Below are 55,542 nucleotides of genomic sequence, written 5' to 3'. Positions count from 1 at the left end.
TGCGGCACGCAGCATCCGCACCGAACCCACCGTGTTGACGTTCAGCGTATCGAGCACGACCTGTTCGGACTGCACCTCCACCGCGCCCAGCGGACAGACCGCCGCGCAGTTCACCACGACATCCAGCGGCTGCCCCGCCAGCCAGCGATCGGCATCGGCGAAGCCGGCCTCGACCGAGGCGGTGTCCGACACGTCGATCCGCACGCCGTGCAGGTTCGGCCCCGCGCCCAGTGCGGCGAGATCGGCGTCGGAGCGTACGGCGGCGATCACCCGGTCGCCCTGGCTCAGGCAGCGCTCGACCAGCGCCTGCCCGATGCCGCTGCCCGCGCCGGTGACGAGGATGCTGCGCATCAACGCCCCTCCACCGGTGCAGCATCGCGCATGTCGGGCTTCCAGTGAAACTGCGGCAGAGCGGGCTGGAGCAGTCCGGGCGCCGCAGCGATCACGCCGGGCACCGCCTGCAGCATCGCCACCACCGTCATGATATACCCCGGCGGCGTCGGCTCCTCGGGCTTGACGTAGACGTCGTCCCGATAGGACGCCTGCCCCGCCACGGTGATGCGCAGCGAGGGGCGGCCCTCGATCTCGATCAGCCAGAAGTCGTTGACCGGGCACTCCTGGGGCCGCATCGATTCGCCCAGATACCAGTAGACTTCGGTGGTGTAGAACGGCTTGCCGCCCGAATATCCCGTCCACGCATAGGAAACGAGGCCGACCGTGCCCGCCTCCACCGCCATCACTGGCTCGGACAGCGGGACGGGCGTTTCGGCAAGACGCGCGGTGCGCTCGATCCGATCGACCGGGATGCCGAGGCGGTCGGCGTAGAACAGGATAGGCTGGCGCAAGTACGCCTCGGCCATCTGCGCGGCGAAGTCGCTGCCCTCGACATCCGCCTTGGGGCTGCCGAAACCGAACATGCGTAGCATGTCGCCGCCGCCCTCGACCGGCGCGATATTGAAGAATTCGGCGAAGCGGATATGCGTGACGTCGTTGACGAGGCCCGTCGCCGCGAGGGCGAACCGCTCGTTGAAGAAACCGGGAGTGATGCCCGAGCCATGGAGAGTTGCCCCGCCCCGCTCCGCCGCCGCGCGGAACCGCGCTTCCACCTCGTCCCCGCGCGAGCGCAGGAAGTGGTAGGGCAGCATGGTGACGACGTTCACACCGCGCTTCAGCATGCGCAGGATCTCGTCGTCGGTGCGCCAGTCTCCGAAATCGCGGCCGCAGTGCAGCACGCATTCGATATCGGCGGCCAGAAACGTGTCGAGGTCGGTGGTGGCGATCACGCCCGTCGGGCCGACGCCCGCGAGCTCGCCCGCGTCCACCCCATCCTTGTGCGGCGAATAGGCCAGCACGGCGGCAAGTTCGAGTTCGGGAAGGCGCAGCACCTCGCGGATCGCGCAGAGCCCAAGCCCGCCCGGCCCCGCGATGCCCACGCGATAGGGTTTCCTCACCGGCATCCGATGTCTCCCATATGCGATTATCGTAATGAACCTTACGATCTATTCGCGTATTTCATGTTGCAGATGGAACGATACAGAGGATAAACACGCTCAGTCAAGTTCGCATGCGAACCTTTTTTCGAAGTGCGACGCCAATGCTCCGGGAGGAACCGTGACCACCACCACATCGCACAAGCCTGCCTCCACGACCGCCCACGCAAGCGGAGGCACCGCCGCCATGCTGCCCGACTGCACCGTGGGCGACCTGCTGCGCGATCGCGCTGTCGCCTTTCCCGACCGCCTCGCGCTGATCGTCCCGGCGGGCGCGGATGCGGCCGAGCAGCGCTGGACTTACGCGGCGCTGCACGAGGACGCGCGCCATGTCGCCGCCGCGCTGCGGGCGCGATTCTCTCCCGGCGACCGGGTGGCGACATGGGCGGGCGGCAGTGCGCGGATCGTGCTGCTGCAACTGGGCGCGGCGCTGGCGGGGATCACGCTCGTCACCATCAACCCGGGCAACCGCTCGGTCGAGCTGGAATATACCCTGTCGAAGAGCCGCGCGCGCGGGCTGTTCCTCGACCGCGTCTATCGCGGCATGGACAACCAGGCAGTGCTCGAACCCCTGCGTCCCGGCCTGCCCGCGCTGGAAACGGCGATCTACTTCGATGAGTGGGATGCCTTCCTGGGCGAGACCGCCGACGCCCCCCTGCCCGAAATCTCGCCCGACCAGCCCGCGCTGATCCTGTTCACCTCCGGCTCCTCGGGCAAGCCGAAGGCGGCGATCCTGCCGCACCGCGCGATCGTCAACAACGCGGCGCTGACCGCGCAGCACCTCGCCGTGCCGGACGGTGCGGTCTGGCTGAACCTGCTGCCGATGTTCCACGTCGGCGGCAGCGTGACGATGACGCTGGGGTGCCTGTCCTGCGCGGGCACGCAAGTCCTGCAGGCGCAGTTCCAGCCCGAGGCGGTGCTCGACGCCATCGCCCGCTACCGCGTCCACATCACCATGGCGGTGCCGACGATGCTGGTGGCGATCCTGGAAAGCGCCGCGCTGGCCGATACCGACTTCTCCGCGCTGGAACTGATCGTCGCGGGCGGCAGCGCCGTCGCGCCCGACCTCATCCGCCGCGTGCGCGCCGCGATGGGGGCGGAGATCGCCAGTCTGATGGGCCAGACCGAGGCGAGCGGCGCGATGTTCTCCACCCGGCGCGGCGACAGCGAGGAGCAGGTGGCGGGCAGCGTCGGCGGCCCGCTCGATCACTCGGAAGTGCGCATCGTCGATCCGGAGGACGGCCGCGTGCTGGCGCCGGGCGAGGTGGGCGAGATCTGCATCCGCTCCCGCTCCACCATGAGCGGCTATTTCGAGATGCCCGAAAAGACCGCCGAAACCCTGCGCGAGGGCGGCTGGCTCCACACCGGCGACATCGGCCTGCTGCGCGGTGATGGCTACGTCGCCGTCACAGGCCGCAAGAGCGACATGATCATCCGCGGCGGCGAGAACATCTACCCGCGCGAGATCGAGGACGTGCTGGTCGCGCACGAGGATGTCGGGCAGGCGGCGGTCTACGGCGTCCCGGACGAGCGCTGGGGCGAACAGGTCGCCGCCGCGCTGGTGCCGCGCGCCGGGCGCACCATCGATACCGAGGCGCTGACCGAGTGGCTGCGCACACGCATCTCCCGCCACCGCGTGCCGCGCTTCTGGCAGGTGCGCGATGCCCTGCCGACCAATGCCTCGGGGAAGGTGCAGAAGTTCGTGCTGCAGGAGGAGCACGGGGCTTCGTAGGGGAGCGCTGTGAGCTTCGCTTCCCCGGCCGTCACCCTGAACTTGTTTCAGGGTCCATCGGGCAGTGGGGGCCTGAGCGTCGGATGATAAACCGCCGGACCTGTTTGCGACCGCTGACCACCGCGCGTGCGGAGCAATGGACCCTGAAACAAGTTCAGGGTGACGGGTTATCGGAGAGTGACGTGGCCACGAAAACTCTCCCCGTTCGCAATGACGAGTTAGGTGGGTGCCCCGTGGTCTGCGCTGGCCGCGAACGCCCGTATTCGCGCCACGAATTCCTCGCCTTCGACAGCCGTGAGCACGCCGTCCCGCTCCGCTCCCAGTTGCGCGGCGAAACCCGTCGTCGCGGTGCGTGCCAGCAGCGCCTTGGCCTGCCGCACCGCAAACGGCGGAGCCTGCGCCAGATCGCGCGCCAGCGCTCGGGTTTCCGCCTCGCCCGCCTCCGCCCGGTGGGTGACGAGGCCAAGGGCCAGCACCTCATCCCCGGCCACGTTCGCCGCGCCGAGCAGCAGCCGGGCCGCCTGCCGATGCCCCACCACGCGCGGGAGCAGCCAGCTGACGCCGCCGTCGGGCGGCACGCCGATATCGCGCTGCGCAAAGCGGAAAGTCGCGCTGTCCTCTGCCACCACGAGGTCCGCCGCCAGTGCCAGCCCCACGGCGCCGCCCGCGATGGTGCCCCGGCACGCGGCGATCACCGGGATCGGCATTTCCACCAGCGCGGTCAGCATCCGCTCCGCCGCTTCGAGCAGTTCCGCCATCGCCGCGCGCCGCCGTGCGGGCGGCTCGTCGCACAGCGCCGCGAAGGCCTGCAGGTCGCCGCCGACACTGAAATGTCGTCCTTTTGCGGCAAGAATCAGCACGCGCACGCTCTCGAGCGCCGAGACTTCGGCCAGCGTTCGTGTCAGGGACGCGATGAGTTCGAGGTCCAGCGCATTGCGGCGTTCCGGCCGGTCGAGCGTGAGCACGCCGATACCGTCGGCATGATCGAACAGGACGGCGGGCCGGGTCATCGCCGTGCCCTCGCCGCGAAGACAGTTTCAGGAGACACCCGATGGAAACCACGTACGGCCTTATAAACTTCCGGGACTTCGGCGGCCTGGAGGCTGCCGACGGCATGCGCGTACGCAGCGACCGGCTGTTCCGCAGCGGCCATCTCGGCTGGCTGGACGATGTGGACGCGCGCTTCATGATCGACATGGATTTCGACGTGGTGGTGGACCTGCGCTACGCCGAGGAGCGGCGCAAGGAGCTGTCCCCCTGGCCCGAAGACCGGCTGGCGCGACTCATCGCCCATGACGGCGCGGCGAACCGGGACGCGCCGCATTTCCAGATCATGCGCGCCGCCGACGCCAGCATCGCCGACATCCGCCGCGCCTACGTCGGCTTCTACGCAGCCCTGCCGTTCGACCGCTGGTATCGCCCGCTGTTCGCCGAAGCGGTGCGCCGGATTGCCTCGGGAGAGGGCCGCGTGCTGGTCCACTGCACGGCGGGCAAGGACCGCACCGGCACGCTCGTCGCCCTGCTGCTGGCGCTGCTGGGCGTCGATGACGAGGCGATCCTGGCGGACTACCTGCGCACGCAAGGCGCGCCGGGCATGGACGCACTGCGCGACCACGTCGCGCGCACGATGCTGTCGCGCCGCGCGGCCGCCGATCCCGGGCTGGTCGATGCGCTCATCGGCGTCGCCCCGGACTATCTGCGGGCCGCCCTCTTCGCCGTGCGGCAGGAAGCGGGTTCGGTGGAAGGCTACTTCGCGGCAAGCGGTATCAATGGGGAAATCCTTTCGCGGCTGCGCGGCACCCTGCTGGTGCGACGAGACGATTGACAGGTAGTACGCTAGCGTCTAATTGGTGTTTAGTACAAACGTACTAATTGCACCAGCCTTGGGAGAGGCAAGATGCAGCATTCCCTGATACCCTACCCGCCAACCGATCTGACGGGCGATCCGCATGTCGACGGCATCGTCGTTTTCGTGATGGGCGCCCTGTTCCTGTGCGCGCTCGGCTATGCGCTGTTCAGTCTTGCGCGCACACGCAGCCCGGTGGTCCTGCTGATGTTCATCGGCGGCGGATGCATGATGCTGATGGAGCCGCTGGTGGACACCACCGCCGGCGTCTGGTTCGCGGAAAGCTCGCGCATGTTCCTGCACGGCTGGGGCCGCGCGATCCCCTTGTGGGTGTGCCTGACCTACTTCGTGTACTTCGGCGTCGGCAGCGCGGTGCTGTGGCAGATGATGCAGCGCGGCGTCTCGGCACGAACGATCTGGACGATCTACTTGTGCGAAGTGCTCGCCGACTTCGTGCTCGAGTCCGTGGTGCTGGGCACCGGCATCTACACCTATTACGGCGACCAGCCGCTGCTGATCGGGCGCTTTCCGCTGTGGTGGGCGGCGGTCAACGCGCTGATTTCGCTGACTTCGGCTTATGCCGTGACGCAAGTGACGCGGCGGGTTGAAGGCTGGCAGCTGCTGCTGATCGTGCCGGTCATGGTCTGCGCCAGCGCCGGGGCCAACGCCGCCGCCGGGTGGCCTGCGTGGTACGTCATCAACAGCGGCCTCGGCCCTGTGCTGACGCAACTGGGCGGGATCGCCAGCGTGGTGATCGCCTGCTCCATCGTCGCCATGGTCGCGCGCTCGGTCTCCGTGGCACCGCGCCCCGGCGCGATACATCCGCTGACACCGATGAGGGCCGCATGAACCGCATGTCCCCGCAGGCGCACGTTACGCAAACAGAGCGCCCCCTCCACGCCACCGCCACGAAAGTCTGGATCGGCGTCGGCGCGTTCTGGGTCGCCTTGTTCGCCTATTGCATGATCGCCTGGGTGACAGGGCCGGACTTTCGCCCCAACACCTTCGGGCATTCATCCGCCCCGGCCAGCTACGTGCTGTTCCTGCGTGGGCTGGAAGTGGCGATGCTGGCGCTGACCGCATGGATCCTGTGGCGCTTCATCCTCGGCCCGCTGGTGCGCGACCGGCGCTTTAGCTTCGAGGGGCTCTACTTCCTCGCCTGCTTCACGATGGTGGTGCAGGAGCCGTGGCATAGCTGGGTCCGCCCGCAGCTGCTTTACAACGACCTGTTCTTCAACATGGGCAGCTGGATGGGCACCCTGCCCGTCTCCAACCCCACCGCCCACCTGACGCCGCTGCCGCTGGCCTTCGCGGGGCTGGGCTACTTCTGGATCTATGGCCTCCCCGCCTATGCAGGCGCGAAGATCATGGACCGGATCAACCGCCCGCGCCCGGGCCGCAATCGTCCGCGCTTCTCGCCGCTGCAGATCATCGCCATCGGCTTTGCGGGCTTCTGCGTCTTCGACCTGGTAATCGAGAGCTTCATCCTGCGCACCGGCATGTTCGTCTATCCCAGCACGATCCCGGCGCTGACGCTGTTCGCAGGGACCGCGCACCAGTTCCCGCTGTATGAGATGGTCGCCTGGGCGGGGACCTACACGTTCGCCGCCAGCCTCCTGCACTTTCGCGACGCGCGCGGCGAGACGGTGGCCGACCGCCACGTCGACATGATCGCCCCGCCCGGCAAGCGCCGCACCCTCGCACGGTGGCTGGCGCTGGTGGGGTTCCTCCAGACCGGCATCCTCGTCACCTACAACCTGCCCTACATGTTCTGGGCGCTGCACGGCGGCCCCTTCACCATCAGCGAGGCCGAGAAACCCTGGCTCACCGCCGGGATGTGCGGCCCCAGCACCGCCTACGACTGCCCCGGCCCCGGCGTGCCCTTCGCCCGCCGCGACAGCGCCACCAACCGCATCCCGCAGGAGCTTTCGAAATGACCACCAGAGGTTCGGTCGCCGTCATCGGCGGCGGCATCGCGGGCATGACCGCCGCCTATCGCCTGCAACAGCGCGGCTGGGCCGCCACCGTGTTCGAGACTCGGGACCGCGTGGGCGGGCGCATGTGGTCGCTGCGCAAGGGCGACTTCCTGATGGACGCCGGCATGTCCGCATACCTCGGCACCTATCGCGAGGCGATCCGCCTGATCGACGAACTGGGCCTGACGCCGCAGATGTCAGACATCCCCGCCATCGGCGCCACCATGCGGGGCGGCAAGCGCCACCACTTCGACTACAACCGCCCGGTATCGACAGCGCTCTCCACCTCGATCCTGTCGTGGCCGAGCAAGCTGAAGGCGCTGCGCCTCGGCCTCGACACCTTCCGCAACCGGGCCAGCCTTGGCTATTCGGACTATACGAAGCTGGCCGAGATCGACGTCGAAACGGTGGGCGAATACTGCAAGCGCGCGCTCAATGCGGAACTGCACAACTATGTCGGCCGCCCGCTCGTCAGCGGGACATGGGCGGCGGATGACGACAACACCTCGATCGCGCTGCTGTTCTGGACGATCCGCAACATGCTGGCGCCTTCGGTCTATAACCTGAACGAAGGCGTGATGGCGCTGCCCGTCGCGCTCGGCCGCCATGTGGACTTGCGTCTCAGCGCGCCGGTCGAGAACGTGGCGGATACTGGACGCGGCGTCGAAGTGACCAGCCGGGGCCGCACCGAGACGTTCGACGGCGCGGTGATCGCCACCACGGCCGAACCTGCGCTGGCGATGTACCCGCAGATGGATGCTAACACCCGCGCGCTCTATTCGACGGTGCGCTATCGCAAGCTGGGCAACATCGCGATCGGCTACGACACGCGGCCGAGCGATCCGGCCACCTATTACCTGCCCACACCTTATGAGGACGCGGACACCGTCGCCGTCATCGCCGACCACAACAAGGCCCCCTGCCGCGCGCCCGAGGGCAAGAGCCTGTACACCGTGCTGCTCAGCCACGACTACCTCGAACGCAGCGCCAACCTCAGCGACGAGGACGTGCTGGATTACGCGGCGGAACGCGCGCGCGCCTACTATGGCATCGCGCCGGGGCGGATGGAGCAATTCAACGTGGTGCGCTGGCCGGAATCGGTGCCCAATCTCGACAAGGGTCGCTTCCGCCTGATCGCGGATTACACGCAAAGGCTGGACCGGTCGGCGCGGGTGCAGTTCGCCTCCGACCTCGACCGCATTCCCGGCTGCAACGGCGCCCTCGTTAGCGGCGAGGAAGCCGCCGTGCGGCTCGCGCAGGCGCTGGAGGCACTGCCCGCCCGTCCGCGCGCGGCCGCCTGAACCCTTCGGAGATATTCGCATGAAGACCATCATCAGCTGCGCCGTGACGGGCTCGATCCACACGCCGTCGATGTCGCCGCATCTGCCGGTGACGGCTGAGGAGATCGCCCGGAGCGCGCTTGAGGCGGCAGAGGCAGGCGCCGCGATCGTTCACCTGCACGCGCGCGATCCTGAAACCGGCAAGCCGGTGCATGAACCGGAAGACTTCGCGCCGTTCCTCAAGGTCATCAAGCAGGCGAGCGACGTGGTAGTGAACATCACCACCGGCGCCTCGCCCTACATGCCCGTCGAGTACCGCGTGAAACCCGCCGAGACGTGGCAACCCGAAGTGGCCAGCCTCAACATGGGGAGCATGAACTTCGGGCTGTTCCCGATGCTCAAAAAGGACCGGGAGTGGAAGCACGCCTGGGAGCCCGAAATGCTGGAGGCCAGCCATGATCTGGTGTTCCGCAACAGCTTCAAGGACATCCGCTATGCGCTGGAAACGCTGAACAAGACCGGCACCCGCTATGAGTTCGAGTGCTACGACACGGCGCACCTCTACAACCTGCACTACTTCTGGAAGGAGGGCTTGGTCGAAGGCCCGCTGTTCATCCAGACCTGCTTCGGCCTGCTCGGCGGCATTGGCGCGCATCCCGAGGACGTGATGCATATGAAACGCACCGCCGACCGCCTGTTCGGCGATAACTACCGCTGGTCGGTGCTGGCGGCAGGCGCGAGCCAGATGCCGGTGGCGGCGATGGCGGCCAGCATGGGCGGCCACGTGCGCGTGGGGCTGGAGGACTCGCTGTGGATCGGCAAGGGCCAGCTTGCGACCAGCAACGCGCAGCAGGTCACCAAGGTGCGCCAGATCATCGAGGGCCTCGGCGGCGAGATCGCCACGCCTGCCGAAGCCCGCGAAATCCTCGGCCTCAAGGGCGGCGACAAAGTGGGGTTCTGACATGATCACGACTAACCCACTCACCTCGTCATTGCGAGCGAAGCGAAGCAATCCAGGGCAGCGCAAACCGCCCTGGATTGCTTCGCTCCGCTCGCAATGACGAGGGGGAAAAGGCCCATCACGCTCTAACAACAACGACAACAACCAGAAGGGAGACGTGCCGTGAACTTGCCGAACCAGATGCCCGATCCGCCGGTCAACATGGCGATGTCGCCCTTCTATCCGTATATCCTCGCGCTCAGTATCGGCATCTTCATCGCCGCGCTGGCCTATGGCTGGCGCGACATGCAGCGCACCGGGCGCTGGCTGCCGCTGCTGGTGCTGGCGGGCGCGGGAATCGCCTCCTTCCAGGAGTGCATCTACGACGTCGCCGTGCTGGTCTGGTGGGCGGAGGTGGACACCACGCCGATGTACCGGCTGTTCAACCGCTCGGTGCCGCTGTGGATGGTCTTCGCCTATCCGTGGTTCATCGGCGGCATGGGCTACTGGGCCTATAGCCGTTTTCGCGAAGGGATGAGCCGGGGGCAGTTGTGGAAGCTGTATTTCTTCGGCTGGTTCGCCAACCTGCTGCTGGAAGTGCCCGCGCTGCAGATCGGCCATATCTATACCTATTACGGAGAGCAGCCGTTCAAGCTGCTGGGCTTCCCGGTGTGGATGGCGATGACCAACACGCTGATGCCGATCTTCGTCGGCGCGATCCTGCACCTGCTCGACGACGTGCTGCGCGGCCCGCGCGCCCTCTTCGCGCTGATCCTGGTGCCTGCGGGCACTGCCTCTGCCGAGATCGCGGCGGGCTGGCCGGTGTGGCTGGCGCTCAATTCCGGGCAGGGCGTGTGGGTGACGCAACTGGCGACGGTGGTGACGCTGGGCCTGTCGCTGAGCTTCGCCTATCTCATATCGCTCAAGCTGTGCGTCACCGTGCCAGCGGCCGGGCGCTCGTCCGGGATCGCGCCCGTCCATGCCTGACCGTTCATGGCGGTGGGCCTGCGTCCTGCCCGCCGCCTTCATCTGCGCGCCCGCTCAGGCCGAGGAGCCCGTCACCATCGGCATCGAGCCCTATCTGTGGGCGCCCTCGATCGACGGTTCCGTATCGCTGGGGCCGCTGGTGCTGCCCATCGACCTGAAGCCCGTCGACCTTGCCTCCGGCCTGAAGATGGGCGCGATGGGGCGGGTGTCGCTGGAGAAAGGCCCCGCCTTTGCCGCCGTCGAGATGATCGGCGTCGATTTCCAGCGCGACGCCTTCGCGCCCACGCTGGGACAGGACGTGGCGGTGCGGGCGGTGGCGGCGGAACTGACCGGCGGCTACCGCTTCGCCGTGACGCCCGACGTGGACGTGACGCCCATCGCGGGCTTACGCTACAACTACCTCAAGGTGCACTTCGGGCAGGTTCCGGCCGCTATCGCCGTGCGGGGCGAGTGGATGGAGCCCGCGATCGGCCTGCAACTCGCCGCCCGGCCGCTGCGGCGGGTGAGCGTGCAGGGCAAAGTGCTGGCCGGGCGGCGCTCGGGCGATCGGCACTCGCTGGATGTGCGGGCGGACGTGTCCTACGCGCTGCGGCCCTGGGTGCAGGTCTTCGCCGGGTATCGGCATATGAAGCAGGACTTCGCCTCGCCGGGGCCGGTGCCGTTCGCGATCGACCTCGGCGCCGACGGCCCGCTGGTAGGTGTGCGGGCACGGTTTTGAGATACCTCACCTCGTCATTGCGAGCGCAGCGAAGCAATCCAGGGAGGTGCAAACCGCCCTGGATTGCTTCGCTACGCTCGCAATGACGGTAGAGGAGAAAAAAGCCGCCGTGGCTTTCGGCCACGGCGGCAGACGGAGAGTTCTTTGTTACGCCGCTCGGGTCAGACCATCGCCCTGACCGTCGCGACGATCTGTTCATGCGAGGGCGGGAAGGCGTTTTCGAGCGGCTTGGAATAAGGCACTGGGCAATAGGCCCCGCCCAGCCGCCGCACCGGGGCCTTGAGCTTGCCGAACAGTTCCTCGTTCACTTCCGCCGCGATCTCGGCGCCGACGCCGAAGGCGCGCACGGCCTCGTGGACCACCAGCAGGCGCCCGGTCTTCGCGGCGGAAGCCACCACCGTCTCACGGTCCCACGGGGCGATGGTGCGCAAGTCGATCACCTCGCACGATACGCCGCCAGCCGCCAGTTCCTCGGCCGCCGCGTTCACCGGGCCCATCATCGCCGCGTAGCTGACGAGGGTGACGTCGCCGCCCTCGCGCACCACCTTCGCCTTGCCGAGCGGGATGACCTCGGGCGTCACCGCAGCGGGGGTGAAGTAGGTCGGCAGGTTCTCGATGAAGATCACCGGGTCCGGGTCCTCGATCGCCGCGCGCAGCAGGCCATAGGCCTCGTTCGGGCTGGAGGGCGCGACCACCTTGATCCCCGCCGTGTGCGCGAACCAGGCTTCCAGGTAATCGCTGTGCTGGCCGCCGTTGGAAAAGCCCGCGCCGGTCATCATGCGGATCACGATCGGCACGTGCGTCTGCCCGCCCGACATGAAGCGCAGCTTGGCCGCGTGGTTGACGATCATGTCCATCGCCACCGTGGTGAAGTTCATCAGCATGATCTCGGCCACGACCTTGTGCCCGCAGATCGCAGCGCCAATGGCCGAACCGATGATCGCCTGCTCCGAGATCGGGGTGGAGCGCACCCGCTCTGTCCCGTAGGCGGTCGACAGGCCCCTGGTGGCGCCGACGACGCCGCCTTCCTCGCGGTCGCCGACATCCTCGCCGATGACCAGCAGGGTGTCGTCGGCCTTCATCGCGTCATGCAGCGCGAGGTTGACGGCCTGGATGGTGTTGAGGTTCAGGGTTTCCATGGAGCTGTTCTCTCAGGCCAGTTCGTTCGCGAAGACATCGCGCTTGAGTTCGGCAAGGTCGGGGAAGTCGGCGGCGAAGGCGGCCTCCACGGCGGCCTCGATGGCGGCCTTGTGGGCCTCGTCGATGGCGTCGAGTTCGGCCTCGGTCGCGGCGCCGCTGTCGATGACCTTGCGGCGCAGCAGCGGCACCGGATCGGCGGCCTTGGCGGCTTCCAGTTCGTCCTTGGGGATATAGGCGGCGGCATCGCCGATGAGGTGGCCGTTGAAGCGGAAGGTCATCGCCTCGATCAGCGTCGGCCCCTCGCCTGCGCGGGCGCGTTCCACCGCCACGCGGGCGGCGGCGTACATCTCCTCGGCGTCGTTGCCGTTCACCGTGACGCCTGCCATGCCGTAGCCCGCCGCGCGGGTGGAGAGCTTCTCCACCGCCGTCGAGTTGGCGAAGGCGGTATGCTCGGCGTAGCGGTTGTTCTGACACACGAAGATCACCGGCAGCTTCCACAGCGCCGCAAGGTTGAGCGATTCGTGGAACGCGCCGATGTTGGCCGCGCCGTCACCGAAGTTGGCGACCGCGACGCCGCCCCGGCCCGCCAGCCGCGCCGCCCAGCCAAGGCCCACCGCAATCGGCATCGAGGAGCCGACCACGCCGGTCGTCACCATGCAGCCCGTCTCCGGGTGAGTCAGGTGCATCGTCCCGCCCTTACCCTTGCAACTGCCGGTGACGCGGCCCGCCAGTTCCGCCCACAGCGGTTCGAGCGGGAAGCCCTTGGCCAGCATGTCGTGGGTGCCGCGATAGATGGTGGAGATCTTGTCGTCCGCCGTCAGGTTCACCGACAGCGCGGCGGGGATGATCTCCTGCCCCGCCACTGAATAGTACGGCGTCATCAGCTTGCCGGTCATCATCGCCTTGATGACGCGCTGGTCGTTGTGCCGGATCAACGATGCCTTGCGGTATATCTCCACCAGCGTGGCGGCATCGGGCCTGGGGTAGTTTGCCATGAACCTCTCCTCTTATGTCAGTGCGCGCGGAACAGGTCGCGGGCGATGAGCTGGCGCATGACCTCGTTCGCGCCGCCCGCGATGCGCGAGATACGGGCGTCGACGTAGGCCTGCGAAATCGGGTATTCGGTCATGTAGCCATAGCCGCCGAAGAACTGCAGGCACTGGTCCACGACCCGGCCGTTGAGTTCGGTGGTAAGCAGCTTGATCTTGGATGCGTCGGTCGCGGTCAGGCGCCCGTCCATGAAGCGGCGGATACCCCAGTCGACCAGCACACGCCCCTGGCTGACTTCGGCACAGAGCTGCGCGAGCGTGAACCGGGTGTTCTGCATGTCGCCCAGCGCCTGCCCGAACAGGCGGCGCTGCTGCACGTAGTCCACCGTCCAGCGCAGCGCCGCTTCGCTGGCGGCGAGGCCCTTGATGCCGATCGACAAGCGTTCCTGCGCCAGCTTGGTCATCAGCATGCCGAACCCCGCGCCTTCGCTGCCCAGCAGATGCGAGAGCGGCGCGCGGGCATCGTTGAAGAACAGCTCGGCGGTGTCCTGTGCCTTCAGGCCGATCTTCTCCAGCCGCCGCCCGCGCTCGAAGCCGGGCTGGTCGGCCGCGACCGCGATTAGGCTGACGCCCTTGGCCCCGGCGGCAGGGTCGGTCTTGCAGGCAAGCACGACGATGTCGCATTGCGAACCGTTGGAGATGTAGGTCTTCTGGCCGTTGATGCGGTAGCCTTCGCCGTCGCGGTCCGCGCGGGTGCGCATCTCCTTGGCGTCGCTGCCCGCGCCCGGCTCGGTCATGCCGAGCGCGCCGATCACCTCACCGGTGACCATGCGCGGCAGCCATTCGCGTTTCAGTTCCTCGGTGCCCCAGGCAAGGATATAGGGCGCGACCATCTCGGAATGGACCATGAAGCCCGGCCCGGTGACGTTGGCGCGGGTGATCTCCTCGATCATCACCACGCTGTAGAGGAAGTCCGCGCCGATGCCGCCGTATTCCTCGGGCACGGAGGGGCACAGCATGCCGACCTCGCCCGCCTTGAGCCAGGCCGAGCGCGGGACGATGCCGTCCTTCTCCCACTGCGCGTGGTGGGGCTGGAGTTCGGTCTCGACGAAACGGCGCACGCTGTCGCGATAGGCATCGTGCTCGGGCTCGAAGATGTCGCGCTCGACGAAGCTGCCGCTGTAGTGGGCGATCGCGGTCATTGCGCTAAATCCAGTGTACGGCGCGCGGCCTTGAGGTGGGGAATGTCGTACATCCGCCCGTCGATCCCGACCGTGCCAGCATCGGGCTGCGCGGCAAAAGCGTCGATCACCCGGCGGGCGAAAGCGAGTTCCTCGGCGCTCGGAGCGAAACTTGCGTTGATACCCGGCACTTGCGCCGGATGGATGGCGATGCGCCCGGCCCAGCCCTCGGCGCGGGCTTCACGGCAGGAGGCGCGCAGGCCCGCGTCATCACGGAAATCGACGTAGAGCGTCTCGTAGGCCGGCACCCCCGCCGCATGCGCCGCCATCAGCGTGAGCGAGCGGACCATGCGATAAGTGAACGCCCATGCGCCGTCCGGGCCGAGGTTGGTGCTTGCCCCCATCGCGGCGGACAAGTCCTCCGCCCCCCAGGTCAGCCCGGCAAGGCGGGTAAGCCCCGCGCCCGCGAAGTCGCCCAGCCGGAACGGTGCGATCGGGGTTTCGGTGGCCACGGGCAGAATGCGCGTCGATCCCGGCGCGATGCCGTGCGCCCGCTCCGCCTCGTCCAGCAGTGCGGAGAGGCGCGCGACGCAGGCCGGACCGTCGATCTTGGGCTGCATGATTCCGTCCGGCGCACCGGCGATGATCGCGGCGACGTCCGCCTCGGTCAGGCCGGTGTCGAAGGGATTGACCCGCACCCACAATTGCACAGCGCGCTCTTCACGCGGACGCGCCTTGAGGAAATCGGCCACCATCCGCCGCGCCAGCGGCTTGGCGGCGGGGGCCACGGCGTCCTCCAGGTCGAGGATCACCGCATCGGCGCCGCAGCCATCGACCTTGCCCAGCTTCTTCTCGCTGTCGCCGGGGATGAACAGGAACGAGCGCAGCGCGGTCATGCCGGCCTCTTCAATTGCAGACCCGACCGCCGGCACGAGGCGACCAGTTCGTCTTTCTGGTTAAAGGCGCGGTGCAGGAAAGTGACGACGCCCTGACCGGGCCGCGATTGCGATTCCCGCAGCTCGATCACCTCGCTCTCGACCCGCACGGTATCCCCCGCGAACAGCGGCGCAGGGAACCGCACCTCGTCCCAGCCGAGATTGGCGACGGCGGTGCCCAGCGTGGTATCCCCCACCGAAATCCCCACCATCAGTCCCAGCGTGAAGGCCGAATTCATCAGCGGGCGGCCGTAAGGCGTGCCCTTCATATATTCGGCATCGAGGTGAAGCTGCGCCGGGTTGTGCGTCATCGTGGAGAACAGCAGGTTGTCCGTCTCCGTCACCGTGCGCCGGATTGCGTGGTCGAACCTCTGCCCGACCGTCAGCTCATCGAACCACAGCCCCGCCATCAGTGCAGCCCCAGGATCGAGATCGCCGCAATGCCCTGATAGGGCACGCCGCCAAGGTTGTGCGTGAGGCCGAGCGACGGCGCGGACAACTGCCGCTCCCCCGCGCGCCCGAGCAGTTGCTGATAAACCTCGTAAGCCATGCGCAGGCCCGAAGCGCCGATCGGATGGCCGAAGCACTTGAGCCCGCCGTCGATCTGGCACGGAATCGCCCCGTCGCGGTCGAACTTGCCGTCGAGGATGTCGAACACCGCGCGGCCATCTTCGGAGAAGCCAAGGTCCTCCATCGTCACCAGTTCAGTGATCGAAAAGCAGTCATGCACTTCGCTGAGCGAAATCTGGGCTGCGGGATCGCTCACCCCGGCTTCGGCATAGGCGCGTGCGGCGGCATTGCGGGTGGTGGCGACATAGCTGCCGTCCCACTCGCTCGTCTGCGTTTCGCGCCCCGAGCTGGTGGAAAGCTGCAGCGCCTTGACCGTGACCAGATCCTTCTTGCCCAGCGCGCGGGCGATCTGAGGCGTCGTCACGATCGCGCAGGCCGCGCCGTCCGACACGCCCGAGCAGTCGAACAGGCCCAGCGGGTCCGAGATCATCGGCGCGTTCATGATGGTTTCCATCGAGACCGCCTTGCGGAAGTGCGCCTTGGGGCTGTGGACACCGTTCTGGTGGCTCTTCCACGAGACATGGCTGATCGCGCGCTTCAGATCCTCCTTCGAGGTGCCGTACTTGGTACGATAGTACGGCGCGAGCTGCGCGAAACCGGCGGGCGCGGAGCCCATCGGCATCCACATGTCGTTGAAGGTGCCCTTGAACGGCGGCGGCAGCCCGCCAAAGCCGGTGTCCTTGAGCTTTTCCGCGCCGATCGCCAGCGCGATGTCCACCGCGCCGCTCGCCACCGCATAGACCGCGCCGCGCAGCGCTTCGGTGCCGGTGGCGCACATGTTCTCCACGCGGCTGACCGGGATGCCCTCCAGCCGCAGCGCCATCGCGGCGGGAATCGAGGAATTGCCCACGTTGATCCCGTCGCCCCAGCAGCCGAACCACGCCGCCTCGATCTGGCCGCGCTCGATCCCGGCGTCGGCGAGCGCTTCCTCGAAGGCTTCCGCCATCAGTTCCGGGGAACCCGCGTCCCACCGCTCGCCGAATTTGGAGCAGCCCATGCCGAGAATGGCGACCTTGTCCTTGATGCCCGTTGCCATGTCAGTTGTTCCCCGCGCCGATCGGCGTCGCCTTCCAGAAATAGCGGTTGTAGCCGCGCTGGCGGTCCTTCTCCTTGATGCGGTAGACCATGCGCAGCGGCGTCCCCGCCTCCAGCGCGGCTGCGCCCGCATCGACCATCTCCATCAGCAGCCGCGCGCCGTTCTCGAACTGCACGAAGCCGACATTGAGCGGCGGCGCCGGGTGGTAGGACAGCCAGTCGGCGGTGGAGGTGAGCACCTTGGCCGGGGCATCGCGCAAGGAAACCTGCGCGAAATTCTCGGCAGGCGCATGGCACGAAACGCAGTATTGCAACTGCGGGAACTGCACCGCGCCGCACGATCCGCATTCGCCCGCATGGAAGCCCTCAAGCTGCCCGGCGGAACGGTATTGCTCGGTCAACGCGGTCTTGGCGCTCTTTTCCGAGCGCATGCCCCATTCCATCTCGATCCCGCCCTGGAAGCTGAGCATCCGCAGGTAGCTGTCGGTCGCCAGCCCATCGGCGAGCGAGCCCGAAACTCCGCGCGCCGGGCGGCGGGTGAGGATCGCATCGGTCGCCTGCAACACCAGCACGTCCGCGCCCTGCCCGAAGCCCACCACCAGCAAGCGGTCCCCCGGTTGCGCCGTTTCCAGCGCGGCGGCGAGCATCAGCAGCGCATGCGCCGCGCCCGCATAGCCCACGCCATCGTCCAAGCCGTCGACCACGGTGCCTCCAAAGCCAATCGCCTTGGCCACCGCCGCCGCCGCGCCCTTGAGGTAGGAGGGCATGACGAAGTGCTGGATGTCGCCGATGCCCAGCCCTGCATCCTCCAGCGCTGCCTTGACGGCGGGCGGCACGATCTTCGCGTAGCCCTCATCGCGCACCCAGCGCTCCTCCCAGCCATAATCGGCCGGGGCATCCGCCGAACGGAAGTGATCGACGAACACCGCGCTCGACGTGGCTGAGCCGATCAGCCGCGCCACCACGCCCTCGGTGCCCAGCACGAAGGCCGCCGCACCGGCACCAAAGCTCAACTCCTGCGTGCTGGCAGGCTTGCCGCGCGGGTTGTCGGCGCCGACGACCAGCGCTCGCTCGCCGCCCTTCAGCGCCTGCAACAGCGCCGAAGTCCCGGCCCGCTGCGATCCCGCTACGTCCGAACAGGCGACCGAGCCCGCCGCGCCGATGGCCCCCGCCACGATCGCGGCATTCTGCAGGTCCGCATAAGGCAGGTTGGTGGAAGCCAGCCGGATCGCCTCGACGCCCTGCGCCCCGCCGCCGCCCAGCGCATCGCGCACGGCCTCCACGGCCATGGTGATCGTGTCCTCGTCCCAGCTCGCGAAGGCGCGGCTGCCCTTGGCGGCGGAGCGCAATCCCGGCGCCGCCCACTTGTGGGCCGCAGCGATATGCGCCCTCTCGATCCTGAGGCGCGGGACGTAAGCGCCATATGCGGTGATGCCGAAGTCGGTCATGGTTCTCTCAGTAGGACTTGGGAAGGCCAAGCTCTCGCTCGGCGATGAAGCTGAGGATCAGCTGCTCGGTGATTGGGGCGATGCGCATCAGGATGGATTCGCGGAACAGCCGCTCGACCTGATATTCGGTGGAGTAACCCATGCCGCCGTGCGTCATCACCGCGCGGGTGCAGGCATCGAAGGCCGCGCGCCCGCCCAGGAACTTGCCCGCGTTCGCCTCCGCCCCACACGACATGCCGTTGTCGTAGAGATAGGCGGCGCGCATTATCATCCAGTAGGCGCTCTCCAGATAGATCCAGTTCTCCGCGAGCGGGTGCTGGATGCCCTGGTTCTGGCCGATCAGCCGCCCGAACACCTTGCGCTCCCCGGCATAGCGCGCCGCCCGCGCCAGCGCCCCGCGGCCAAGGCCGACCGCCTCGATCCCCACCAGCACGCGCTCGGGGTTGAGGCTGTGGAGGATATAGTGGAAGCCCTTCCCCTCCTCGCCGATGCGGTCCGCCTCGGGCACGAAGTAGTCGTCGATGAAGGTCGCGTTGGAATCCACCGCGTTGCGGCCCATCTTGGGGATGCGGCGCACTTCGATCTGGTCGTGGTCGAGGTCGGTGTAGAACAGCGTCATGCCGTCGGTCGGACGCTTGCAGTCCTCCTTGGGCGTGGTGCGGGTGAGCAGCAGGATCTTGTTCGCCACCTGCCCGGACGAGGTCCACACCTTGCGCCCGGTCACGCGGTAGCCGCCGTCCACTTTGGTGGCGAACGTCTTGATGCTGGTTGTGTCGAGCCCGGCATCGGGTTCGGTCACGCCGAAGCAGGCGCGGTCGGTGCCGGCGATCAGCGGGCGCAGCATGCGCTCCTTCTGCTCGGGGGTGCCGTTCACCACCACCGAGTGCGGGCCGAAGATGTTGAGGTGGATCGTCGAGGCCGCCGAATAGCCGCCCGCGCTCGCCGCGACCTCGTGCATCATGATCGCCGCTTCGGTGACGCCCAGGTTCGCCCCGCCCAGCTCTTCGGGCATCGTGATGCCCAGCCAGCCGGCATCAGCCATGGCCTTGTGGAACTCGAACGGGAACGCCTTCAGTTCTTCCTTCTTCGACCAGTATTCATCGTCGAAGTCGTCGCAGACGCGGCGGACCGCATCGCGAATGGCTTCCTGTTCCTCGGAAAGGCGGATTTCCAAACATCCCTCCTGATCTTCTATTAGTTAGCATGCGTACCTATTTCAGACGGACTTTTCAAGAGGCTTGGCAAAGTCAGCGAAAGGCCGCTTCAGCGCGTGGAAGGGAAGGAAGGTCGCCGTTTTTCTATGAAGGCGCGCACGCCTTCCTCGAAATCGGCATCGGCCACCGATTCGGCGACGGCATCGCGTTCGGCGGACAATTGATCCGTTGGCGTACTTTCCAGAGACTGCTTCAAAAGTCTCAGGGCCCGGCGCACCGAACCGCGTGGCGCATCAGCCAGACGACGCGCCACCTTGAGCGCCTCGTCCTGCAGCGCGTCCGTCTCGACGATCCGGCTGACAATGCCGATGCGCATGGCCTCGGCTGCGTCGATAGAAGCGGCGGTCAGTGCCAGTTCGATCGCTTTGCGTACCCCCACCGCGCGCGGCAGCAGATACGAGAGCCCGCCATCCGGCGGCAGGCCGAGCCTCTGATGCGGGAACACGAAACGCGCGCCCGGCTCCGCCAGCGCTATGTCAGCGCCGCAGACATAGGCCACCGCCGCCCCGGCCACCGCGCCCTGGCACGCCACCACGATCGGCATCGGCAGGGCGATATAGGCTTCCATCTGGACCCGCGCCCGGTCCATGCGCGCGTGATAGTCGGCGTAGCGGTCTTCGGCGCTCTGGTCGATCGTCTGCGCGAAGCCCTTCACGTCGCCGCCGACGCAGAACGCCGCGCCTTCCGCCCGCATCAGCAGGACGCGCACGTCCGGCGCCTCGGCAGCCGCAGTAAATATCGCGCCAAGCTCGGGAATCGCGCCGCTGGCGATGGCGTTGCCGATGTCCGGCCGGTTGAACGTGAGGTACAGCACCCCCGCCTCCAGCCGGACGGTGAAGCCGGTGCAGGAACGGACGGCCTGCACTCCCAGAATATCCGTCATGGCACCCCTCCTGTCCCGGCGTCACTTTTGGTTTGCCTACGTACTATCTTTGCATAACCATGCCTGTCAATGGTACTAGATGGCCCTGAAGGTTCGTGACAGATGCGTCATCATCGGGCATGAACACAAGTCAGGCTTTTGTAAGCTTGCGCACGCTTCCGGTCATCGGCATCGGAAGCAGGACGCCCGAACCGTTTGTGATTGGAAGGCCATGCCCAGCAAGAAAAGTGATACCGCCGTCGCCGAGGCTATTGTCGAAGCTCCCGTCACCGAAGCGGGCGCTCCGCCGCGCCGTCCTTCCGCCAAGCAGTTCACGTTCGGCTATCTGATCCACGACGTCTCGCGCCTACGCAGGATCGTCATGGACGATATCATGAAGCCCTACGGCATCACCCGTTCGCAGTGGTCGCTGCTCAGCGCGCTGTCGCGCAGCGGCAATTCGGGCATGATGCAGGTGGACCTCGCCCGGCTTCTGGAAATCGGCAAGGTCACCACCGGCGGCCTGCTCGAACGCCTGGAAAACAGCGGCCACATCGAACGCCGCCCCGACGAGAACGACGCCCGCGCCCGCCGCGTCTTCATCACGGAAAAGGGCTACGAGACGATCGGGCTGATGATCACCGTCGCCAGCAAGGCGAACAAGCGCGTGATGAAGGGCCTCACCGCCGAGGAATCCAAGATCGCCGAAAAGGTGCTGTTCAAGGTCAAGATGAACCTGAAGGACATCCACTACGAGCACGTCCTCAATGGCAAGACCGAGGAAAACATCAACTTCCTCAAGGCGTCGGAGGACGATCTCTAGCCCCCACAACCATCCGTCATTGCGAGCGCAGCGAAGCAATCCAGGGCAGTCTTGAGCCGCCTTGGATTGCTTCGCTGCGCTCGCAATGACGAAGAGGACTATCGCCCCGTAAAATTCGGTCGCCGCTTCTCCACGAAGGCCGTCACGCCCTCGCGATAATCGTCGGTGTGGCGGGACAGGCCCTCGAAGGCGACGCTGGCCTCAAGAGTCGAGGTCAGCTTGTCACGCAACCCGATGTTCGCGGCCATCTTGGTGTAGCGGATCGCCGTCTGCGCACCCCGCGCCATGCGGGTGGCATAGGCCGCGACCGCCGCGTCCAGTTCGGCACCGGGGACCGCGAAGGCGATCAGGCCCAGCCGCTCGGCTTCGCTCGCCTCCACCGCCTCGCCCGTCAGCAGGTAGTGCCGGGCCTTGCCGTAACCGATCAGCGCGGGCCAGATCAGCGCGCCGCCGTCGCCCGCGACCAGCCCCACCTTGACGTGCGGATCGGCGAACCGCGCACCCTCGGCCGCGAAGACCACGTCGCACAGCAGCGCGATCGTCGCGCCGAAGCCCATGGCGTCGCCGTTGACCTTGGCGATCACCGGCTTGGGGCAATCGAGCAGCGAGGAGACGATGCGCTTCATCGTGCGCGCCTCCACAACGAAGGGCGCCAGCCCCTCTTCCAGTTCGCTAGCCAACCAGTTCATGTCGCCACCGGCGCAGAACACGGAGCCCGCGCCGGTCAGAACTATGATGTCGCTATCCGGGTCATCGGCCACCTCGTCGAACACCCGCGCCATTTCCAGATGAAGCCGGTGCGTCACCGCATTGGCCTTTTCCGGCAGGTTGATGCGAATGGTCAGCACGCGGCCGTCGCGTTCGAATTCCAGCGCCTGATAGCTGCCCTGATCCAGCATCCTCGTCACCTCTTCCTTGTCCGGGCTTTCCTATCCCGCCTCATATTGATACGCTTGCTTATCAACAAGCCCGAATCTACGGGTTCATCCATCCGGGGGAGCATACATGGATATCGACAGGATCCGCACGATGCGCATCGAGCCCATCGTGCAGGACTATGGCAAGCGCGAAACGATACTCTATGCGCTGGGGCTGGGCTACGGCGCCGATCCGCTCGACACCGCCGAACTGCCGTTCGTCTATGAGGGCGACCTCAGGATCGTGCCGTCCTACGTCAACCTGCTGTGCCACCCCGGCTTCTGGGCACAGCGCCCCGAATTCGGCATCGACTGGGTGAAGATTCTCCATGCCGAGCAGGAACTGCGCATGCACACCCCCCTGCCGCCGACCGGGGCGCTGCGCGGCGAATACCGGGTGCGCGCCGTCGAGGACAAGGGCGAGGGGCGCGGCGCGCTGCTGCATCAGGACAAGGAACTGTTCGACGTCGCCACCGGCACGCACATCGCCACGGTGCGCTCCAGCCTGTTCCTGCGCGGCAATGGCGGCGAAGGCGGCTTCGGCGAGCCGCCCGCACCCGCCACTCCGCTGCCGGACCGCGCGCCGGATCGCTCGATCGCCATCCCCACCCTGCCCCGGCAGGCGCTGATCTACCGGCTTTCGGGCGACTGGAACCCGCTCCATGCCGACCCCGCCATCGCCGCCAAGGCGGGCTTCGCAGTGCCGATCCTGCATGGCCTGTGCACCAACGGCATCGCCTGCCGCGCCGCGATCGCAACGTATTGCGACCACGACCCGACGCGCCTCGCCGCGCTGTTCACGCGCTTTTCCAAACCGGTGATGCCGGGCGAGACGATCCGCGTCGATTTCTTCGAGGAACCGGGCGTCATCCGCTTCCGCGCCGTGGCGCAGGAGCGCGAGGAAGTGGTACTCGACCGCTGCTCGCTGGAAGTGCGATGATGGCGCCGTCCGGCCTGCTCGGAAGCGATCCTGCGGAGATGCGGGCGCAGCGCCTCGGCATCGGCCGCCGCGTCGCGCTGGCTGGCAAGCTGCGTGCGCTGATACATGCGATGGCCGCCACCAGCGCCGACGACGCCACGCTCGACCGCGCCGCCGAACTGATCGAGAAGGCGCGCGCATTGCTCGCCTCGCAATCCTCGGAACGCGGCAGCCGCCTGCTCGACGGGCCGCTGATGGGGCTGGGCAAACTCAGCGAACTCGGCCCTTTCACCACGCCCAACCATGCCCTCGCCCCGTCGCTCGACCTGAATCTGGCCGAGACGGAGGCGGAGGCCGTCGCGGTCTACGGCGCGGCGCATGAAGGCGGGCCCGGACTGCTCCACGGCGGCTTCATCGCCGCCACGTTCGACGAACTGCTCGGCGTCGTCCAGCGCGGCGCGATCCGCATGACCGGCGAGTTGACGATCCGCTACCGTGCGCCTGCGTACCTCAATCGCCCCCTTCGCTATCGCACCTGGCTGGACCGGATCGAGGGGCGCAAGGCCTTCGTCAGCGGCACGCTCCACGATGGCGGAACTCTCTGCGCCGAGGCCAGCGCGACCTTCATCGCGCTGCGCGAGGCGCCGTTCGCCGTTCCCGACTGACGGCTACTCCACCGCCAGCGCCTGTGCGATCAGCGCGTTCAGGCGGCGGCGGCCTTCCTCGCGCAAGTCCTCGCCGATCGTCTCGACGCTGAGGATGCCGTTCAGAACCGTCGCGCCGATCACCAGGATCAGCGCCAGACCGGCGCGGATCTGCGGGCCGTCCTCCCCCAGTTGCGCGGCGAGCGGGGCGAAGACGTCCTCCACGAAAGCCTCGCCGATGATCCGCGCCGTGGCGGGCGAGGAGGCCGAGCGCAGGATGATGTAGAGCCGCTCCAGATCGGCGCGCTGTTCATCTTCCTGCCCGGCGAAGGCGAGGTCGCCCAGCCATGCCGCCAGTTCGGCGCGGCTGGTGGCGCCGCCGAACCACGGCTCGTCGCGCCGTTCCAGCAGCACTTTGCGGAACAGTTCCTCCTTCGATCCGAAGTAGCGGCTGACCAGCGCCACGTTCACCCCCGCCTCGCGCGCGACATCGCGCATGCCCACGGCCTCGTAGCTTTCGGCCGCGAAACGGCGGCGCGCAGCGGCGAGGATATCGTCCCGCGTGGCGGAAGCATTGCGTGAGCGGGAAGAAGCAAGGGCCATGCGCATGGCCTAGCCCCGGCAGAACCACATGTAAACCGCTGTTGACTTATGACGGATATGGTACTAATGCGAACCATATCAACACAACAGGAGAGGACCTGTCATGGCTCCGGTACAAAGCCTGGCGATCGACCAGCTCGTTCCCCAGCCGAACGAGATGTATGCGCTGGCGTTCACCGCCGTCGTCGCATTCGTTTCGGTGTCGCTGGTGGTGCGCTATTGCATGAAGCACGGCATCTGGTGGCCGATGATCGTGGTCGTGGGCGGCCTCATCACCTGCCTGCAGGAGCCGCTCTACGACCATCTCTATGGCCTGTGGTTCTTCGAGCAGGGGCAACTCAAGGCTTTCACCACGTACGGCATCCATGTGCCGCTGTGGCTGCCGGTGATCTACATCGCCTACTACGGCGCCAACACGATGTGGTACTGGCACCGGCTGGAAAGCGGGTCGAGCATCAAGGCGATGATGGCGATGTTCGCGGTGGAAGTGCTGCTGGCGGGGCTGGCCGAGCAGTTCTACATCAACGTGGTGGGGCTGTATAACTACCAGAGCAACCAGCCTTTCTACATTCTCAACTACCCGATCTTCGTCGCCATCGTGAACGGCGTGCCGCCGACGCTGGGGGCGATCATCATCTATAAGCTCAAGCCCCACCTGCAGGGCTGGCAAAACCTGCTGCTGCTGTTCCCGGTGCCCTGGGCCTTTGCCGCCAACTCTTTCGGCAGCGGATACCTGTACCTCTCGGCGCGCCATGCCGTTCCCGCAGTGTCGCAGCCGGTGCTCTATCTTGCCGCGGCGACGGCGGCGCTGGGCTCGATCGTGACGATCTGGGCGGCGCTCAAGGTGGCGGGCGTGCCGGTGGCGCGGTCGGCAGGCCGGACGGCATCGACGGCAAGGATGGTGCCGGCGGAGTAAGTCTCCCAGCGCGGCCCTCGGGCCGCAAACCTCAAGGGGCGGAGGAACCGGCTGGTTCTTTCCGCCCCTTTTTCATGTGCCACCCTCATTCGTCATTGTGAGCGAAGCGAAGCAATGACGAATGAGGGTGGTAGTCGACTTACCCCAGCATGGCGCGCGCGATGAGGCCGCGCTGGATCTCGTTGGTGCCGCCGAAGATCGACCAGCACCGGCCGTAGAGGTAATGGTGCGCCATCGCGCTCGCCTGCTGCGCGGCCGAGAGTTCGGCGCCCGGGGCAAGGTGGAGGTCGGCCGGATCGTGCACCGCGCCCAGTGGCCCCTCGATGGCGAGCGCCAGTTCGGAGAGCAGTTGCAGGATCTCGGTGCCGCGCACTTTGAGGATCGAGGCTTCCGGCCCGTCGCGGCTGCCGCCCTGCTGCCAGCCGCGCACATAGTCCCGCTCCAGCGCGCAGAGCGCCGTCAGCTGGATTTCGGCATCGGCCAGCCGGTCGGCGATCAGCGCGACTTGCGCCGTATCCCCCTCGGCCCCGCGCAATTGCGCGAACATCGCCTTGATCACGCCGAGCAGCTTCAGCTTCGGTCCGGTATCGGCGATGGCGACGCGCTCGTTGGCGAGGAGGAACTTGGCGATCGTCCAGCCCTGCCCTTCATGGCCGACAAGGTTCTCCACCGGCACCCGCACATCGTCGAAGAAGACCTGGTTGGTGTGGTGCTGCCCGTCGATGGTGACGATCGGGCGCACCTCGATGCCGGGCGTGGTCATGTCGATCAGCAGGAACGAGATGCCCGCCTGCGGCTTCACCTCGCGGTCGGTGCGCACGAGGCAGTGCATCCAGTCGGCCCAGTGGGCCTCGGTGGTCCACATCTTGGTGCCGTTGACGACGTAGTGGTCGCCCTCGCGCACTGCCGTCGTCTTGAGCGAGGCGAGGTCGGACCCGGCGTTCGGCTCGGAATAACCCTGGCACCACCACACGTCGCTCGACAGGATGCCGGGCAGGTGACGGGCTTGCTGCGCCGCGTTGCCGAACGTCTGGATCACCGGGCCGACCATGTTGACGCCGTAAGGGATGATGAGCGGCGCGCCGCTGCGCCCGGCTTCCTGCACGAAGGCGAGCTGGCGGTTAAGATCCCAGCCCTGCCCGCCCGCATCTTCCGGCCAGGCTCCGGCGAACCAGCCCTCGGCGCGCAGCAGCTTCTGCCAGCGCACGAAATCGTCCTTGCCGAACTCGAGGCCCTTCTCGCCCTTGAGGCGGATGTCCTCGGGCAACTTGTCGCGCACAAAGGCGGCCACTTCGGCGCGGAACACGGCGAGTTCGCCGTCGTCCTCCGCCGCCGGATCGAGGTCGGCCGCGCCTGCGAAATGGGCACGATGTACCGCTGCCGAACCTTGCGTCGCCCGGATCGCGGCGAGACGGCGCATATAGTGGCTGACGTCGAGTTCGTCGGACACGCCCATGCCGCCGTGCATTTGCACCGCCTCGTGCCCGACCAGCCGCCCCGCGTCGTCCGCCAGCGCCTTCGCCGCGCTGGCGAGCGCGCCTGCACCGCCCGTATCGCCCATGGCATCGAGCGCGGCGATGGCCCGCTCGGTCAGGGCGCGGGCGCTTCCGGTGGCGATCATCATCTCGGCCAGCCGGTGTTGCAACGCCTGGAAACTGGCGAGCGGCACGCCGAACTGCTTGCGGGTTTTGAGGTAAGCGGCGGTGCGTTCGCACAGCGCACCGAGGATGGCGACGCTCTCCGCCGCCAGCGCGCAGGCGTGGCGCGCCAGAGCCTGCTCGATGGTCGCCGCGTCGATGGCGAGGCGGCGCGCCGGGGTCCGGTCGAAATGCAGGGTCGCGGCCGAGGAACCGTCGATCAGGCGCGTCGGCTCGCGGCGCGTGGACGGCGCGTCGGCTTCCACCAGCAGGCAGGCAAGCGCGCCGGCGATTTCCGCCGTGACGATCCACGCGTCGGCCAGATCGGCGTGCCGCACGGCCCGCTTGGTGCCGCTGAGTTGCCAGTGCGCGCCATCGGCCTGCGCCGTAACCCGGCGCGGCGCGAAGCTGTCCAGCCCTTCGTCATGGGCGAGGACCACGACCCGCTCACCGCCGATCAGAGGTTCGACCGGCTCGCCCGCCTGCGCCAGCAGCCAGCCCGCGACGGCGCCGGAGGCCAGCGGCTCGACCAGCAGGTGCCTTCCGGCCGCTTCCATCACCGTGGCGAGATCGCGCATGGTGCCGCCGAAACCGCCCAGTTCCTCCGGGAAGGCGGCGCCGAGGATGCCCTGCTCGGCCAGATCGGGCCACAAAGCCATACGCTCGGGCACGGCGGCGGCCAGCCGGTGGCGTCGTGCCTCGAATTCGTTGCGCTGCGCCAGCAGGCGGCCCGCCATGTCGGCCAGCATGCGCTGCGTATCGGTCCTTGCGAAACTCATGACAAACTCTCCGGGCCGGGCGCCATGCGGTCCGGCCCGGTCATTGTCTTACGCCAGCATAAGCGCGACCGGTAAGGTTCGCCCAGCCGCGACGTGCCTTCTTTTCAGGAAATCTCGCCAAGCACGGTGCCGACGGGATACGTCTCGCCCGGCTGCGCGATGATGCGCAGCGTGCCCGAGACTTCCGCCTCCACTTCCTGCGTCGACTTGTCGCTTTCCAAGGCGAACAGCGCACTGCCGGCAGTCACCTGCCCGCCGTCCGCCACCAGCCATTCGGACAGGACGCCCTCGTTCATCGAAAAGCCCAGCTTGGGCAGCACGATCTCAGTCGCCATGGATGATACCTTCCGGTCAGGGGTTGAGCCAGGTTTCGCGGTCGATCCCGGCGTTGGCCTTGGCGAGCGCGGCGATTTCCAGCACGCCTGCGCCGATGGTGGTCGGGTCCTTGCTCGCCTGCATCTGCGGCCCGTGCTGCCAGCTCTCGATCACCGAGTAGCCGAAGCCCCAGGCCTCGAACACGCGGCCGGAAACCGCCTTCGCCTCCGGGCTGCACAGCCAGGTGACGAGCGCGGCGATCCATTCGGGGTCGCGGCGCTGCTTCTGTTCCTCGGTCAGTTCGCGCAGGCCGGCGGTCATGCGCGTCTCGGCGCGCGGGGCGATCGCGTTGACGGTGACGCCGAAGCGCTGCAACTCACGCGCGGCAAGCTGCGTCAGCGTGGCGATACCGCCCTTGGCGGCGGCATAGTTGGCCTGCCCCATGTTGGCGAACAGCGCGGAATGCGACGTGGTGTTGACGATCCGCGCGTCGACCGCCTCGCCCGCCTTGGACAGCGCGCGCCAGTAGTTGGCGGCGTGGTGCAGGGGGGCGAAAGTGCCCTTGAGGTGGACCTTGACCACCGAATCCCAATCGGACTCGCTCATGTTGACCAGCATGCGGTCGCGCAGGATTCCTGCGTTGTTGACGAGGATGTCGAGCCTTCCGAACGTGCCCACCGCCTGGTCGATCATCGCCTTGGCATCGTCCCAGCTGGACACGTCGGACGTGTTGACGACCGCCTGCCCGCCCATCGCCTCGATCGCGGAGACGACTTCCTGCGCCGGGGTCTGGTCGGCGCCTTCGCCCGCAGCGCTCGATCCGAGATCGTTGACGACCACTTTCGCGCCGTGCTCGGCCAGCTTGAGCGCGTGTGCGCGCCCCAAACCGCGCCCTGCGCCGGTGACGATCGCGACTTTTCCTTCCAGCAGACTCATTATCCCTCCTCCCGGCGCCCTGCGGCGCGCCGCGGCTCATGCCTTGCCTTCTCCTTGCATGATTCTAGTACGCCTGCAAACTGTTTTCTTGAAATGAGATTGCAACACCAGCAGCCACAATCCGTGGAATTGTTCGGGATTATCGCAAAAACCATAAATATCTTGCGATCGTCAATTCGGTATGCTCGATTACGATATATACGGAATCGCACAAGCGATCGACAATGGAGGACGCCCCGAAGTGCAACCGCACCAGCCGGTTACCAACACGCCTGCGCCACACATCCCCGGAGAACCGGGCGTGTGGATTCTGGTCATGGGCGACATGTTCGTCTTCGCGCTGCTGTTCGGCACCGTGGCCTACTACCGCATGGACGGGCCGGAGGTCTTCCATGCCTCGCAGGCCAGTCTCAATCAGGCGCTCGGGCTCACCAACACTTTCGCGCTGCTGACCAGTTCGCTGTGCGTGGTGCTGGGCCTGAACGCCGCGCGCGAACGGCGTGGCGGACGCGGCTGGATCACGCTGGCAATGGCGCTGGGCGCGATGTTCGTGGGCTTCAAGCTGCTCGAATATGCGCAGAAAGGCGGCGAGGGTCTGCTGCCCGACACCAACATGTTCTTCATGCTCTACTTCGTGCTGACCGGCATGCATCTGGGTCATGTGCTGCTGGGGCTGCTCGCGCTGTTCTTCATGCGCCGGGCGATCGATCCCGACATCTCGCCCGAGAACCTGCGGCTCGTCGAATGCTGCGCCATCTTCTGGCACATGGTCGACGTGCTGTGGGTGATCCTGTTCGCCATCTTCTACCTGCATCGATGAGAGCCATGACCGCGAAACTCCATAGCCCCGTCGCCACCTGGCTGATCCTGGTGGTCGCCACGCTGCTCTCCTACGTCGCGTGGATCGATCCCGAGCGACTCTCTCCCGCAGTCGCCGGATCGGCGGTGATCCTGATCGCGATGGCCAAGGCGTGGCTGATCGGCATGCGCTTCATGGAACTGGAAAGCGCCGTGCTGCCGCTGCGGATCGCCTACAACCTGTGGGTGGTGGTGGTCGGGGCGGTGCTGCTGGCGATGTTTGCCGTGGCGTGATGGCGACCGGCCAGACATTCCACTCTCGTCATTGCGAGCGTAGCGAAGCAATCCAGGGCGGTTTTCGCGGCCCTGGATTGCTTCGCTACGCTCGCAATGACGATTAGGCGCAAGGCACAAGGCCAGCCTAACTCCCCGCCGAAACCTCGCGGCAGTATTCGGCGAGGAATTCGGCGTCCACCAACGGCTCGAACAGCGCGCCCAGTTGCAGCAGGCAGGTGTTGATGACGCCCGCGCGTGCCGGTTCCAGATCCTTGTCGCGCGCCTTCTGGAAGAACATGCAGCCCCACATCAGATACCAGATGTTGTCCGCCAGCGCAGAGGGCGAGTTGGGGTAGCGCAAGGGCCGCACCACCTGTTCGTTGACGCCGCGCTGGACCAGTTGCGCCAGCCCCATGCGCGCCTGCTGCTCCACCCGGCGGAAGGCATCGACGATCTCCGGATCGAGCCGGTGCAGCGCCATCATCGAGGTGAAGAAGAACCGGTAGTCCCAGATCAGGTTGAGCATCGAGCGCAGCAGCCGGTGCGTCTCCGTGGCCGAGGGCATGCGGGTGCCGCTGAGCAGTTCGGCCAGAAACTGGCCCTGCATCTGGCTGATCTCACGGTCGAAACTGTCCTTGAGCGCGATGACGATATCGCGCTTCTTGGGGAAGTAGTACGTGAGATTGCCCGACATGATGTCGATGCGCTCGCAGATCATGGCGATCGAGGTGCCGTCGAACCCTTCGAGGTTGAACAGGTCGCGGCTCGCCGTCAGGATCAGGTTGCGCGTCGAGGGCCTGACGCCCGCTTCGCGGTCAGCAGCCAACTTGCGCTGACCGTTCGTGGACGCCATTCTTCGCACCTTCTTCAGCGGGGCGGGAGCCTGCGCCCCCGCGCCCCTTGGTCCTGATTGGCCGCCCAAGTTACCGGCGACCGAGATATTTGTCGATCTCGGCATGGTAGTGCCGGATGCGGATCTCGGAATCGCCCAGCAGGATGCCGCCGAAGGCCTTGCTGCGGATGCCCTTCTGCACCAGCGGCACGCGCAGAGCGTCCTGCGCCAGCACCGCGCCGAATTCCTCCAGCGTCTGCGGTTCGCGCACGTCGGGCCGCTCGGAGCCGTCCCAGCCGGGGGTGGAGGTCGCCTCCGGCCCGATCGAGGCAATATCCACCACGCATTCCTGCGTGCCGGGCACCGGCAGGTTCAGCGAGATCGCGCGGTAGAAGCTCTTTTCCGGGTCGGTGGGATGCGGGCGGAATATCTGGATCAGCAGCGCCTCGGCGAAGTAGTTGATGGTGATGTTGGGGAACACGAAGTAGTTCCAGTCGTCCGTCACCCGCCGGTCGTCGAGCTGGTCGAAGAAGTCGGTGTAGCCGTGGCGCGCCGCCCATTTGCGCTTGGTGTCGGCCAGCGCCTTCCAGTATTCGTAGCCCTTGATGTCGGTGTAGTCGTCGGGGTTGCCGCCGAAGAACTGGACGTACATCTGCAGGAACGGGTTGACCGTGTCCTGGTCCTCGTGCCGCCCGGAAACGAAGCCGTAAGGCACGATCATGCGGCTGAGGCCATGGTCGTAAAGGTCGTACTGCGTCTCGTGCGTGGCCGAGAACGGGATGACCTCAGGGTGGACCTCATCCGCATGGTAGAACTCGATGAAGGCGTCGAGCGCGGTCTTCCAGTTGGCGTCCCAGGTCGTCTCGAAGTCGCCGATCACGCGGAACTTGTCGAGCGGGAAGACCTCCATGTGCTCGATCATGACGTTGAGGTGATCGCGAAGGCTGATGCCCTCGTCCGCCATGCTGATGAACACCAGCGTGTTCCACACCCCGCAGCGCATCCGCTTGAGGCCGGGGCGGTGCGCGATCGTCTCGCGTCGGAACAGCATCTCGTCCTTGATCTCGACGTTCTTGCCGGTGCGGTCGAACTTCCAGCCGTGGAAGTCGCATTCGAAGCAGCCCTTCTCGCCAAGGCTGCCGAAGCGCTGGCTGACGATGCGGTTGCCGCGGTGCGGGCAGACGTTGAAGTAGGCGTTCACGCCCTCGTCGCCCGGCCCGTCGCGCACGACGATCACCGACTCGCGGCCGATGTCGATCATGAAGTAGTCGCCCACTTCGGCAAGATCGTGCGTCAGCCCCGCGAACTGCCAGGTGCGCGTCCACATGTGCTCCCATTCCCGCTCCGCCTCGTCGCGCGAGTAATAGCGCTCGGCGCTCAGCACGCTGCCGCCGTGGTCGATGAACGGGGCCTTGGCGCCCGGATCGCCCGGCGCCGCATCGGGGTAGCGCACGAAGCCGGTTTCATGGGAATATCGGGGGGTGCTCTGGAAGTTCATTCTTGCCTCTCCAAAGGGTCGTTCATATCGGCTATATGGTTCGCCTGCTTACTGATTGAATAGACCCTCACGATCGGGTACGTCAACCTTTCTAGTAGGCACGTACAAATCAGGGAACGGCGGGATTGTGCGCTTGCAGGCGCACGACCTTCGCCTGTTTCGTGCAGAGCTACGGCAAGAACGCAATGTGGAGAGATTCGCGATGAACGCCCCGACCGATCCCCGGACAACCGCGCCCGCCCCGCTCGACCCGCAGGAGGTCAAGCTGTCACGCACGGCGACGTGGAGCGGGATCGAGACGCCCGCCTTCTACGGCCCGGCCGGCGGCGGCGATGCGGATTACCGCGCGAAGCAGGCCGATCCGGGGCAGTACCCCTTCACGCGTGGCAGCTACCCGCAGATGTACCGCAGCCGCATGTGGACCTTGCGCAACATCGTCGGCTACGGATCGCCCGAGGATACGCTGGCGGGCATCCACCAGTCGCTGGCGGGCGGCTCCACCGGCATCAACATCGTGTTCGACGTGCCGACCCAGCAGGGCATCGACCCCGACCACCCGGCGTTCGGCATGGAGGTCGGACTGGAGGGCTGCTCGGTCCCCTCGCTCCCCGACATGGAGCGGCTGATGGCCGACATCGACGTGACCCGCACCGACGTCGCCTGGCACGCCACGCTGTTCGCCTATACGCTGACCGCCGCGATGGCCAAGCGGCGCGACATTCCGCTCGATCAGATACAGGGCTCGCACATGCCCGACCACCTGCAGCAGACACTTTCGGGCTGGGGCACGCATGTCGTGCCGACCGACCTGGCCCACCGCGCCACGGTGGACTGCGTGGAATTCTGCGTGCTCAACAGCCCGCGCTGGGCACTGGGCATGCCGCAGGCCTATGACCTTCGCGAACGCGGCGCGACCCCGGCGGCGGAGATCGCCTTCGGCATGGCGATCGTCAACAAGACCATGGAAGACCTGATCGCGCGCGGCCTCCACGTCGATCAGGTGGCGCCCAGCATCGCCTGGGTCTCCACGTCCGACATCGATTTCTTCGAGGAAGTCGGCAAGTTCCGTGCCCTGCGCCGGATGTGGGCGACGACAATGCACGAGCGCTTCGGCGCGAAGGACGCCCGCTCGATGCGGCTGCGCATGGCGTGCCACACTTCGGGCAAGAGCCTCGTCTTCCAGCAGCCGATCAACAACATCACCCGCGCCGCGCTGCAGAGCTTCGCTGCGCTGTGCGGCGGCGTGCAGAGCCTGGAGGCCTGCACCTACGACGAGCCGATCTGCATCCCCACCGAGGAAGCGCGCGAGATCGCCACGCGCACCCAGCAGATCCTCGCGCACGAAGTCGGCGCGGCGCGCGTCGCCGATCCTCTGGGCGGCAGCTACTACGTCGAGGCCCTGACCGATCGGATCGAGACCGACGCCAAGGCCCTGCTCGCGCAAGTCGAGGACATGGGCCTGCTCAACGCGGTGGAGAACGGCTTCATCGAAGGCTGGATGGACGCGGCGAACCTGCGCTTCGAAGAGGAGCTGGAAGCAGGCGAGCGGTTGCAGGTCGGCAAGAACTGCTTCCAGTCGGCCGACAGCAAGACCCCGCCGCGCTTCGCCTTCAACCCGGCGAATACGCAAGACCATATCGCCCGCTTCAAGGCGATGAAGCGCGACCGCGATCAGGCGGCGGTGCAGGCCACCTTACAGCGCCTCTACGACGACGTGCGCGCCGGGCGAAACATGCAGCCGGGCATGATCGACGCCTTCCTCGCCTCCGCCTCGATCGGCGAGACCTGGGGCGTGGTGCGCATGGGCATGGGGCAGGCCTATGATGCCTACCGGACGCTGGAGTGTCCGTTCGCGCTGACTTGAGGGAGCAGGCGGAGCGGATGTTGCCCGACCGTCATCCCGGCGCAGGCCGGGATCGCCGGCAAGGCCGCGCGATCCCGGAACGCGGCGTTACATCGCAAGAGTACCCAGCGGTCCCGGATCACGTCCGGGACGACGATAGCGCTAGGTGCGTTAAAGGTAGGGAGCGGACCTGCCCCAAGGGCGCCTCGTCATCCTGAACTTGTTTCAGCATCCATCGGGCAGTTGGTGCCGGCATTTTGTGTCGCAAACTGCTATCTCGGTTCGCTCATCACGAAACCGAGCTATTGGCTTGATGGCCCCTGAAACAAGTTAAGGGTGACGGCGGATTTGGGTGGGAAGCGGACGCTAACACCACCTCCTACTTCGCCAGAATAGCAGCGCAAAACTACCTAATGCCACGGTCAGAGCGACGTATGCTGCGCCAAAGAAAGGTCCCATGCCAGCTTGACCATCGGACATGGGACCCGACGTTTCCACTTGCCACCACGCAAGGCGAAACACGATCTGGTATGCCGCGACCGCTGCTGCCCCCGCTCCGAGCAACGAAATCACTAGCCGTTTGATAAGAATCAGCATGCGCAGAGAGTGGGGCATTCGGGAACTAGTCGCAATGTGCTGAAGGTCCGCAACGGGGCGGATGCCGATAGGTAGCTTTTGCCAGCAAGGAGGTGGATTCCGGGCAGGCAGTATGTATGTTCAAGGCATGGAAAAGAGCCTTTGCATCGCGACACTGCCATTGGCGCTCATCGCATATCTTGTTCAGGGTAAGATCGCGTCTGCCAAACTCGTGGTCTTAGGTGGAATTGCCATCATGGTTTCACTTGGCGCTGCATTTGCTGGGACAGTGATGCCGTTCACGCGCGACCTGTCCGCCGCTGACACCGAGATTGCTGTCAGTGGCATCGCAGCAATTGGAATCTTCGGTGTCCTCTTAGCGGTCCCCGCGCTTTCCGATATTTTATTGCGACGCCGGAAGGTCTGATAAGTGGCGAAAGCCGCCGAACACCAAACTACCGTCGATCAGCAAAAGAACGGCCACAAAACGTGCGCGTCTAGGATTTTCCTACAGGCTGTCGATGCGGGTACATTTGCCGTATGCCCCACCCCGCTTCACCCTGCGCATCCCGCCTATACCGCGGGCAAATGCACGAAATGCAAGGTGACATTTCCCGCGCACAAGGTGACACATCCGCACCGCAAGGTTACACATGCCGCGCAAGAAAAATCACGGTTTTCCGCCAAAATCGCACTGTCCCGGCCCAAGGTTACACCGTTTCCCCTCTGGACCGTGTAAACCGTGTAAACCCGGTGTCACCTTGCGCGGCGAGCAACCTATTGCTGGAAGGTCTTTTCCGCCGACACGCGGTTCAGCCAAGACACGATGTCCTGCATCGTGGTGCCCGGCCCGAACAGGCCGCTGACGCCCATGTCGCGCAGGGCGGCCTCGTCGTCGGGGTGGACGAGGCCGCCGACCATCACGCTGACATGGCCAAGGCCCGCCGCCTTCATCGCATCGGTGAACAGCTTCATGTAAACGAGGTAGCCGGCGGTGGAGAAACTGAGGCCGACGAATTCCGGCTCGGCCTCGCGCACGCTTTCGACCATCTGGTCGATGGTCAGGTGCTCGCCGGCGAAGACGACCTCAATTCCGGCGCTGCGCAGCATGCTCGCCACCGTGCGGATGCCCTTGGTGTGGACGTCCGACCCCAGCATGCCCAGCACGCAGCGGATGGCGTTGCCCTGCTGGCGCGGCAAGCCTTCTGCGGTCATTTGCGGAAGAGCCGGAACAGCGCGAACAGCCCCAGCAGCCCGCCGCCGATCAGCGCGGGAACCGACGTGCCACGCACCGGCATGACCGCGGCCTTGGCCATCGTCGGCACCGACATGGTGCGGAAGGCCGCGCGCATATCCTCGGGCCGCAGCACGGCCTTGACCGGCACGGCGCCCATGATCGTGCCGGACACGATCAGGTTGCCGCCTTCACTGGTGATGCGGGTGATCTCCATCAGTTCGGAATTGTCGGTCGTATAGAGCTTCATGGCAATGTCCTTCGCAAGATGGGTCAGAGATGGAACACGGCGTTCAGATCGATGCCCATGTCCTTACACATGACCATCGCCGTGGGCCGCCCGCCCAGCGTCACCGTGCCGCCCGGGTGCATGAACGGCCCGGTGAGGTAGAGGCCGTCGATACCCGGCACGCCGTAGTTGGCGAGCGCGGGCGTCGGACGGCGGCCGAGGATCTGCCCGCCCGCCGTGCCGATGCCGAAGATGTCGCCGTTCTGCATGCTGGCGGAATGGCGGTGGTGGTCCAGCGGCGTCTCGATCAGACGGCCGAGGATGTGGCTGTCCTTGAGGTTGGTCGTGTACTTTTTGAACGAGGTCCAGACATGCTCGCCATATTCGTCGCGCAAGTCCTCCCACGCCGCCAGGCCGCCGTCCTTCAACTCCATCGGCGCGAAGTGGTAGAGGTAGAGCGCGCAGTTCTCCGGCTTGGGAACGCGGGTCTTGTCGATGTAGCTGTTGATGATCGTCAGCGGGTTGAAGTGGCCGTAGGGCACTTCGCCGTACTTGTAGCCATCGTAGATCTTGCGCATCGCCTCGAAATCGCCGCGCGGCATGTATTCGACGACCATCGACTTCTTGAGGATCGGGTCGTTGCCGCCGATATATTCGGGCTCGACCGAAAGCGAGATCTGCTGGTTGACGGCGCCATGGTTGGACAGGCGCACCTCGCGCGCGGCCTTGGCGATCACCGGATCGACCTCGGGCACCAGATCGCCGAGCAGATGCGGGTGGATCGATGCCAGCACCGCCTCCCTTGCCGAGATGACCTCTCCATCGGCCAGCTCCACCCCGCTTGCCCGGCCGCCCGAGACGATCACGCGCGTCACATGCGCATTGGTGCGCACGGTGCCGCCGAAGTGCTCGACCGCCTGCGCCAGCTTGTTCGAGAGCTGCTGCGTGCCGCCCTTCACCGCGAAGGCGCCGTTGGCGTGGACCAGCGCGAAGAGGTTGAAGACGAGGATGCCGGTGCCGTTGGCCTCCGGGTTCTCCATCGCCTCGCCGATCCACTTGAGGTGATGGAGGCGCACCTCGACCGATTCGAAGTAGCTGCAGATGATGTCGTAGGCGCTGATGTAGAGGCTGCGCACCACTTCGTCGCCCAGCGGATTGCCTTCGAGCAGGCCCATGAAGCGATTGAACGGCATCGGCGGGTTGGCCATACCCATGCTGAGCAGCGGCGCCAGTGTGACGCAGCGGCGGCCCAGCTCGCGGTACGCCTCGGCGTCCTTTTCGGAGAATTGGGCGATCGAGGCTGCGGTGGCGTCGATGTCCTTGCTGGAGACGAGGATCGAGCCATCGTCGAACAGCGTCGTGAACGCCGCCTCCCACTCGATGAATTCCAGCCCGAACTTGGAATAGAGCCCCAGTTCGTCGTTGCGCAGCGCCGGGCTGCTGAAGCAGGTCATCAACCCGGTGGCGTGGGGATCGTGGATGAAGCCGGGCGCGACTTCGGTGGACACCGCGCCGCCGCCGACGTGATCGTTCTTTTCCAGCACCAGCACGCTCTTGCCGGCCTTGGCCATGTAGGCCGCCGCCGTCAGCGAATTGGAGCCGCCGCCCACCACCACGATATCGTACAAAGCCGTCACCGCATCGCTCTCCCGCTCGCGAAATCCCCGGCGCCGACATTTGGTTCGCCAGCGCACCTTATCGAATCGATCTAGGGCAAGCGATCCATGTCTGTCCAGCCCCTTTGTGCAGCTTTCAAAGCTACACTTCTGCTGAATTTAAGGGCATTGACCAGCAGCCTAGTACGTGCGACCAATAATGGATTGCTAGCACACTATAAGCGTGGAGCGAGGGGATATGGAAGTATTTATCGCCGGCCTGGGATTCGATCTCGGCAGCGACTGGGGCATTTTCTGGACCTGCACGGCGTGGACCTTCGCGGTCGTCACGCTGATCTGGGTCATCGGACTTTTTCAGCCCACGCACTCGATGATGGATGGCTGGTACGGCTTCGGTTACGCGACCGCCGCGGGGCTTGCCTACCTGCTGACGAAGACGTCTTCGCCCACCGCCGCAGTCGTGTTGCTGATGGCGGGGCTGCACGGCTGCCGCCTCGGCTGGTATCTGTCGAAGCGCTGGTTCGGCTATGCGAAGGAAGGCGGCGGCGACGCGCGCTATTTCGGATTCAAGGACAAGCTTTCGCCCGGCTACTGGTGGAAGAGCTTCTTCGTGGTAATGGAGCCGCAGGCGATCGTCATCGCGGTGATCGGCATCCCGTCGGTCTGGGGGATCATCGGCAACCGTTCGGACGCGCCGATCGGGGCGCTGGGCATCCTGGGCATGATCGTCTTCGGCGTCGGCTATTATTTCGAGACGGTGGGCGACGGCCAGTTGCAGGCGTTCAAGGCGGACGCCAACAACAAGGGCCGCTACTTGCGAACCGGCGTATGGACCCACACGCGCCATCCCAACTACTTCGGCAACACGACCGTATGGTGGGGCATCTGGCTCACCGCTGTTGCAGGCAATCCGTCGATCTGGTGGACCGTCGCGGGCCCGCTGTTCAACACGGTGATGCTGACCGGCGTGCTGGGCAAGGCGTTCCAGGACAAGCACATGGGCGGGCGCCCGGCCTACCAGAAGGTCATGGCCGAGACGCGCGGCTTCCTGCCGCTGCCGGTCCGGAAGGCCTAAGAGCGAAGGGCGTGCGATGACGGCAGCCACCGCCTTGGACGAACGCACCGAGGAGCACGACCTGCTCGCCGCCGACGCGCTCGCGCCCGGCGAGATGACCGGGGTGCGCGCGGGGCGCTGGTCCGTCCTCCTCGTGCGCACGGCCGAGGGGTGGCACGCCCTCAACGACCGCTGCCCCCACGCCGCCGCGCGCCTCTCGCCCGGGCGGCTGCGGGGGCGGCAGGTGCTCTGCCCACTGCACGGCGCCCGCTTCGACATCGCCAGCGGACGCTGCGCCGGCGCCGCCTACGGCGCGGTGCGCACGTTCCCGCTGCGGGTTGAGAACGGCCGCGTGCTGGTAACGCTGCCCGCGCGGCCGCCCGAGATGGTGGAGACACCACTTAACTGACGAACAGGAAAGGCCTGCAACGACAGGCCGAACGGGGAGAGAGAAAACAATGCGGTACAGCATCACGGCTCTTGCGATCGCGCTGGCAGCGCACGCGACCGCCGCGTCCGCGCAGGAGGACAGCGCGGCGACCGATGAGGAAATCATCGTCACCGCCGGCAAGATCGGCACCAATCTCGATCGCGCGCCCGTCGCCGCCGTCTCGCTCAGCGGCGAGACGCTGGAACGGCTCAATATCCAGAGCGTGCGCGATACGCAGATCCGCATGCCCTCGGTCGTCTACGACACCAGCGGCGGATCGGCGCAGGTGTATATTCGCGGCATCGGCACCAATTCCGCCTACGCCGGGCTGGAATCGAGTATCGGCACCTATCAGGACGGTGTCTATCTCCAGCGGCAGGTCGGCGCCGCGCTCGACGTGGTCGACATGGCCGGGGTCGAGGTGCTGAACGGGCCGCAGGGATCGCTCTACGGCCGCAACGCGACCGGCGGCGTGATCCTCGTCACCACCAAAGACCCGACCGACCGCTACGAAGGCTCCGCCTCGGTCGAGTACGCGCGGTTCGACAGCGTGACCGCCGAAGGCGTCGTCAACGTGCCGCTCTCGCAGGACTTCGCGGTGCGCGTAGCGGGCAAGTATGCCTATAGCGACGGCTACGTCACCAACGTCGCCAACGGCGACAGGCTGGGCGGCTATCGCAATGCCACAGTGCGCGGCAAGCTGGGATACAATCCGGCAGGGCCGTTCTCGGCGGTGCTGGCGGTCGAATATTCGCGGCAGGTCAGCGATCCGATCGCCCGGCGGCGCCTGACCGGCGCGCCCGAATGCCTCGCCTGCGCCGTCTATGGCGAGAACCTGCCTGCGCCTGGCGGCTTCTACGAAGTGGACCAGACCCGTTCGCGCGACACGCTGATCTCCTACACGGCCGGCACACTCAATTTGCGTTACGAGGGCGAGGGCTTTTCGGTAGTCAGCGTGACCGGCTACCGCGACTTCTCCTACAAGGTCTTCGTCGATCAGGACTTCGCCGCCGGAGACCTGTTCCGCACCCGCGCCGAGGAATATGGCTGGACCTTTACGCACGACAGCTTCGTGCGCACCGACTTCGACGGCCCGTTCAATTTCCTGCTCGGCGTCAGCGGAGAGATCGACCGCGACACTCTGCTCGGCCAGTTCTTCGGCGATGCCTTCGGCAGCTTTCAAGGCGGGATCAACCATTCCCGCGTCGATCTGCGCTCGATCTCACCTTATGGTGAGTTCTACTATGCGATCACGCCCAAGCTGAAGCTGACGCTCGGCGGGCGCTACAACATCGACGAGAAGAAGCTGCGGGTCACCAACGACCCCACCGCCGTCCTCGCGCCAGGCGCCACCGCGCAGTTCCGCCAGAAGGACGTGTTCAAGGACTTCACCCCGCGCGCGGTGCTGTCCTACGAATTGCCCGACGGCACCGTCTACGCCAGCTTCAGCCGGGGTGCCAAGAGCGGGGGCTACAACACCCCTGCCCTCAACCCGCTGGTGCCGCTGCAGTCGGAAAAGCTGACGAGCTATGAAGTCGGCGCCAAGACCGCGCTGTTCGACCGCCGCCTGAAACTGGCCGCTGCCGGGTTCTATTACGATTACAAGGATATCCAGGTCAGCTTCGTCGATGCCGCGAGCGGCGGCGTGCGCGCGGAGAATGCGGCGAATGCGCGGGTCTACGGCCTCGAACTGACCGCTTCAGCCGAGCCGGTCACCGGCCTCACCATCAGCGGCGGCGCAACCTGGCTGGACGCGAAGTTCAAGAGCTACACATCGGCGGCGATCTTCTGCCCCAAGGCCTATGCCTCACCCGGATACCCGGGCTGCCCGACGCCGACCGGAGGCCCCGGCATGGTCAACGGCGTCGCCGACCTCTCCGGCTCGCGCCTGCCGCGCGCGCCCGAATGGTCGTTCTCCGCAGCGGTGGACTACACGATTCCGCTGAGCGACGATTATGACGCGATCCTCACCGTGGCCGATCGCTATACCGGCAGCTACGATTTCCTCGCGGGCGCGGGCGGACCGCTGGGCCTCAGCCGTCAGGATTCGTTCCACATGGTCACCGCCAGCGCCTCGCTGGTACAGCGCCCGGGCGGGCTCAAGCTGCGCGCCTTCGTGGAGAATCTTGCCAAGGCGAAGTACTATCTCGACCTGCCGACATCGGCGTTCGGGATCGCCGGCTCGGTCGGCGCGCCGCGCACGTACGGCGCCAGCATCGGTTTCAGCTTCTGACAACGGGAGGAGAGGTTCCCATGACAATGACCCAGACTCTGAATCAGGCGGTAAACAAGGCCCGGCAGATGACCGAGCACATCCGCAGCGACGACATTCCCTGGCTGCCCTACGGCCCCATTCCCAATTCAGAATGGCGGGTGCTGCAGGTGGACGAGGAGTGGAACATCGTCGTCATGAACTACCGCATGGGTCCGTGGGTGACCACGCCCGTCCACGGCCACCACTGCGCCGCCACCGCCTATACGCTGGAGGGCGAGTGGTTCTACGACGACTACCGTTTCGAGGCAGGCGACATCGCCTTCGAGATCGGCGAGGAAACCCACCAGCCCATCACCAAGGACAAGGGCGCCACGCTGCTGACCACGCTGATCGGCGGCAAGGGCAACGACCGGCTGCTGGAGAACCACTTTCCCGACGGCACCACGCAGATGCTGCGCACCCGGCTGTTCAAGGCCTGCGAGCGCCTGACGCCCGAAGAGTTCGCCAAACTCGATCTGGCGACGCTGTTCGACTGAGATGAAAATCCTTGTCCTCGGCGCCACCGGCTATCTCGGTCGCCATCTGGTGCGCAACCTCGTCTCCGGCGGCCACGCGGTTTCCGGCTTCGTGCGAGGCGAAGTCGGAGCACGCACCGTCGCCGAGGATGGGGCACAAGCCGTACGCGGCGACCTGACCGATATCGCCACCGTTCCCGCAGTGGTGGACGATTTCGATGCCGTCATCATGGCTGCGCAGCTGATGCTGGACGAGGAATACCGCCTCGTCTCCGCCATGCTTGATGCGCTGGAAGGCACCGACCGTTGCTTCGTGTTCACCAGCGGCACCAGCGTCATGTCGATCCCCACAGGCGGCGACTGGGACGAGCGCAGCTTCGCCGAGGACGAGCCTTTCGTCCCCCGCCGCCAGATCGCCCCGCGCCTCGCCGCCGAACAGATCGTGCGCGACGCCGCCGCGCGCGGGGTTCGCGCGATGGTGGTGCGCCCGCCACTCATCTGGGGCAACGGCGGCTGCCAAATCATCGCGCAGTTCTACCATTCCGCGCGCGAGACCGGCGCGGTGTGCCATGTCGGCCGAGGCCTCAACGTCTATTCCAACGTCCATGTCGAGGATCTGGCACAGCTCTATCGTCTGTGCATCGAGAAGGGCCGCGCAGGCGCTCTCTACTTCGCGGTGGCGGGCGAGGTCAGCTACGGCGTGATGGCTGCCGAGATCGCCCGGAATCTGGGCGTCCCCACCCGCAGCGTCACGGTGGAGGAAGCCTGCGAAATCTGGGGCAAGGGGCTAGGCGGGATCGTGCTGTGTTCATGCAGCCGCCAGCGCAGCCCGCGCGCACGCGAGGAACTGGGCTGGGCGCCCGATCCGGCCCGGCTCGATATCCTGGAAGACTGCCGCAACCCCGCTTACGCCGCGCAGACGGACCGCCCCGCCGCCTCATGGGTGCGGTCCGCGTCCTGACTATCCGGCAAAAGCCGGATAGTCGGTGTAGCCCTTCTCCTCGCCGACATAGGCATAGTCGAAGTTCGCCTCGGCGAGCGGAAGCCCCTGCCGGAAGCGCGTCACCAGATCCGGATTGGCAATGTAAGGGCGCCCGAACGAGATCGCATCGGCCTTGCCCTCGGCAATGAAGCGCGCGGCGGTTTCGGCATCGAAGCTGCCGTTCTGGATCACGCTGCCGCCGAAGGCCTCGCGCAGATCCTCGATGACCGGCTTTTCGGGCGCCTCCATGAAGCCTGAAGCAATCGGCTCGATGAGGTGGATATAGGCCAGCCCGGCCTCGCGCGCCGCTCTGCCGATCCCGCGCGCGAGCGCGGCCGGATCGGCGTCTCCCATCCCCTTGCGTTCACTCGTGGGACTGATACGCAGGCCGATCCGTCCCGGCTCGATCTCCCCGGCGACGGCGGCGAGCACTTCGCGCAGGAAGCGCAGCCGGTTATCCACGCCGCCGCCGTAGCCGTCGGTGCGCAAGTTCGATTTCGACTGCAAGAACTGATCGATGATATAGCCGTTGGCGCCGTGCACCTCGACCCCGTCGAAGCCCGCGCGCATGGCGTTGCGCGCACCGCGACGATAGGCGGCGACGACACCGTCGATATCCGCCTGCGTCATCTCGCGCGGGATCGCATAAGGTTTCATCGGCAGGAACAGCCCGGTATCGCCGTCGGGGCGAGGCGCGAAGGTCATCCCCTCCCCCGCGATCGGCGAAGGGCCGACCGGTGCCTGCCCGCCGATGTAGTCCGGCAGCACCAACCGTCCCATGTGCCAGAGCTGGGACACGATCCTGCCACCTGCCGCGTGAACGGCATCCGTCACCGCCTTCCAGCCTGCCACCATCTCGTCACTCCATATGCCGGGGACGCGATACCAACCCATGCCGAGCGGATCGACCGCAGTCGCCTCGCTGACGATCAGTCCGGCGTCCGCGCGCTGCGCGTAGTAGCGCGCCATCAACGCAGTGGGGATATTGCTTTCGGTCGCGCGCGCGCGCGTCAACGGCGCCATTATGAGGCGATTGGGCAGGTGCAGAGCACCAAGGGTCGCAGGCTGGAACAGGCGATCGGCAGACGGCATGCGGGCTCTCTTAACACGTTGATATCAACGCCCATACATATAGTTCGCATGATAACTATATGTAAATCGATAAGTGTCGCTTTCAATCTCACAGGGTTATCGCGCTACCACATGGGGCCGGGGCATTCCCGGCTGCTGTCCATGATGCATCAGGTTTCCGATAGTGCAGGCTGCGGCATCGCTGCGTCTGCAGCGGCTAATTGATTACCTCGCCGACGCTGGCCTCCAGGCTGACGCCTCGGGTGGCGCCGGAATATATTTGCCGAGATGCCATGCGACGGGCTGCCATCGCACGTCATGGCTTCGTGCTTACCTTCAATACAGCGAATAATCTCTTTATTGGATTGTACAGAAGCCAATTCGCGACCATGCTGCCATTCCAACACGGAATGACGATGTGGATCGATTATCGACGTTGCGACTGCTGACCCGCGTAATCGAGCTGGGCAGCTTTACGCGTGCCGCGCACGAACTCCGCTTGGGGCAGCCATCCGTCAGCAAGCAGATTGCCTCGCTCGAGGCGTATCTGGGAACGCGGTTGCTGGAACGCACATCTCGCGGACTCCGCCCGACCGCAGCAGGCCTGGACCTCTATCATTCTGCGCTGCGCCTGATGAGTGACCTTGAGGAAACAGAGGCGCGCATCCGGGGCGGATCAACAATCCCAAATGGCCTTGTGCGCATTGCGACCCCTCCGGCACTTGGGCGGATGTATATAGTACCCCGTCTTCCTGCGTTTTTCGCACAGTTTCCGGAGATCGAGATTGAGTTCACGGCCGGGCAAGCTTTTGCCGACCTGGTCAAGGACGGGGTGGATGTCGCGCTGCGCGTCGGTGAGCTTGGTTCGTCAGGCCTGATCGCCCGCAAGATCGGCGAGATGCAGATGGTTACCGTTGCATCTCCCGGCTATCTCGCCACGCATGGGATTCCGGTGAGACCACAGGACCTGGCACAGCATAATCTCATTGCTGCTCAGACCGGAGGGCGGGTCGTCGAATGGCGGTTCAGCAGCAAGGAGGGAACGGTTGCGATAACGCCGACGAGTGCGTTCCGATCGAACGAAGGCGAGGATCTGCGGGCCGCAGTTCTCGCAGGTCTGGGCATTCTGCACGGACCAGGCGCGCTGTTCCAGGCGGATATGGAAGCCGGCAAGATCGTCAGGCTTCTTGAAGGCTACACGACCGATGCGGACCCGATCCACCTGGTAACCTTGAGCGGACGCAAAATGCCGTATCGCGTGCGCGTCTTCATCGACTTTCTGGCGGCGACCTTCGCCAGCGAGCCTGCGCTTCGGATGACCTGATCATTCTTACAAGGAATGGTTACTATGTCTGGCCACGGTCTACATCCGAGGGTTTGCCGACCATAGATCCGGTTGGTGGCGCCAAGACGACGCCAGCCAGATTAGGACAGCATCATGTTGAAAATCGACCAACCCACCTATACTGCGGACAAACTCGCAGCAGCGGAAACCCTGTACCGCTTTGCGGCTGGAATCGACCTCAAGGATGACGACTTGCTCGCATCGGCCTTCGCGGTGGATGCTGTGTCCGATTTCAGACCCGCGGCCGCCAAGGCCGGTTTCGAATATCCGGTGCTGCAGGGGCGGGAGAATATCGTCGCCGCCCTGTCCGGATCGCTCAAGTCGCTCGCCACCACGCATTCGATCAGCAACCCGCGCGTCACCGTCGATGGCGACCGGGCTCGGCTGGATGCACTGGTAGAGGCACAGCATGTGCCCGCGGCCGACCCTTCGCGGCACTATCTCATGAAGAACCGCTACGATGTCGAACTGGTCCGAAACGATGATGCGTGGGTTATTCAGCGCGTCACGATCGATAACATCTGGCGCTCCGGCGATCCCGCAGTGCTCTCCGACATCTGAATACCAGGCGACTTTCGCCAAAAAGAAAGATTCTCATGAAGCTGAATGGAAAAGTCGCGCTCGTCACGGGCGCGTCGAGCGGCATCGGCGCGGGCATTGCACGCGCCCTGGCCGCCGAGGGGGCGGCGGTGATCGTGAATTACGCCGCCAGCAGGGACGAGGCCGAAGCGGTGGCGGCCTCGATCGAAGCCAAGGGCGGAACCGCCACGGCCATGCAGGCCGACATGTCCAGCGAGGCGGACGTCGTGCGCCTCTTCAAGGACGTCATCGCGCGGCACGGCAAGCTGGATATCCTCGTCAACAATGCCGGAGTCGCACAGTTCGAGACGGCGGAGAGCCTGACCGAAGACGCGTTTCACAAGCAGTTCAACGTGAACGTGCTCGGCTATTTCCTGGCTATCCGCGAGGCGGTCAGGCATTTCGGCGAGGATGGTGGCAGCATCGTCAACATCAGCTCGATCCTCAGCACGCATCCGTCTCCCGGCACCAGCATCTATGCCGCGACCAAAGGCGCGGTCGACACCATGACTTATGCGCTGGCGCGCGAACTGGGCCCGCGCGGCATCCGCGTGAACGCCGTCATGCCGGGCTATACCAACACCCGCGCGACCCAAGGCAATTTCGCCGGCGCACTGGGCGAAAGGCTGCTCGCCGAGACGCCGCTGGGGCGCTTCGGCGAGCCGGAGGACATCGCGCCGACCGTATTGTTCCTGGCATCGGACGATGCCCACTGGATCAGCGGCGAGTCGATCAGGGCCACCGGCGGGGCGCGCGGCGTCTGAAGTGTCAGGGCTGGTCCCGGCCTGAAATCTGCGCCTTGCGGAAGCAGGCCGGGACATGGTCGTTGGTGATGCCGACGGCCTGCATCCAGGCGTAGACGATCGTCGGTCCGACGAACTTGAAGCCTCGGGCCTTCAGATCGTTCGAGATGGTCGCCGACAGCGCGGTCTGCGCGTCGGTGACCTTGCCTTCGATCGGCTTGCCCGCAGTGAAGGACCAGCAATAAGCTGCGAAATCCTCGCCGCGATCCTGCATGTCGTTGTAGATTTGCGCGCCCCGGATCGTCGCCTCGATCTTGGCCCGGGCGCGGACGATGCCGGGATCGCCCATGAGGCGTTCGATATCCTGCTCGTCGAACCGGGCGACTGTCTGCGGATCGAACCCGGCGAAGGCTGCCCGGAACGCCTCACGCTTGCGCAGGATGATCTCCCAGGAAAGTCCCGCCTGGAAGCCTTCCAGCATCAGCGTCTCCCAGAGCATGCGGGAATCGCGTTCCGGCACGCCCCATTCGGTATCGTGGTACTGCTGCATGAGCGGGTTCGATCCCGCCCAGCCGCAGCGGTGCTTGTCGTCCATAGTCAGTTCCTCCTGTCGCATCACTGATCGACGATCCGGGTATCGGCGATCGTCCCGGCAAAGCCGTTGCCGAACAGCGTGGCCGGGGTCTGGAAGCCCGGCCGGGCTTCGCCGCCCGCGACCCGCCGCGCCGCTTCCGCCGCCGCGATCGTCGTGAAGGTATAGCCGTTTACGGTATCGAGCAGCGAGCGAACCACGGTGCCGTCCTCTCCCGTCACTTCCACTGCCGCCTGATAGCGATGGGCTTCGCGCTGTTCCAGCGTGGGGCCATCCGGCATCTGCGCCAGATCGCCCTCGGGGAAGGCGCCCTCCGACACGTGAACGAACGTCTCGATGTTCGGGATGCCCGTCGCGTGCCAGATCGTGATGAGATCGGGCAGCGTCACCGGGAAGGCCATGGCCGGGCCCTTGCCGAAATCGAAGGCGCGGACCTCATCCGCATTGCGGCCGACCAGCGCGCCGTCGACGCGGCGGAGCGTCTGCGCCGTCACGTTCTCGCTGGCGCTGACCGCCGACCCGCGCGAGAAGCCGCCGGTGACATGCAGCGCGATGCTGACCTTGATGGGAGCGGCCACTCGCTTCGCCGCGTGTCCGGCCAGCGATCCGAGCATTGCCACGCTGCCGCCGCTGCCGGGCAGCAGCATGACGCCCGCCGCCCTGGCTTCAGCATCCAGCGTCTCGGCAAGCCGGTAGCTGTCCATCTCGGCCGCGATGTCGAGATAGTGGACTCCGCTCGCCAGGCATGCACGCATCAGCGGTTCGGCCGTGTGCATGAAAGGCCCGGCGCAGTTCACCAGCACGCCGATGCCGTCCATTGCCGCGTGGACAGCGGCGCGATCATTGGCCGCGAACAACCGGTACTCCACCCCCAGTTCCGCGGCGAGCAGGCCGAGCCTGCTTTCGTCCTTCACTCTTCCGGCGATGACGAAGTCCAGCCCGTGCGCCTTCGCGTTAGCGCAGACCATGCGCCCGGTGTACCCGGCCGCGCCATAGATGATCAGTTTCGTCATGTCAGTGCTGCCAGTTCTTGTAGGTGAATTCGAGGCTGTATCCGTCCGGATCAAGCACGTTCGCGGCGTAATAGCGTGGATCGTAATGGAGCCGGGGGCCGGGCGGTCCGTTGTCGGTCCCGCCCGCCGCGATGGCGGCGGCATAGGCCGCATCCACCTCCGCCCGCGAACCGGCGATGAAGCCGACGTGCGCGGCACCGCCCTCGACGGTGCCCGGCCGCAGCCAGAAAGCCATCCGGTTGTCCTTGCCAAACCCCTTGAGGTCCGGATGCCCGGGAGGGCCGTCCTTTCCATCGTAATCGACCCGCTGCGTGATCCCCAGCGGCGTCAGTGCGGCGGTGTAGAAGGCGATCGCGCGATCGAGATCGCTGACCGACAGGAAGACGTGATCGAGCATATGGCTCTCCCGTTCAGATGATGTAGCCGCCGGCGATTTCGATCGACTGCGCATTGACCCAACGATTGTGATCGGAAAACAGCCCCGCGATGGCGCCGCCGACGTCGTCCGGTTCGCCGACCCGGCCGAGCGCGGTCTGCCCGGCCAGCATGGCCTCGAATTCGTCATCGAGACCGCCGCCCAGATCGGTGCGGATCGCGCCCGGTGCGATCGAATTGGCACGGATGCCGCGATGCCCGAACTCCTTCGCCATGTAGCGGGTAAGCACTTCGAGCCCGCCCTTGAAGCTGGCGTAAGGGGCGACACCGGCGGTCGCGACGCGGGTTGTGGCACTGGCGACATTCACGATATGCCCGCCATCGGCCATGAGCGGCAACAGCGTCTGCGTCAGGAAGAACGGTCCCTTGAGGTGCACGGCGAACAGGCCGTCGAACTCCGCTTCCGTGACCGTCGCGATCGGATTGAAGACGCCGTAACCCGCGTTGTTGACGAGGCCGTCGAAATCCTCGCGGCCCCAATGGGTCTTCAGCGCGGCGCCGACGGCATCGCGGAAGGCGGGAAACGTGGAGGTGTCAGCGACGTCGAGCTTCAGTGCGGCCGCCTCGCCGCCATCCGCCTCGATCCCGGCGACGACGGCTTCGGCACAGGCGGGATTGCTGTTGTAAGTGAGGATGACCCCCATGCCGTCCCTGGCGCAAAGACGGGCGGCGCTGGCACCGATGCCCCGGCTCCCACCGGTGATGATGACGATTTTCATTGGGTAGTTCCTCGCGATGTTGTCGAGCCTTGAACTACGCCGATGGGCCGGACGGCGCTCACCGGATCCTCTTCGATCCATGCCTATTTCTGCTTTTGACTTGGCCGGGTGAACTGTGCGTGAGATGGTCATCCGCATGAACGCGAACCTCACCGAACTGCGCCGCCTGGCCGCGCATGCCGAAAACCGGCGCACCGACACAGGCATACCCCGGGTCGCGATGGTGCAGGGCGAAATTCCCGAACATCAGCTTGCAGCGGTCTACGATCCGATGATCAACCTCATTCTCACCGGATCGAAGACGATGACGGTCGGAGACCGCACGCTGCGCTACGATCCGGCCACTTATTTCGTGATGTCGATCGACCTGCCCGCCGTGGGCTCTGTCCACCCGGCCGAGACCGGCGAGCCCTATCTGGCAGTGAGCCTCACGCTGGAGCCGACGATCGTTGCAAACCTGCTGGCCGACCTGCCCAAACCTGCCGGAGGGGATATCTACAGCCCCGGTTTCTCGATCGCGCCGGTGACGGAGGAACTGCTCGACGCCTGGGTGCGCATGCTGCGCCTGATGGAGCGCCCCGCCGATATCGCCGCGCTGGCTCCCGCCTACGAGCGCGAAATCCTCTACCGCGTCCTCCAGGGGCCGCATGGCTGGATGTTGCGCGACATCGCCGCGCCCGGCACCGCACTCTCACGCGTCAGCATCGCCATCCAGTGGATACGTGAGAATTTCACCAGGCCGCTAAGGGTCGAGACCCTGGCCGCGATGGCGGCGCTCAGCGTTTCCGCGTTTCACCGGCACTTCAAGGCGGTCACGGCGCTCAGCCCGCTCCAGTATCAGAAGCGGATCCGCCTGCTTCACGCCCGGTCGCTGCTGATCGCCGGAGAAGGCAATGCGACCTCGGTTGCATTCGGCGTCGGCTACGAAAGCCCGACCCAGTTCAGCCGGGAGTATTCCCGCTATTTCGGCCTGCCGCCGTCGAAGGACTCATTACAAACGTCCGAAAGGTCAATTCGACGATAGCGTAGACGGGGAACATGCGGGTGCACTGGCAGACTGACCACGATATCGGCCGCCATTCGCGGCATGGCAGATAAACCACATTTGTCAGCCAAGACCGGCCATTCTGCAATCGGGCAGGACGGCGGGCCGCTGCTGACGTAAGCAGCTCAGGCGCAATGCGCCCATTCCCGCCGCTCCTCTGAACAAGAGCCTCTCCCAAAACCTGCCGTTCGCGTAGCCGCGGCGCCTTACAGTCCGAAGGCGAGTCTCTGTGACTTGCCTCTGGCCGCGAGTACGATCTCCTGATTAGCAGATATCGGATGAAACGGGCATCCACCGCATCAGTTCAAACCGCTCCCGTAGCGCACAATGCCAAGCACACGTGTATGCATGAGGCTGTGAGTGAGAACGTATCGATTAGAAGCCGGGGTACAAATCAAATCATGTAGTCACAGTTGTTGAAAAACCTGCCGCTGAGCAACAGCGGCAAGCTTTTCAATTGCGTCGATATGCCGCCGCAGCAATCAGCCCTGGATGCGGAAATTCACACCGATGGTGCGTGGTGCGATGCCGTAGATCAGGCCGGTCAGGCCACCTTGCGTCATCACCGATGTCTTGCCCAGAGTGTCGCCCACGTTCTGGCAGAACAGGTACAGCCCCCAGCGCTCGTTCTCCACGCCCGCGCGCAAGTTGACAGTGCTGAAATCGCCATAGCTGTTGTAGGACGGGTCCGTGGTACGGAACGTCGAACGCATCTGGCCGGTATAGGCGAAATCGGCACGTACCAGGGCATTCAACTGATCGTTCAATGCCCAAGTGTAGTCTGCCGCAGCGGTAACCGTCCACTTCGGGGTATTGGGAATGCGATCCCCGTCGCGGCCGGTCGTCCCTGTGATCAGGACCGCGTCATTTGCCTGGTCCTCGGTCAGCTTGGCATCCGCATAGCCAACGCCGCCACTCAGGTTGAGTCCGGTCATGGGAACCGCAATGATCTCCACTTCGCCGCCGCGGATGCGTGCCTTGCCCGCGTTGGTGATGAAGGAGTAACGACTGTCGAGCGTGCGGGCCGAAGTCTGCATGCTGTCCCAGTCGATCTGGTAGACCGCAGCGTTGAAGGTCAGGCGATTGCCGAACCATCCGGTCTTTATGCCCGCTTCATAGTTCCACAGGCCATCGGCCTTGTAGGGCACCAGGCTGTCTGGCAGGCCTGGAACGTTGTTGGCGCCGCCCGGACGGAACCCCTGCGATGCAGTGGCATAGACCAGCGTGCGCGGCGTGGCCTGATAGCTGACATTGAACTTCTTGAGCCAGCCGCTTGCCTGAGTCGTTGCGGAGGTGAAGGCGCCGGGTGTGCTGTTGAACAGGGGGGAGCCCACAGTCATCTGGCCGCCGGTGGTCTTCTTGTAGTCGTAGTAGCGCAGGCCCGCCGTCAGCGTTAGATTGGACACCGGCTTGACCGAAACATCAGCGAAGCCGGCCACCTGCCGCGACTTGGTCTGCACGAAACGCGATTGCAGCATCACCAGGGGATCATAGTACTGGCCGGTTTCCGGGTCAGCCTGGACGTTCTGCGACACGATGTGATCGTTACGCTTTTCGTAGAAGGCGCCAACCGTCCACTGCAGCCAGTCGGGCATTTCATCACCCGAAGCCAGGCGCACTTCGTAGTCTTGCGACCGGACATACGCAGGCTGATAGGCTAATACCGGCAACAACGACTGGGCGTAGCTGGTCCAGTTCGCCATTTGGGTGGCGTCGCAGGCCGCACCGTAATAGGCTCGGCAGTTTGTCGCAGAGGTGGAATTCGCCCGTGCGGTCGGCGTGAAATCGGCGGAGCGATTGTAGGCATACTTGTAGTAGCTTGCCGTACCCGTCAACGTCGCGAAGCCAAGCGAACGCTGGCCCGTCAGGTTGTAAAGCTGGGTATCGGTCTCGAAAGGCAGGCGCACTTCGGAATCCGTCTTGTAACGGCCGACTTGCGCGAACCAGCCCTGCATGTCGTCCGCCATTGCGTGCTGGTATAGCGCCGAGGCGGTGATCGTGGTGTCTTCATCCGGCGTAAAGGCCAAGAGTCCGCGCACGCCCCAGGTTTCCTGATCGTTGACGTTCTTTTTGCCGTAGTGCGTATTGTCGATCCAGCCGGGACGCTTTTCGTAGAAGCCGACCACTCGCACAGCCAGCTTGTCTTCGATCAGCGGGGCGTTGACCATGCCCTTGGCGAAGTAGCCTGCCGATCCGCCCTTGGTCGTGGTGGCCTGCATTTCTCCGGCGTAGTCGTACTTGGTGGCATCTGGCTTGTTGAAGATGATCCGCATCGTGCCTGCCATCGAACTGGCACCGTAAAGCGTACCTTGCGGACCGCGCAGCACTTCGATGCGCTCGACGTCGAACAGATTCACGTCTGCCGCATAACCGCCCGAATCCTGGGTCGTGCCCGAAGGGCCGGTCACCGGCGTCTCGTCGTAGTAGACCCCGACCACGGCTTCGCCAGCCGCATTGATGCCACGGATGGTGATGCGATTCTGGCCGCCCTGGCCGGCCGTCACGTTCATGTTGGGAACCTGACGGAAGAAGTCGTTGAGCTGCGTCGCACCGGTCTTCTGCAGCGTATCGGCCGAAAGCGCCGCGATGCTGAGCGGTGTAGTCTGGATGGTGCCGTTGCGGCGCAGCGCCGTTACGACGATGTCGCCGCCTATGTCAGCCTGCCCCTCTTCGTCCGCAGACGCGGCGGGCGATGTATTCGAATCCTGCGCATATGCAGGAGCGGAGACGGCCAGAACCAAGCCCATGGCGCCCGACATAAATAGTTCGGTCTTCTTCACGATAGCAAACTCCCTGATCTGAACTGCGACCTTCTGGTATTTCATCTCCCGGCACGGCCGCTTTGCGGGGCTCGCGCGTGGACTTTCGCTTCTTCCGCATCGCGCCCCTCATGCAGGCGCGATATCCTTTCACGTTGCCTCTTGGGTCCGAGAGCGCCATTGACCTGCCGGAATCGCCCTGGAACGCGACGAAGTGCGTCAGTTCCGATCTGCATCGCGGATGCAGCGTTGTTGAATTTCAAACCTGAAGTAATATCCCGCAACGATGCCGTAAATTTGCTGCATCCCGTCCGGCGCGGTAAACCAATGCGATGGCGGCGGCGTACGACAGCGTCATGTGTGCCTGAACGCTTGTCATCGTGCCACCTTTCCATGTCGCGACGCCGCAGCCGGGTTATAGTCAGCGCCCGCTTGAACGATGCTGCGGCTCATCACGTAAATGCCCGGGACGATACCATCACGCTCGGCATATTCCTTGTAGATGGCATGGTTGTCCCGGCCCGCGAGGCCGAAGCTTTCGACAACCGCCGACTTGCCTGACGATGCCGCATAAGCCGCATCGCTTGCCCCGCCGAACGGCTGGTCCACGATCTTGATCGGATAACCGGTCTCGTCTCCGGCGCTGCGGGCAAGTTCGGCGAACCGGCGCGAAAGCATGGTCGGCAACAAGGGTGGCCGTGAATAGTCCACTGCGAATGCCACATGCGTTCCCGCAACCGCAGGGGAGGCAGCGAAGTCGTTCAGCCGCGACAGCAGGGCTTCGACGTCGGTGCGCTGCAAATAGCGGATATCGGCCGAGGCCTCAGCCTGGTCCGGGATCACATTCGCCTTCTGACCAGAGTGAGAAAGGGTCCAGTTGAACTTCAGGCCTTTGTCCGGAAGCGACCAGTCGCGCGTACGGGCAATGATATCCGACGCTTCCACCAACGCATTGCGCCCCTGCTCAGGTGCCACTCCGGCATGAGAGGCCGTACCAGTGACAGTCATCGTCAGCCGCGCAATCCCGCTCGTCGCGAGCAGCCGCTGGGTTCCTCCGGGTTCGGCCGAAAGCGTGAAATCATGCTGCGATGCCAGGCGAGCAATGATATCCCGCGACCCTGCCGAGCCGGTTTCCTCATCGGGGTTGAACAGCACGGTTATCGTCGAAAAGTCCTCGAACCCCAGTCGCCCGAGCACCGCGAGCGACGACAGGATCATCGCGATGCCGGACTTGGCATCCAGCGCGCCGGGACCGTGGATGCGGTTGCCTTCGGCCTTGTACTTCCAGCTCCGACCGGTGCCCGCCGGATAAACGGTGTCGTAGTGTGCCATCAACAGGAACGAACGGCGGCCCTTGCCCTTCAGCGTGCCCACCACAATACTTCCCGGCGAAGGCGGGGCGGCAAGGCGTGAAACCTGGAAGCCCAGGCCCTTGAGCCTTTCGGAAAGATAGTCAGCCGCAACCGAAAGCCCCGCCGCATTGTCCGAGCCGGAGTCGATGTCCACCAAGTGCTCCAGCGTCTGTAGGAACGCCTGCTCCTCGACAGCCGAAGCGGCTTTCAACTCCGGGACAGACGGCGCCTTCGCCCATGCCGGGGGCGCTATCGCGGCGGCAACGGCAAGCGAGGTCATGGCCAGAATCTTGGTGCGCATGAATATCCACCTCAAAATTGCGTTGTCGAACGGCACCGGCTTCTGCCCTTGGCCGGAGACTTGCGAAATATATTTCCTGCCTGTCTGCAGCCCTCGGCCGAAGATGATGGCAGGTACCCGCCCTCGCCACCATGCGCCTTGCCTGGCTCGCTGCTTCAAGGCGAACGCACGATATGCTGACTTTCGCCTACGAGCGCATCCATATGAACGGAAAGTCATCACCGGCGTTTTCTGCATTCAGATTATATCAATAATGATCTCTGTCTATAGATTCTTTGCATTCGCCGAAAATTTTGAATTCAGCCGCACCAGGTGATTATGACGCAGCCAAAAACCACGCTTTAGCGCCAAAATTTTAATTTTTCTCAGGATTCAGGGCCATAAGATTCGATAGAGCAAAAGGGCCTATGGGCGCTTAGCATAGCCGCGCCCCTAGACTCATCGCAATACAGCTCAGGATTATCGCCGGATAAAATCATTTACCCTTGCAGAAATCTCGCTAAATTGTATTCTAATTTCAGAAGGCGCATCAGCCGCCTTCGGCAGCATACTTTCCACCGGCACCTACGGCCCAACCTGCACGCCGAAGGCACCCGGCAACGAGGTTCGCAATGGGCAGGCGCCTGACGCTCTACATTCTCATCGGCATGGTCCTCGG

Annotated in this window: 54 protein-coding genes (1 of these 54 only partly in view); 25 read left to right on the top strand and 29 right to left on the bottom strand. The window is 65.4% G+C overall.

Going from position 1 to position 55,542, the window contains the following annotated elements:
- A protein-coding gene (locus QRN25_RS22555; RefSeq protein WP_285021522.1) for an SDR family NAD(P)-dependent oxidoreductase crosses the window boundary here: on the bottom strand, nucleotides 1-351 show its 5' portion. It extends 483 nt beyond the left edge of the window; 351 of the gene's 834 nt are visible here — the first part of the coding sequence; it begins with the start codon at nucleotides 349-351; its stop codon lies off the left edge, out of view.
- Nucleotides 351-1,457 (bottom strand): NAD(P)H-dependent amine dehydrogenase family protein, encoded by a 1,107-nt coding sequence (locus QRN25_RS22550; RefSeq protein WP_285021520.1) that lies wholly within the window; start codon nucleotides 1,455-1,457, stop codon nucleotides 351-353. The genes QRN25_RS22555 and QRN25_RS22550 overlap by 1 nt, the downstream gene beginning before the upstream one ends.
- 154 nt (nucleotides 1,458-1,611) lie before the next feature.
- On the opposite strand from QRN25_RS22550, the gene QRN25_RS22545 reads away from it, so the two are divergent.
- Nucleotides 1,612-3,222: a class I adenylate-forming enzyme family protein gene (locus QRN25_RS22545; RefSeq protein WP_285021519.1), complete on the top strand. Its 1,611-nt coding sequence runs from the start codon at nucleotides 1,612-1,614 to the stop codon at nucleotides 3,220-3,222.
- A gap of 218 nt (nucleotides 3,223-3,440) precedes the next feature.
- Here QRN25_RS22545 and QRN25_RS22540 read toward each other — a convergent pair whose 3' ends face one another.
- On the bottom strand, nucleotides 3,441-4,232 hold the full coding sequence (locus QRN25_RS22540) for an enoyl-CoA hydratase/isomerase family protein (protein ID WP_285021518.1): 792 nt from the start codon (nucleotides 4,230-4,232) through the stop codon (nucleotides 3,441-3,443).
- Between the two features lie 41 nt (nucleotides 4,233-4,273).
- Here QRN25_RS22540 and QRN25_RS22535 point away from each other — a divergent pair, with 41 nt between their 5' ends.
- The 7 genes from QRN25_RS22535 to QRN25_RS22505 all read left to right on the top strand — a co-directional run bounded on the left by QRN25_RS22535 (nucleotide 4,274) and on the right by QRN25_RS22505 (nucleotide 10,969).
- Nucleotides 4,274-5,047, top strand: a complete 774-nt coding sequence (locus tag QRN25_RS22535; RefSeq protein WP_285021517.1) for a tyrosine-protein phosphatase — start codon at nucleotides 4,274-4,276, stop codon at nucleotides 5,045-5,047.
- A 72-nt stretch (nucleotides 5,048-5,119) separates the two neighbouring features.
- Nucleotides 5,120-5,917, top strand: coding sequence for a hypothetical protein (locus QRN25_RS22530; protein ID WP_285021516.1), 798 nt, complete (start codon nucleotides 5,120-5,122; stop codon nucleotides 5,915-5,917).
- A complete protein-coding gene (locus tag QRN25_RS22525; protein ID WP_285021515.1) occupies nucleotides 5,914-7,005 on the top strand; it encodes a spirocyclase AveC family protein in 1,092 nt (363 codons plus the stop codon). Before QRN25_RS22530 ends, QRN25_RS22525 begins: the two co-directional genes overlap by 4 nt.
- Nucleotides 7,002-8,345, top strand: coding sequence for a protoporphyrinogen/coproporphyrinogen oxidase (locus tag QRN25_RS22520; protein ID WP_285021514.1), 1,344 nt, complete (start codon nucleotides 7,002-7,004; stop codon nucleotides 8,343-8,345). The genes QRN25_RS22525 and QRN25_RS22520 overlap by 4 nt, the downstream gene beginning before the upstream one ends.
- 19 nt (nucleotides 8,346-8,364) lie before the next feature.
- Nucleotides 8,365-9,285 carry a 3,5-dioxohexanoate:acetyl-CoA acetone transferase gene (kce, locus tag QRN25_RS22515; protein WP_285021512.1) on the top strand — a complete coding sequence of 307 codons (921 nt, stop codon included), beginning with the start codon at nucleotides 8,365-8,367 and terminating at the stop codon, nucleotides 9,283-9,285.
- Nucleotides 9,286-9,447: 162 nt separating this feature from the next.
- On the top strand, nucleotides 9,448-10,251 hold the full coding sequence (locus tag QRN25_RS22510; protein WP_285021511.1) for a hypothetical protein: 804 nt from the start codon (nucleotides 9,448-9,450) through the stop codon (nucleotides 10,249-10,251).
- Nucleotides 10,244-10,969: a porin family protein gene (locus QRN25_RS22505; protein ID WP_285021509.1), complete on the top strand. Its 726-nt coding sequence runs from the start codon at nucleotides 10,244-10,246 to the stop codon at nucleotides 10,967-10,969. Before QRN25_RS22510 ends, QRN25_RS22505 begins: the two co-directional genes overlap by 8 nt.
- A gap of 161 nt (nucleotides 10,970-11,130) precedes the next feature.
- On the opposite strand, the gene QRN25_RS22500 is transcribed toward QRN25_RS22505, so the two are convergent.
- The 9 genes from QRN25_RS22500 to QRN25_RS22460 all read right to left on the bottom strand — a co-directional run bounded on the left by QRN25_RS22500 (nucleotide 11,131) and on the right by QRN25_RS22460 (nucleotide 20,364).
- Nucleotides 11,131-12,108: an alpha-ketoacid dehydrogenase subunit beta gene (locus tag QRN25_RS22500; RefSeq protein WP_285021507.1), complete on the bottom strand. Its 978-nt coding sequence runs from the start codon at nucleotides 12,106-12,108 to the stop codon at nucleotides 11,131-11,133.
- A gap of 12 nt (nucleotides 12,109-12,120) precedes the next feature.
- Nucleotides 12,121-13,104 carry a thiamine pyrophosphate-dependent dehydrogenase E1 component subunit alpha gene (locus tag QRN25_RS22495; RefSeq protein ID WP_285021505.1) on the bottom strand — a complete coding sequence of 328 codons (984 nt, stop codon included), beginning with the start codon at nucleotides 13,102-13,104 and terminating at the stop codon, nucleotides 12,121-12,123.
- Between the two features lie 17 nt (nucleotides 13,105-13,121).
- Complete coding sequence (locus tag QRN25_RS22490) at nucleotides 13,122-14,300, bottom strand: acyl-CoA dehydrogenase family protein (protein ID WP_285021503.1); 1,179 nt, start codon at nucleotides 14,298-14,300, stop codon at nucleotides 13,122-13,124.
- Nucleotides 14,297-15,175 carry an HpcH/HpaI aldolase/citrate lyase family protein gene (locus QRN25_RS22485; RefSeq protein ID WP_285021502.1) on the bottom strand — a complete coding sequence of 293 codons (879 nt, stop codon included), beginning with the start codon at nucleotides 15,173-15,175 and terminating at the stop codon, nucleotides 14,297-14,299. The genes QRN25_RS22490 and QRN25_RS22485 overlap by 4 nt, the downstream gene beginning before the upstream one ends.
- Nucleotides 15,172-15,624: a MaoC family dehydratase gene (locus tag QRN25_RS22480; RefSeq protein ID WP_285021500.1), complete on the bottom strand. Its 453-nt coding sequence runs from the start codon at nucleotides 15,622-15,624 to the stop codon at nucleotides 15,172-15,174. The genes QRN25_RS22485 and QRN25_RS22480 overlap by 4 nt, the downstream gene beginning before the upstream one ends.
- Complete coding sequence (locus QRN25_RS22475) at nucleotides 15,624-16,820, bottom strand: acetyl-CoA acetyltransferase (protein WP_285021497.1); 1,197 nt, start codon at nucleotides 16,818-16,820, stop codon at nucleotides 15,624-15,626. The genes QRN25_RS22480 and QRN25_RS22475 overlap by 1 nt, the downstream gene beginning before the upstream one ends.
- A gap of 1 nt (nucleotide 16,821) precedes the next feature.
- Nucleotides 16,822-18,267 carry a 3-oxoacyl-[acyl-carrier-protein] synthase III C-terminal domain-containing protein gene (locus tag QRN25_RS22470; RefSeq protein ID WP_285021495.1) on the bottom strand — a complete coding sequence of 482 codons (1,446 nt, stop codon included), beginning with the start codon at nucleotides 18,265-18,267 and terminating at the stop codon, nucleotides 16,822-16,824.
- Nucleotides 18,268-18,274: 7 nt separating this feature from the next.
- On the bottom strand, nucleotides 18,275-19,441 hold the full coding sequence (locus tag QRN25_RS22465; RefSeq protein WP_285021492.1) for an acyl-CoA dehydrogenase family protein: 1,167 nt from the start codon (nucleotides 19,439-19,441) through the stop codon (nucleotides 18,275-18,277).
- Nucleotides 19,442-19,530: 89 nt separating this feature from the next.
- The gene (locus tag QRN25_RS22460) at nucleotides 19,531-20,364 is read right to left on the bottom strand and encodes an enoyl-CoA hydratase/isomerase family protein (RefSeq protein ID WP_285021490.1); all 834 of its coding nucleotides are present in this window, start codon (nucleotides 20,362-20,364) and stop codon (nucleotides 19,531-19,533) included.
- Between the two features lie 211 nt (nucleotides 20,365-20,575).
- On the opposite strand from QRN25_RS22460, the gene QRN25_RS22455 reads away from it, so the two are divergent.
- Nucleotides 20,576-21,166: a MarR family winged helix-turn-helix transcriptional regulator gene (locus tag QRN25_RS22455; protein WP_285021488.1), complete on the top strand. Its 591-nt coding sequence runs from the start codon at nucleotides 20,576-20,578 to the stop codon at nucleotides 21,164-21,166.
- A gap of 98 nt (nucleotides 21,167-21,264) precedes the next feature.
- On the opposite strand, the gene QRN25_RS22450 is transcribed toward QRN25_RS22455, so the two are convergent.
- Entirely contained in the window at nucleotides 21,265-22,065 is an 801-nt protein-coding gene (locus QRN25_RS22450; RefSeq protein ID WP_285021487.1) for an enoyl-CoA hydratase/isomerase family protein, read from the bottom strand.
- A 106-nt stretch (nucleotides 22,066-22,171) separates the two neighbouring features.
- Here QRN25_RS22450 and QRN25_RS22445 point away from each other — a divergent pair, with 106 nt between their 5' ends.
- Together QRN25_RS22445 and QRN25_RS22440 are read left to right on the top strand one after the other, a co-directional pair.
- Nucleotides 22,172-23,023: a MaoC family dehydratase gene (locus QRN25_RS22445; RefSeq protein ID WP_285021486.1), complete on the top strand. Its 852-nt coding sequence runs from the start codon at nucleotides 22,172-22,174 to the stop codon at nucleotides 23,021-23,023.
- On the top strand, nucleotides 23,020-23,667 hold the full coding sequence (locus QRN25_RS22440) for a PaaI family thioesterase (RefSeq protein WP_285021484.1): 648 nt from the start codon (nucleotides 23,020-23,022) through the stop codon (nucleotides 23,665-23,667). Before QRN25_RS22445 ends, QRN25_RS22440 begins: the two co-directional genes overlap by 4 nt.
- 3 nt (nucleotides 23,668-23,670) lie before the next feature.
- On the opposite strand, the gene QRN25_RS22435 is transcribed toward QRN25_RS22440, so the two are convergent.
- Nucleotides 23,671-24,249, bottom strand: coding sequence for a TetR/AcrR family transcriptional regulator (locus QRN25_RS22435; RefSeq protein ID WP_285021482.1), 579 nt, complete (start codon nucleotides 24,247-24,249; stop codon nucleotides 23,671-23,673).
- A gap of 103 nt (nucleotides 24,250-24,352) precedes the next feature.
- Between QRN25_RS22435 and QRN25_RS22430 the strand changes: the two genes are divergently transcribed.
- Nucleotides 24,353-25,165, top strand: a complete 813-nt coding sequence (locus QRN25_RS22430) for a hypothetical protein (protein ID WP_285021481.1) — start codon at nucleotides 24,353-24,355, stop codon at nucleotides 25,163-25,165.
- Between the two features lie 139 nt (nucleotides 25,166-25,304).
- Here the strand turns inward: QRN25_RS22430 and QRN25_RS22425 are convergent, their stop codons facing one another.
- From QRN25_RS22425 to QRN25_RS22415, 3 genes are all read right to left on the bottom strand, one after another.
- Nucleotides 25,305-27,581 carry an acyl-CoA dehydrogenase family protein gene (locus QRN25_RS22425; RefSeq protein WP_285021479.1) on the bottom strand — a complete coding sequence of 759 codons (2,277 nt, stop codon included), beginning with the start codon at nucleotides 27,579-27,581 and terminating at the stop codon, nucleotides 25,305-25,307.
- Nucleotides 27,582-27,685: 104 nt separating this feature from the next.
- Nucleotides 27,686-27,916, bottom strand: coding sequence for a biotin/lipoyl-containing protein (locus tag QRN25_RS22420; RefSeq protein ID WP_285021478.1), 231 nt, complete (start codon nucleotides 27,914-27,916; stop codon nucleotides 27,686-27,688).
- 16 nt (nucleotides 27,917-27,932) lie between these two features.
- Entirely contained in the window at nucleotides 27,933-28,832 is a 900-nt protein-coding gene (locus tag QRN25_RS22415) for an SDR family NAD(P)-dependent oxidoreductase (RefSeq protein ID WP_285021477.1), read from the bottom strand.
- 241 nt (nucleotides 28,833-29,073) lie between these two features.
- Between QRN25_RS22415 and QRN25_RS22410 the strand changes: the two genes are divergently transcribed.
- Together QRN25_RS22410 and QRN25_RS22405 are read left to right on the top strand one after the other, a co-directional pair.
- On the top strand, nucleotides 29,074-29,652 hold the full coding sequence (locus tag QRN25_RS22410; protein ID WP_285021476.1) for a cytochrome c oxidase subunit 3: 579 nt from the start codon (nucleotides 29,074-29,076) through the stop codon (nucleotides 29,650-29,652).
- A gap of 5 nt (nucleotides 29,653-29,657) precedes the next feature.
- Nucleotides 29,658-29,924, top strand: coding sequence for a cytochrome C oxidase subunit IV family protein (locus QRN25_RS22405; protein ID WP_285021475.1), 267 nt, complete (start codon nucleotides 29,658-29,660; stop codon nucleotides 29,922-29,924).
- A 127-nt stretch (nucleotides 29,925-30,051) separates the two neighbouring features.
- Here the strand turns inward: QRN25_RS22405 and QRN25_RS22400 are convergent, their stop codons facing one another.
- The gene (locus QRN25_RS22400; protein WP_285021474.1) at nucleotides 30,052-30,759 is read right to left on the bottom strand and encodes a TetR/AcrR family transcriptional regulator; all 708 of its coding nucleotides are present in this window, start codon (nucleotides 30,757-30,759) and stop codon (nucleotides 30,052-30,054) included.
- A 70-nt stretch (nucleotides 30,760-30,829) separates the two neighbouring features.
- Nucleotides 30,830-32,236: an aromatic ring-hydroxylating oxygenase subunit alpha gene (locus QRN25_RS22395; protein WP_285021473.1), complete on the bottom strand. Its 1,407-nt coding sequence runs from the start codon at nucleotides 32,234-32,236 to the stop codon at nucleotides 30,830-30,832.
- A gap of 202 nt (nucleotides 32,237-32,438) precedes the next feature.
- On the opposite strand from QRN25_RS22395, the gene QRN25_RS22390 reads away from it, so the two are divergent.
- Both QRN25_RS22390 and QRN25_RS22385 read left to right on the top strand, forming a co-directional pair.
- Entirely contained in the window at nucleotides 32,439-34,100 is a 1,662-nt protein-coding gene (locus QRN25_RS22390) for a methylmalonyl-CoA mutase family protein (protein WP_285021471.1), read from the top strand.
- A 703-nt stretch (nucleotides 34,101-34,803) separates the two neighbouring features.
- Entirely contained in the window at nucleotides 34,804-35,082 is a 279-nt protein-coding gene (locus QRN25_RS22385; protein WP_285021469.1) for a hypothetical protein, read from the top strand.
- A gap of 350 nt (nucleotides 35,083-35,432) precedes the next feature.
- Here the strand turns inward: QRN25_RS22385 and QRN25_RS22380 are convergent, their stop codons facing one another.
- Genes QRN25_RS22380 through QRN25_RS22370 form a run of 3 tightly spaced genes read right to left on the bottom strand, consistent with a single transcriptional unit; the run spans nucleotide 35,433 to nucleotide 37,755 of the window.
- Nucleotides 35,433-35,870, bottom strand: a complete 438-nt coding sequence (locus QRN25_RS22380) for a cobalamin B12-binding domain-containing protein (RefSeq protein ID WP_285021468.1) — start codon at nucleotides 35,868-35,870, stop codon at nucleotides 35,433-35,435.
- Nucleotides 35,867-36,139, bottom strand: coding sequence for a hypothetical protein (locus QRN25_RS22375; protein WP_285021467.1), 273 nt, complete (start codon nucleotides 36,137-36,139; stop codon nucleotides 35,867-35,869). Before QRN25_RS22375 ends, QRN25_RS22380 begins: the two co-directional genes overlap by 4 nt.
- A 23-nt stretch (nucleotides 36,140-36,162) precedes the next feature.
- The gene (locus QRN25_RS22370; RefSeq protein WP_285021466.1) at nucleotides 36,163-37,755 is read right to left on the bottom strand and encodes a phytoene desaturase family protein; all 1,593 of its coding nucleotides are present in this window, start codon (nucleotides 37,753-37,755) and stop codon (nucleotides 36,163-36,165) included.
- A 217-nt stretch (nucleotides 37,756-37,972) separates the two neighbouring features.
- Here QRN25_RS22370 and QRN25_RS22365 point away from each other — a divergent pair, with 217 nt between their 5' ends.
- Genes QRN25_RS22365 through QRN25_RS22345 form a run of 5 tightly spaced genes read left to right on the top strand, consistent with a single transcriptional unit; the run spans nucleotide 37,973 to nucleotide 42,909 of the window.
- Entirely contained in the window at nucleotides 37,973-38,809 is an 837-nt protein-coding gene (locus tag QRN25_RS22365) for a DUF1295 domain-containing protein (RefSeq protein WP_285021464.1), read from the top strand.
- A 16-nt stretch (nucleotides 38,810-38,825) separates the two neighbouring features.
- Nucleotides 38,826-39,197: a Rieske (2Fe-2S) protein gene (locus tag QRN25_RS22360; RefSeq protein ID WP_285021462.1), complete on the top strand. Its 372-nt coding sequence runs from the start codon at nucleotides 38,826-38,828 to the stop codon at nucleotides 39,195-39,197.
- A gap of 49 nt (nucleotides 39,198-39,246) precedes the next feature.
- Complete coding sequence (locus QRN25_RS22355; protein WP_285021460.1) at nucleotides 39,247-41,451, top strand: TonB-dependent receptor; 2,205 nt, start codon at nucleotides 39,247-39,249, stop codon at nucleotides 41,449-41,451.
- 20 nt (nucleotides 41,452-41,471) lie between these two features.
- The gene (locus QRN25_RS22350) at nucleotides 41,472-41,969 is read left to right on the top strand and encodes a cupin domain-containing protein (protein ID WP_285021459.1); all 498 of its coding nucleotides are present in this window, start codon (nucleotides 41,472-41,474) and stop codon (nucleotides 41,967-41,969) included.
- A gap of 1 nt (nucleotide 41,970) precedes the next feature.
- Nucleotides 41,971-42,909, top strand: coding sequence for an NAD-dependent epimerase/dehydratase family protein (locus QRN25_RS22345; protein WP_285021458.1), 939 nt, complete (start codon nucleotides 41,971-41,973; stop codon nucleotides 42,907-42,909).
- Here QRN25_RS22345 and QRN25_RS22340 read toward each other — a convergent pair whose 3' ends face one another.
- Nucleotides 42,910-44,022, bottom strand: coding sequence for an alkene reductase (locus QRN25_RS22340; RefSeq protein WP_285021457.1), 1,113 nt, complete (start codon nucleotides 44,020-44,022; stop codon nucleotides 42,910-42,912).
- Nucleotides 44,023-44,437: 415 nt separating this feature from the next.
- On the opposite strand from QRN25_RS22340, the gene QRN25_RS22335 reads away from it, so the two are divergent.
- From QRN25_RS22335 to QRN25_RS22325, 3 genes are all read left to right on the top strand, one after another.
- Nucleotides 44,438-45,325: a LysR family transcriptional regulator gene (locus QRN25_RS22335; protein ID WP_285021455.1), complete on the top strand. Its 888-nt coding sequence runs from the start codon at nucleotides 44,438-44,440 to the stop codon at nucleotides 45,323-45,325.
- Between the two features lie 114 nt (nucleotides 45,326-45,439).
- Nucleotides 45,440-45,907 carry a nuclear transport factor 2 family protein gene (locus tag QRN25_RS22330; protein ID WP_285021454.1) on the top strand — a complete coding sequence of 156 codons (468 nt, stop codon included), beginning with the start codon at nucleotides 45,440-45,442 and terminating at the stop codon, nucleotides 45,905-45,907.
- Between the two features lie 35 nt (nucleotides 45,908-45,942).
- Nucleotides 45,943-46,689 (top strand): SDR family NAD(P)-dependent oxidoreductase, encoded by a 747-nt coding sequence (locus QRN25_RS22325; protein WP_285021451.1) that lies wholly within the window; start codon nucleotides 45,943-45,945, stop codon nucleotides 46,687-46,689.
- A gap of 4 nt (nucleotides 46,690-46,693) precedes the next feature.
- Here the strand turns inward: QRN25_RS22325 and QRN25_RS22320 are convergent, their stop codons facing one another.
- The 4 genes from QRN25_RS22320 to QRN25_RS22305 are packed head-to-tail and all read right to left on the bottom strand — an operon-like array spanning nucleotide 46,694 to nucleotide 49,427.
- A complete protein-coding gene (locus QRN25_RS22320; RefSeq protein WP_285021449.1) occupies nucleotides 46,694-47,263 on the bottom strand; it encodes a DNA-3-methyladenine glycosylase I in 570 nt (189 codons plus the stop codon).
- Between the two features lie 20 nt (nucleotides 47,264-47,283).
- Nucleotides 47,284-48,273: a saccharopine dehydrogenase family protein gene (locus tag QRN25_RS22315; RefSeq protein WP_285021447.1), complete on the bottom strand. Its 990-nt coding sequence runs from the start codon at nucleotides 48,271-48,273 to the stop codon at nucleotides 47,284-47,286.
- Nucleotide 48,274: 1 nt separating this feature from the next.
- Nucleotides 48,275-48,670, bottom strand: coding sequence for a VOC family protein (locus QRN25_RS22310; RefSeq protein ID WP_285021446.1), 396 nt, complete (start codon nucleotides 48,668-48,670; stop codon nucleotides 48,275-48,277).
- Nucleotides 48,671-48,683: 13 nt separating this feature from the next.
- Nucleotides 48,684-49,427: an SDR family NAD(P)-dependent oxidoreductase gene (locus QRN25_RS22305; protein WP_285021444.1), complete on the bottom strand. Its 744-nt coding sequence runs from the start codon at nucleotides 49,425-49,427 to the stop codon at nucleotides 48,684-48,686.
- 136 nt (nucleotides 49,428-49,563) lie between these two features.
- On the opposite strand from QRN25_RS22305, the gene QRN25_RS22300 reads away from it, so the two are divergent.
- Nucleotides 49,564-50,451: an AraC family transcriptional regulator gene (locus QRN25_RS22300; protein ID WP_285021443.1), complete on the top strand. Its 888-nt coding sequence runs from the start codon at nucleotides 49,564-49,566 to the stop codon at nucleotides 50,449-50,451.
- Between the two features lie 503 nt (nucleotides 50,452-50,954).
- Here QRN25_RS22300 and QRN25_RS22295 read toward each other — a convergent pair.
- Both QRN25_RS22295 and QRN25_RS22290 read right to left on the bottom strand, forming a co-directional pair.
- The gene (locus QRN25_RS22295) at nucleotides 50,955-53,252 is read right to left on the bottom strand and encodes a TonB-dependent receptor (RefSeq protein WP_285021442.1); all 2,298 of its coding nucleotides are present in this window, start codon (nucleotides 53,250-53,252) and stop codon (nucleotides 50,955-50,957) included.
- Between the two features lie 354 nt (nucleotides 53,253-53,606).
- A complete protein-coding gene (locus tag QRN25_RS22290; protein ID WP_285021441.1) occupies nucleotides 53,607-54,884 on the bottom strand; it encodes a glutamate carboxypeptidase in 1,278 nt (425 codons plus the stop codon).
- Between the last annotated feature and the right edge of the window lie 658 nt (nucleotides 54,885-55,542).

The sequence above is a fragment of the Novosphingobium sp. fls2-241-R2A-195 genome (assembly GCF_030209485.1).
GTDB classification, from domain to species: domain Bacteria; phylum Pseudomonadota; class Alphaproteobacteria; order Sphingomonadales; family Sphingomonadaceae; genus Novosphingobium; species Novosphingobium resinovorum.
Note: the sequence above shows the minus strand (reverse complement) of the source record. Positions and strands in the feature narration are given on the sequence as shown.

Coding starts and splice junctions, on each gene's coding strand:
- QRN25_RS22445 (WP_285021486.1), top strand. CDS start 22,172: ATGGATATCGACAGGATCCGCACGATGCGCATCGAGCCCATCGTGCAG.
- QRN25_RS22440 (WP_285021484.1), top strand. CDS start 23,020: ATGATGGCGCCGTCCGGCCTGCTCGGAAGCGATCCTGCGGAGATGCGG.
- QRN25_RS22550 (WP_285021520.1), bottom strand. CDS start 1,457: ATGCCGGTGAGGAAACCCTATCGCGTGGGCATCGCGGGGCCGGGCGGG.
- QRN25_RS22425 (WP_285021479.1), bottom strand. CDS start 27,581: ATGAGTTTCGCAAGGACCGATACGCAGCGCATGCTGGCCGACATGGCG.
- QRN25_RS22375 (WP_285021467.1), bottom strand. CDS start 36,139: ATGAAGCTCTATACGACCGACAATTCCGAACTGATGGAGATCACCCGC.
- QRN25_RS22415 (WP_285021477.1), bottom strand. CDS start 28,832: ATGAGTCTGCTGGAAGGAAAAGTCGCGATCGTCACCGGCGCAGGGCGC.
- QRN25_RS22500 (WP_285021507.1), bottom strand. CDS start 12,108: ATGGAAACCCTGAACCTCAACACCATCCAGGCCGTCAACCTCGCGCTG.
- QRN25_RS22390 (WP_285021471.1), top strand. CDS start 32,439: ATGAACGCCCCGACCGATCCCCGGACAACCGCGCCCGCCCCGCTCGAC.
- QRN25_RS22320 (WP_285021449.1), bottom strand. CDS start 47,263: ATGGACGACAAGCACCGCTGCGGCTGGGCGGGATCGAACCCGCTCATG.
- QRN25_RS22490 (WP_285021503.1), bottom strand. CDS start 14,300: ATGACCGCGATCGCCCACTACAGCGGCAGCTTCGTCGAGCGCGACATC.
- QRN25_RS22485 (WP_285021502.1), bottom strand. CDS start 15,175: ATGACCGCGCTGCGCTCGTTCCTGTTCATCCCCGGCGACAGCGAGAAG.
- QRN25_RS22300 (WP_285021443.1), top strand. CDS start 49,564: ATGAACGCGAACCTCACCGAACTGCGCCGCCTGGCCGCGCATGCCGAA.
- QRN25_RS22520 (WP_285021514.1), top strand. CDS start 7,002: ATGACCACCAGAGGTTCGGTCGCCGTCATCGGCGGCGGCATCGCGGGC.
- QRN25_RS22495 (WP_285021505.1), bottom strand. CDS start 13,104: ATGGCAAACTACCCCAGGCCCGATGCCGCCACGCTGGTGGAGATATAC.
- QRN25_RS22400 (WP_285021474.1), bottom strand. CDS start 30,759: ATGGCGTCCACGAACGGTCAGCGCAAGTTGGCTGCTGACCGCGAAGCG.
- QRN25_RS22340 (WP_285021457.1), bottom strand. CDS start 44,022: ATGCCGTCTGCCGATCGCCTGTTCCAGCCTGCGACCCTTGGTGCTCTG.
- QRN25_RS22480 (WP_285021500.1), bottom strand. CDS start 15,624: ATGGCGGGGCTGTGGTTCGATGAGCTGACGGTCGGGCAGAGGTTCGAC.
- QRN25_RS22430 (WP_285021481.1), top strand. CDS start 24,353: ATGGCTCCGGTACAAAGCCTGGCGATCGACCAGCTCGTTCCCCAGCCG.
- QRN25_RS22525 (WP_285021515.1), top strand. CDS start 5,914: ATGAACCGCATGTCCCCGCAGGCGCACGTTACGCAAACAGAGCGCCCC.
- QRN25_RS22360 (WP_285021462.1), top strand. CDS start 38,826: ATGACGGCAGCCACCGCCTTGGACGAACGCACCGAGGAGCACGACCTG.
- QRN25_RS22535 (WP_285021517.1), top strand. CDS start 4,274: ATGGAAACCACGTACGGCCTTATAAACTTCCGGGACTTCGGCGGCCTG.
- QRN25_RS22310 (WP_285021446.1), bottom strand. CDS start 48,670: ATGCTCGATCACGTCTTCCTGTCGGTCAGCGATCTCGATCGCGCGATC.
- QRN25_RS22470 (WP_285021495.1), bottom strand. CDS start 18,267: ATGACCGACTTCGGCATCACCGCATATGGCGCTTACGTCCCGCGCCTC.
- QRN25_RS22325 (WP_285021451.1), top strand. CDS start 45,943: ATGAAGCTGAATGGAAAAGTCGCGCTCGTCACGGGCGCGTCGAGCGGC.
- QRN25_RS22350 (WP_285021459.1), top strand. CDS start 41,472: ATGACAATGACCCAGACTCTGAATCAGGCGGTAAACAAGGCCCGGCAG.
- QRN25_RS22330 (WP_285021454.1), top strand. CDS start 45,440: ATGTTGAAAATCGACCAACCCACCTATACTGCGGACAAACTCGCAGCA.
- QRN25_RS22365 (WP_285021464.1), top strand. CDS start 37,973: ATGGAAGTATTTATCGCCGGCCTGGGATTCGATCTCGGCAGCGACTGG.
- kce (WP_285021512.1), top strand. CDS start 8,365: ATGAAGACCATCATCAGCTGCGCCGTGACGGGCTCGATCCACACGCCG.
- QRN25_RS22435 (WP_285021482.1), bottom strand. CDS start 24,249: ATGGCCCTTGCTTCTTCCCGCTCACGCAATGCTTCCGCCACGCGGGAC.
- QRN25_RS22505 (WP_285021509.1), top strand. CDS start 10,244: ATGCCTGACCGTTCATGGCGGTGGGCCTGCGTCCTGCCCGCCGCCTTC.
- QRN25_RS22420 (WP_285021478.1), bottom strand. CDS start 27,916: ATGGCGACTGAGATCGTGCTGCCCAAGCTGGGCTTTTCGATGAACGAG.
- QRN25_RS22345 (WP_285021458.1), top strand. CDS start 41,971: ATGAAAATCCTTGTCCTCGGCGCCACCGGCTATCTCGGTCGCCATCTG.
- QRN25_RS22385 (WP_285021469.1), top strand. CDS start 34,804: ATGGAAAAGAGCCTTTGCATCGCGACACTGCCATTGGCGCTCATCGCA.
- QRN25_RS22395 (WP_285021473.1), bottom strand. CDS start 32,236: ATGAACTTCCAGAGCACCCCCCGATATTCCCATGAAACCGGCTTCGTG.
- QRN25_RS22540 (WP_285021518.1), bottom strand. CDS start 4,232: ATGACCCGGCCCGCCGTCCTGTTCGATCATGCCGACGGTATCGGCGTG.
- QRN25_RS22475 (WP_285021497.1), bottom strand. CDS start 16,820: ATGGCAACGGGCATCAAGGACAAGGTCGCCATTCTCGGCATGGGCTGC.
- QRN25_RS22450 (WP_285021487.1), bottom strand. CDS start 22,065: ATGCTGGATCAGGGCAGCTATCAGGCGCTGGAATTCGAACGCGACGGC.
- QRN25_RS22380 (WP_285021468.1), bottom strand. CDS start 35,870: ATGACCGCAGAAGGCTTGCCGCGCCAGCAGGGCAACGCCATCCGCTGC.
- QRN25_RS22305 (WP_285021444.1), bottom strand. CDS start 49,427: ATGAAAATCGTCATCATCACCGGTGGGAGCCGGGGCATCGGTGCCAGC.
- QRN25_RS22405 (WP_285021475.1), top strand. CDS start 29,658: ATGACCGCGAAACTCCATAGCCCCGTCGCCACCTGGCTGATCCTGGTG.
- QRN25_RS22290 (WP_285021441.1), bottom strand. CDS start 54,884: ATGCGCACCAAGATTCTGGCCATGACCTCGCTTGCCGTTGCCGCCGCG.
- QRN25_RS22460 (WP_285021490.1), bottom strand. CDS start 20,364: ATGACGGATATTCTGGGAGTGCAGGCCGTCCGTTCCTGCACCGGCTTC.
- QRN25_RS22355 (WP_285021460.1), top strand. CDS start 39,247: ATGCGGTACAGCATCACGGCTCTTGCGATCGCGCTGGCAGCGCACGCG.
- QRN25_RS22455 (WP_285021488.1), top strand. CDS start 20,576: ATGCCCAGCAAGAAAAGTGATACCGCCGTCGCCGAGGCTATTGTCGAA.
- QRN25_RS22315 (WP_285021447.1), bottom strand. CDS start 48,273: ATGACGAAACTGATCATCTATGGCGCGGCCGGGTACACCGGGCGCATG.
- QRN25_RS22530 (WP_285021516.1), top strand. CDS start 5,120: ATGCAGCATTCCCTGATACCCTACCCGCCAACCGATCTGACGGGCGAT.